The 57045-nt window shown below is 59.3% G+C and carries 54 protein-coding genes and 1 tRNA gene (2 of these 55 only partly in view); 28 read left to right on the forward strand and 27 right to left on the reverse strand.

The features are described from left to right. The 3 genes in view from ACA067_RS17360 to ACA067_RS17370 are tightly spaced (each overlapping or abutting the next) and all read right to left on the reverse strand, a layout consistent with a single transcriptional unit that may run on beyond the window. Positions 1 to 356 carry the 5' end (the start) of a VapE domain-containing protein gene (locus ACA067_RS17360; protein WP_497457706.1) on the reverse strand. 1864 nt of this gene lie to the left of the window's left edge, so only the first 356 of its 2220 coding nucleotides appear in the window; it begins with the start codon at positions 354 to 356; its stop codon lies off the left edge, out of view. Beyond that, entirely contained in the window at positions 346 to 573 is a 228-nt protein-coding gene (locus ACA067_RS17365) for a TraR/DksA family transcriptional regulator (RefSeq protein WP_497457707.1), read from the reverse strand. The genes ACA067_RS17360 and ACA067_RS17365 overlap by 11 nt, the downstream gene beginning before the upstream one ends. Then, positions 566 to 1084, reverse strand: a complete 519-nt coding sequence (locus tag ACA067_RS17370; protein ID WP_497457708.1) for a phage regulatory CII family protein — start codon at positions 1082 to 1084, stop codon at positions 566 to 568. The genes ACA067_RS17365 and ACA067_RS17370 overlap by 8 nt, the downstream gene beginning before the upstream one ends. A 662-nt stretch (positions 1085 to 1746) precedes the next feature. Between ACA067_RS17370 and ACA067_RS17375 the strand changes: the two genes are divergently transcribed. Then, complete coding sequence (locus ACA067_RS17375) at positions 1747 to 2394, forward strand: LexA family protein (RefSeq protein ID WP_497457709.1); 648 nt, start codon at positions 1747 to 1749, stop codon at positions 2392 to 2394. Between the two features lie 26 nt (positions 2395 to 2420). On the opposite strand, the gene ACA067_RS17380 is transcribed toward ACA067_RS17375, so the two are convergent. Together ACA067_RS17380 and ACA067_RS17385 are read right to left on the reverse strand one after the other, a co-directional pair. Continuing rightward, complete coding sequence (locus ACA067_RS17380; RefSeq protein WP_497457710.1) at positions 2421 to 3452, reverse strand: reverse transcriptase family protein; 1032 nt, start codon at positions 3450 to 3452, stop codon at positions 2421 to 2423. 73 nt (positions 3453 to 3525) lie between these two features. Beyond that, a complete protein-coding gene (locus ACA067_RS17385) occupies positions 3526 to 3786 on the reverse strand; it encodes a hypothetical protein (RefSeq protein ID WP_497457711.1) in 261 nt (86 codons plus the stop codon). Positions 3787 to 4442: 656 nt separating this feature from the next. Between ACA067_RS17385 and ACA067_RS17390 the strand changes: the two genes are divergently transcribed. The 10 genes from ACA067_RS17390 to ACA067_RS17435 all read left to right on the forward strand — a co-directional run bounded on the left by ACA067_RS17390 (position 4443) and on the right by ACA067_RS17435 (position 10317). Beyond that, positions 4443 to 4619, forward strand: a complete 177-nt coding sequence (locus ACA067_RS17390) for a hypothetical protein (RefSeq protein WP_497457712.1) — start codon at positions 4443 to 4445, stop codon at positions 4617 to 4619. Next, complete coding sequence (locus ACA067_RS17395; protein ID WP_497457713.1) at positions 4616 to 5206, forward strand: hypothetical protein; 591 nt, start codon at positions 4616 to 4618, stop codon at positions 5204 to 5206. The genes ACA067_RS17390 and ACA067_RS17395 overlap by 4 nt, the downstream gene beginning before the upstream one ends. Positions 5207 to 5216: 10 nt before the next feature. Next, positions 5217 to 5501: a phage antirepressor KilAC domain-containing protein gene (locus ACA067_RS17400; protein ID WP_497457714.1), complete on the forward strand. Its 285-nt coding sequence runs from the start codon at positions 5217 to 5219 to the stop codon at positions 5499 to 5501. A gap of 140 nt (positions 5502 to 5641) precedes the next feature. After that, on the forward strand, positions 5642 to 6016 hold the full coding sequence (locus tag ACA067_RS17405; RefSeq protein ID WP_497457715.1) for a hypothetical protein: 375 nt from the start codon (positions 5642 to 5644) through the stop codon (positions 6014 to 6016). After that, complete coding sequence (locus tag ACA067_RS17410) at positions 6013 to 6327, forward strand: pyocin activator PrtN family protein (protein WP_497457716.1); 315 nt, start codon at positions 6013 to 6015, stop codon at positions 6325 to 6327. The genes ACA067_RS17405 and ACA067_RS17410 overlap by 4 nt, the downstream gene beginning before the upstream one ends. Positions 6328 to 6385: 58 nt before the next feature. After that, positions 6386 to 6805, forward strand: coding sequence for a hypothetical protein (locus tag ACA067_RS17415; protein ID WP_497457717.1), 420 nt, complete (start codon positions 6386 to 6388; stop codon positions 6803 to 6805). Next, positions 6802 to 7017, forward strand: a complete 216-nt coding sequence (locus ACA067_RS17420) for a hypothetical protein (protein ID WP_497457718.1) — start codon at positions 6802 to 6804, stop codon at positions 7015 to 7017. The genes ACA067_RS17415 and ACA067_RS17420 overlap by 4 nt, the downstream gene beginning before the upstream one ends. Continuing rightward, positions 7014 to 8996: a DNA cytosine methyltransferase gene (locus tag ACA067_RS17425; protein ID WP_497457719.1), complete on the forward strand. Its 1983-nt coding sequence runs from the start codon at positions 7014 to 7016 to the stop codon at positions 8994 to 8996. Before ACA067_RS17420 ends, ACA067_RS17425 begins: the two co-directional genes overlap by 4 nt. Beyond that, positions 8993 to 9247, forward strand: a complete 255-nt coding sequence (locus ACA067_RS17430; protein ID WP_497457720.1) for a DUF4224 domain-containing protein — start codon at positions 8993 to 8995, stop codon at positions 9245 to 9247. Before ACA067_RS17425 ends, ACA067_RS17430 begins: the two co-directional genes overlap by 4 nt. 2 nt (positions 9248 to 9249) lie before the next feature. Next, complete coding sequence (locus tag ACA067_RS17435; RefSeq protein WP_497457721.1) at positions 9250 to 10317, forward strand: tyrosine-type recombinase/integrase; 1068 nt, start codon at positions 9250 to 9252, stop codon at positions 10315 to 10317. 259 nt (positions 10318 to 10576) lie between these two features. On the opposite strand, the gene ACA067_RS17440 is transcribed toward ACA067_RS17435, so the two are convergent. The 6 genes from ACA067_RS17440 to ACA067_RS17465 form a co-directional block, all read right to left on the reverse strand. Then, positions 10577 to 11644, reverse strand: coding sequence for a hypothetical protein (locus tag ACA067_RS17440; protein ID WP_497457722.1), 1068 nt, complete (start codon positions 11642 to 11644; stop codon positions 10577 to 10579). Positions 11645 to 12001: 357 nt separating this feature from the next. Further along, positions 12002 to 12075 (reverse strand) — tRNA-Cys (locus tag ACA067_RS17445). Positions 12076 to 12264: 189 nt separating this feature from the next. After that, on the reverse strand, positions 12265 to 12705 hold the full coding sequence (locus tag ACA067_RS17450) for a CBS domain-containing protein (RefSeq protein ID WP_497457723.1): 441 nt from the start codon (positions 12703 to 12705) through the stop codon (positions 12265 to 12267). Between the two features lie 40 nt (positions 12706 to 12745). Further along, complete coding sequence (nirD, locus tag ACA067_RS17455) at positions 12746 to 13123, reverse strand: nitrite reductase small subunit NirD (RefSeq protein WP_497457724.1); 378 nt, start codon at positions 13121 to 13123, stop codon at positions 12746 to 12748. Further along, positions 13123 to 15684: a nitrite reductase large subunit NirB gene (gene nirB, locus ACA067_RS17460; protein ID WP_497457725.1), complete on the reverse strand. Its 2562-nt coding sequence runs from the start codon at positions 15682 to 15684 to the stop codon at positions 13123 to 13125. The genes nirD and nirB overlap by 1 nt, the downstream gene beginning before the upstream one ends. 370 nt (positions 15685 to 16054) lie before the next feature. Then, the gene (locus ACA067_RS17465) at positions 16055 to 16981 is read right to left on the reverse strand and encodes a LysR family transcriptional regulator (protein ID WP_497457726.1); all 927 of its coding nucleotides are present in this window, start codon (positions 16979 to 16981) and stop codon (positions 16055 to 16057) included. Between the two features lie 176 nt (positions 16982 to 17157). Here ACA067_RS17465 and gbd point away from each other — a divergent pair, with 176 nt between their 5' ends. The 11 genes from gbd (at position 17158) to ACA067_RS17520 (ending at position 29717) form a co-directional block, all read left to right on the forward strand. Then, entirely contained in the window at positions 17158 to 18297 is a 1140-nt protein-coding gene (gbd, locus tag ACA067_RS17470) for a 4-hydroxybutyrate dehydrogenase (RefSeq protein WP_497457727.1), read from the forward strand. A 76-nt stretch (positions 18298 to 18373) separates the two neighbouring features. Further along, positions 18374 to 19153, forward strand: coding sequence for an enoyl-CoA hydratase-related protein (locus tag ACA067_RS17475; RefSeq protein ID WP_497457728.1), 780 nt, complete (start codon positions 18374 to 18376; stop codon positions 19151 to 19153). Between the two features lies 1 nt (position 19154). Beyond that, a complete protein-coding gene (locus tag ACA067_RS17480) occupies positions 19155 to 20363 on the forward strand; it encodes a CaiB/BaiF CoA transferase family protein (RefSeq protein ID WP_497457729.1) in 1209 nt (402 codons plus the stop codon). A gap of 159 nt (positions 20364 to 20522) precedes the next feature. Beyond that, positions 20523 to 21566, forward strand: coding sequence for a TRAP transporter substrate-binding protein (locus ACA067_RS17485; protein ID WP_497452294.1), 1044 nt, complete (start codon positions 20523 to 20525; stop codon positions 21564 to 21566). 15 nt (positions 21567 to 21581) lie between these two features. After that, positions 21582 to 23480, forward strand: coding sequence for a TRAP transporter large permease (locus tag ACA067_RS17490; RefSeq protein ID WP_497457730.1), 1899 nt, complete (start codon positions 21582 to 21584; stop codon positions 23478 to 23480). A gap of 69 nt (positions 23481 to 23549) precedes the next feature. After that, entirely contained in the window at positions 23550 to 24011 is a 462-nt protein-coding gene (locus ACA067_RS17495) for a thioesterase family protein (protein WP_497457731.1), read from the forward strand. A gap of 15 nt (positions 24012 to 24026) precedes the next feature. Further along, positions 24027 to 24986, forward strand: coding sequence for an amidohydrolase family protein (locus ACA067_RS17500; RefSeq protein WP_497457732.1), 960 nt, complete (start codon positions 24027 to 24029; stop codon positions 24984 to 24986). Beyond that, positions 24979 to 25938 (forward strand): amidohydrolase family protein, encoded by a 960-nt coding sequence (locus ACA067_RS17505; RefSeq protein ID WP_497457733.1) that lies wholly within the window; start codon positions 24979 to 24981, stop codon positions 25936 to 25938. Before ACA067_RS17500 ends, ACA067_RS17505 begins: the two co-directional genes overlap by 8 nt. Before the next feature lie 31 nt (positions 25939 to 25969). Then, positions 25970 to 27547 carry an aldehyde dehydrogenase (NADP(+)) gene (locus ACA067_RS17510; RefSeq protein ID WP_497457734.1) on the forward strand — a complete coding sequence of 526 codons (1578 nt, stop codon included), beginning with the start codon at positions 25970 to 25972 and terminating at the stop codon, positions 27545 to 27547. Positions 27548 to 27679: 132 nt separating this feature from the next. Continuing rightward, the gene (locus tag ACA067_RS17515) at positions 27680 to 28252 is read left to right on the forward strand and encodes a PPC domain-containing DNA-binding protein (protein WP_497457735.1); all 573 of its coding nucleotides are present in this window, start codon (positions 27680 to 27682) and stop codon (positions 28250 to 28252) included. Between the two features lie 157 nt (positions 28253 to 28409). Continuing rightward, a complete protein-coding gene (locus ACA067_RS17520; RefSeq protein ID WP_497457736.1) occupies positions 28410 to 29717 on the forward strand; it encodes an OprD family porin in 1308 nt (435 codons plus the stop codon). 213 nt (positions 29718 to 29930) lie between these two features. Here the strand turns inward: ACA067_RS17520 and treS are convergent, their stop codons facing one another. The 4 genes from treS to ACA067_RS17540 form a co-directional block, all read right to left on the reverse strand. Further along, positions 29931 to 31997 (reverse strand): maltose alpha-D-glucosyltransferase, encoded by a 2067-nt coding sequence (treS, locus tag ACA067_RS17525; RefSeq protein ID WP_497457737.1) that lies wholly within the window; start codon positions 31995 to 31997, stop codon positions 29931 to 29933. A gap of 236 nt (positions 31998 to 32233) precedes the next feature. After that, positions 32234 to 33490 (reverse strand): hypothetical protein, encoded by a 1257-nt coding sequence (locus ACA067_RS17530; RefSeq protein WP_497457738.1) that lies wholly within the window; start codon positions 33488 to 33490, stop codon positions 32234 to 32236. 195 nt (positions 33491 to 33685) lie between these two features. Further along, entirely contained in the window at positions 33686 to 36385 is a 2700-nt protein-coding gene (mdeB, locus tag ACA067_RS17535) for an alpha-ketoglutarate dehydrogenase (protein ID WP_497457739.1), read from the reverse strand. Positions 36386 to 36915: 530 nt separating this feature from the next. Beyond that, positions 36916 to 37785, reverse strand: coding sequence for a LysR family transcriptional regulator (locus tag ACA067_RS17540; protein WP_497457740.1), 870 nt, complete (start codon positions 37783 to 37785; stop codon positions 36916 to 36918). A gap of 99 nt (positions 37786 to 37884) precedes the next feature. Here ACA067_RS17540 and ACA067_RS17545 point away from each other — a divergent pair, with 99 nt between their 5' ends. Beyond that, positions 37885 to 38826 (forward strand): DMT family transporter, encoded by a 942-nt coding sequence (locus ACA067_RS17545; RefSeq protein WP_497457741.1) that lies wholly within the window; start codon positions 37885 to 37887, stop codon positions 38824 to 38826. On the opposite strand, the gene ACA067_RS17550 is transcribed toward ACA067_RS17545, so the two are convergent. The 3 genes from ACA067_RS17550 to nspC form a co-directional block, all read right to left on the reverse strand. Next, positions 38795 to 39724 carry a ZIP family metal transporter gene (locus ACA067_RS17550; protein ID WP_497457742.1) on the reverse strand — a complete coding sequence of 310 codons (930 nt, stop codon included), beginning with the start codon at positions 39722 to 39724 and terminating at the stop codon, positions 38795 to 38797. The genes ACA067_RS17545 and ACA067_RS17550 overlap by 32 nt on opposite strands. Before the next feature lie 554 nt (positions 39725 to 40278). Further along, the gene (locus ACA067_RS17555; RefSeq protein WP_497457743.1) at positions 40279 to 41517 is read right to left on the reverse strand and encodes a saccharopine dehydrogenase family protein; all 1239 of its coding nucleotides are present in this window, start codon (positions 41515 to 41517) and stop codon (positions 40279 to 40281) included. Between the two features lie 26 nt (positions 41518 to 41543). Beyond that, on the reverse strand, positions 41544 to 42641 hold the full coding sequence (nspC, locus tag ACA067_RS17560) for a carboxynorspermidine decarboxylase (protein ID WP_497457744.1): 1098 nt from the start codon (positions 42639 to 42641) through the stop codon (positions 41544 to 41546). A 239-nt stretch (positions 42642 to 42880) separates the two neighbouring features. Here nspC and ACA067_RS17565 point away from each other — a divergent pair, with 239 nt between their 5' ends. The 4 genes from ACA067_RS17565 (at position 42881) to ACA067_RS17580 (ending at position 46193) form a co-directional block, all read left to right on the forward strand. Continuing rightward, positions 42881 to 44620 carry a dipeptidase gene (locus tag ACA067_RS17565; RefSeq protein WP_497457745.1) on the forward strand — a complete coding sequence of 580 codons (1740 nt, stop codon included), beginning with the start codon at positions 42881 to 42883 and terminating at the stop codon, positions 44618 to 44620. Between the two features lie 358 nt (positions 44621 to 44978). After that, positions 44979 to 45584: an SCO family protein gene (locus tag ACA067_RS17570; RefSeq protein ID WP_497457746.1), complete on the forward strand. Its 606-nt coding sequence runs from the start codon at positions 44979 to 44981 to the stop codon at positions 45582 to 45584. Next, entirely contained in the window at positions 45584 to 46072 is a 489-nt protein-coding gene (locus tag ACA067_RS17575; protein ID WP_497457747.1) for a copper chaperone PCu(A)C, read from the forward strand. Before ACA067_RS17570 ends, ACA067_RS17575 begins: the two co-directional genes overlap by 1 nt. 4 nt (positions 46073 to 46076) lie before the next feature. Continuing rightward, positions 46077 to 46193, forward strand: coding sequence for an SDR family oxidoreductase (locus ACA067_RS17580; protein ID WP_497457748.1), 117 nt, complete (start codon positions 46077 to 46079; stop codon positions 46191 to 46193). Between the two features lie 16 nt (positions 46194 to 46209). Here the strand turns inward: ACA067_RS17580 and ACA067_RS17585 are convergent, their stop codons facing one another. The 3 genes from ACA067_RS17585 to ACA067_RS17595 form a co-directional block, all read right to left on the reverse strand. After that, positions 46210 to 47562 carry an SLC13 family permease gene (locus ACA067_RS17585; protein ID WP_497457749.1) on the reverse strand — a complete coding sequence of 451 codons (1353 nt, stop codon included), beginning with the start codon at positions 47560 to 47562 and terminating at the stop codon, positions 46210 to 46212. A gap of 119 nt (positions 47563 to 47681) precedes the next feature. Then, complete coding sequence (gene scpB, locus ACA067_RS17590) at positions 47682 to 48476, reverse strand: methylmalonyl-CoA decarboxylase (RefSeq protein ID WP_497457750.1); 795 nt, start codon at positions 48474 to 48476, stop codon at positions 47682 to 47684. Beyond that, positions 48473 to 49702: a CaiB/BaiF CoA transferase family protein gene (locus tag ACA067_RS17595; protein ID WP_497457751.1), complete on the reverse strand. Its 1230-nt coding sequence runs from the start codon at positions 49700 to 49702 to the stop codon at positions 48473 to 48475. Before ACA067_RS17595 ends, scpB begins: the two co-directional genes overlap by 4 nt. A gap of 182 nt (positions 49703 to 49884) precedes the next feature. Between ACA067_RS17595 and ACA067_RS17600 the strand changes: the two genes are divergently transcribed. After that, positions 49885 to 50802, forward strand: a complete 918-nt coding sequence (locus ACA067_RS17600) for a LysR substrate-binding domain-containing protein (protein ID WP_497457752.1) — start codon at positions 49885 to 49887, stop codon at positions 50800 to 50802. 112 nt (positions 50803 to 50914) lie between these two features. Here ACA067_RS17600 and ACA067_RS17605 read toward each other — a convergent pair whose 3' ends face one another. The 6 genes from ACA067_RS17605 to ACA067_RS17630 all read right to left on the reverse strand — a co-directional run. Continuing rightward, entirely contained in the window at positions 50915 to 52459 is a 1545-nt protein-coding gene (locus ACA067_RS17605; protein WP_497457753.1) for an amidase family protein, read from the reverse strand. Between the two features lie 159 nt (positions 52460 to 52618). Continuing rightward, positions 52619 to 53512 (reverse strand): glycine betaine ABC transporter substrate-binding protein, encoded by an 894-nt coding sequence (locus ACA067_RS17610; protein WP_497457754.1) that lies wholly within the window; start codon positions 53510 to 53512, stop codon positions 52619 to 52621. Between the two features lie 42 nt (positions 53513 to 53554). Further along, positions 53555 to 54223, reverse strand: coding sequence for an ABC transporter permease (locus tag ACA067_RS17615; RefSeq protein WP_497457755.1), 669 nt, complete (start codon positions 54221 to 54223; stop codon positions 53555 to 53557). A gap of 2 nt (positions 54224 to 54225) precedes the next feature. Beyond that, on the reverse strand, positions 54226 to 55224 hold the full coding sequence (locus ACA067_RS17620; RefSeq protein ID WP_497457756.1) for an ABC transporter ATP-binding protein: 999 nt from the start codon (positions 55222 to 55224) through the stop codon (positions 54226 to 54228). Further along, entirely contained in the window at positions 55221 to 55910 is a 690-nt protein-coding gene (locus ACA067_RS17625) for an ABC transporter permease (RefSeq protein WP_497457757.1), read from the reverse strand. The genes ACA067_RS17620 and ACA067_RS17625 overlap by 4 nt, the downstream gene beginning before the upstream one ends. A gap of 333 nt (positions 55911 to 56243) precedes the next feature. Next, positions 56244 to 57045, reverse strand: partial view of a GlxA family transcriptional regulator gene (locus tag ACA067_RS17630; RefSeq protein ID WP_497457758.1) — the 3' portion only. Its footprint extends 194 nt past the window's final position; the window shows 802 of its 996 coding nt (coding positions 195-996); the start codon falls outside the window, past its right edge; its stop codon occupies positions 56244 to 56246.

The following is a 57045-nucleotide window of genomic DNA, read 5'->3' on the forward strand; positions in this document are numbered from 1 at the left end:
ATGCGCTTGAACAACGCCCCCGCCCGGTTCGCCGCTCGACGTGCCGCATTAGCCTTCACCTCGGCAGCGCGTCGCTTGGCCTCCTCTTGCCGAGCGCGCATGACCTCACGCTCCTCCGGAGACATCCGCCCCGCTTTCACCTTGATCTTCTGCGTCTCACCCGAACGCCAATCCCCAAAACTGCCAAAGATCAGCGTTTCGTTTTTCTCGGTGCGATGCTCATGGACGACATACCAACCATTCTTTTCCGCGCCCCTGTCCTGCGCCGTTTTGCAACGAGTCAGCTTACCGAAAGTCAGAGGGAGTTTTGGCTCAAGGCCAAAGTCAGCGAATTGTCCCAATACCTCATCGAGCATGGCGGGCCTCCCGCAATTCATCGATGGACTGGCACTGCACGCACTGCGTGCAACCCGCCAACGCAAGCCGGCGAGCCTCCGGGATAGGTTCGTCACACCCCTCACAGAACAAAAACGAATGAACCGCCAACACAGGTTTGGCAGCATGACGAGCAGCCAGCGCCTGATCGAGACGCTCCTGGACCAGGTCATTAGCGAAATCAGCGATGTCAGCCATGGTCGACACCCCGCGTAGTCTGGTTGACGTACGAGGCGCGGTTGAACATCCCCAGCAGCCCTTGAATTCCGCGAAATACCTGCAAGCGAATCTCGGCCAGTTCCTGATCCGAGACCACACCATCGCCAATGCTCTTGGCCCAGGTCTCCGTCAGTTTTGCCACCTGCCGAAAATACTCGGCAATACCATTGGCCAAGGTTTCCGGCATGTCGTTGGTATACGCCTCGGCCAGCTCCTGCCAAGTCGTATCCCCCACCAGGGCATGCACCGCATCCAGAATGCGACGGTCTTTGGTCAACTCCAGAATCTCGCCGAATTCCTGAATGTTCACCGTGTGGCTCGGGTGGGTGGGTGAGAGTTTGTGCTGCAGCGTGGTGGGGTTTCTGCCGGTGGTGGCGGCAATGGCAGCGGCGCCACCTGGGTAATCCCGGGCAGCATGGTAAAGCGCTAGATCGAGCGGCAAAATTTCCCGCTGCGCTCGTTCAACAGAACTCAGAGCAATTCGGCTCATGGCATTAATCCTTAACAGTTGCCAGTGCCGCGCGACATGCAGTGGTGGTACATTTGCCGCGTGGCTTGAAAGGGCCCAAACGCCGGCTAGATCTTCAGGATCGACACCGGCACCGTGCCGGGGCGAGCAATCCATTGCTCACCCCTGGCGCAACCGCTGCCCAATCTGTGGTGGAAAAGGCAGCAACACCAAGGCATCCGTGCCTTGGAAAGCGCGGTAAAGGGAGGCGGTTTAGCATGTGGTGTGCCCGCTTCTCTTTATCGCGACCCGACAGCGCTGTGGTGGTGCGTGCCGGGAGGAACTGGGCGGCCTTTGGGTCGCCTTTTTTCTGACTATGCTGCTTCGTTCGGGATCGTCTCGGTGATACCGAAATGGCTCAACACTTCCTCGAGTGAAACGCAGCCCTGACTTTCACGGTTCAACGATTTGATCAACGAGACGCTAGGATCTTTACTCGCATATTTGACGTGTAGTCGCAGGTAGCTCTCTGCGATTCTGCATCGTGTGGCATAAGCTGTTAGCCCTTTAGAATCTAGGCAATTGATGTAGTCACGCAGCTTCATATGGTGTACCTCCTGATCGCCAATTTAACCGCAAAGGTTAACTTTTGCAATACCCACAAGGACATTCACCTACGAGGTTAACTCGCACAAAATTAGCTCATGAAAATCTCAGATACCCGCCTACAAAATTTCAGAAGAGTTCTGGCCGAGAAGAAACTCCGCCTGACTGACGTCGCCGATTTGCTGGGTAAAGCACCGGCTCAGGTCAGCGCTTTTGGGGGGAAAAACCCTACCAAAGGTATTGGTGACCAGATCGCTCGCGAACTCGAGAAAGCATTAGAACTTCACAACGGTTATCTCGACATGCCCTACGGGCTTGGTGAGTTCAATAACGCTACGGTGATGAGTCATACAGATAGAAAATTGCCAGTTATAGGATCGATTGCGGCAGGAGCATGGTGTGAGCCAAATGGGGTTTTCGACCCGAGAGATGCTGAGGAATGGATAGACGCACCAGGACCAGTAGGTCCACGTGCTTTTATCCTCCGCGTCGAGGGAATGAGCATGGAACCAAAATTCTTGGAAGGAGACATGATTGTTATTGATCCCTCCCTTGAGGCTCTTCCCGGTCATTTCGTGGCAGCGAAACGCACCAGGGATCACGCCGCAACACTAAAGCAGCTTAGGCAAGAAGGAGATGAACAATATTTATTCGCTATTAACCCAGATTGGCCGGAGCGAATAATTAAAATGAATGAGGAATGGAGTATTTGCGGTCGAGCCAGGTGGAAAATATCAAACCTGTAGACCACATACCGAGCCCCATATAACCATTACCAAATTGCGCCGTCCTCTTCACCCTGTTTATACTTCTCCATTAGAGATTTACCGGATCGGCGCATAGCAAGGTTTAATCGATCTTTGTAAGCTAAACCGCTGGATTGACCACAAGCCAAAAGTCTCCCGACTCGCCCCATTGCTCGATTGTAAAGCTCGCGCAATTTAAAAACATCGGCATCAGATTCAGCCAATATTTCAAATTCTCTTACCGCTGAGCGTATTAGTTGCCTCTCTTTTTTGGTAACACCCGGGCGAGGTCCCGCGACACTCAGACCTGTAACTACTACGGCTTCTGACTTTTCAGCCTTTGTAATAGCTTGACCTTTCTTCAAGATATGCATTTTTTGCCGTTTCTGGAGGAAGCCTTTCGCAGCGAGCATCCCAGTAACTCTGCGCACAATCTCGGTTTTTTGCTCTGACGAAATAACTTTTTTCGAAGATATACTTATGTCATCGGCAAAGCGGCTATAAGACATACCTTGAGCTCTAATCCACACTACCAATCTAGGCTCTACATCCCAGAACACCAAGTTTGCAATATAACTGCTCGTGCTCGCGCCCTGGGGGACCGTTCCATCTTTAGTTACAAGACGAGCTAGCATGACTGCGACATCATCACCGAAACCCATCACACCTTTAAATATTAACAAAACCTTATCGATAGTAATAGATGGAAAAAAATTCTTAATATCTTGCAAAACAATATTACGAGCTCCCGAATGAGACTTTACATTCGAGTAAATGCTACGTGGGGACTTAGAATCCCGGATACCACCATGAAGGTAGTCGGGGTAATGAACTTTAGATAGGAGCCTATCTACAATTTTTCTTTGAACAGACTTCAATGGCTCATGCGCATCGAAAGTTTCTCTTTCAGTGCCATCTTTCTTAACTTGAGGCACGCGTCGATACATCTTGTGAGAATCCTCCGCGAGTTTATTCAACAAGGGCACAGTTTCTCCAAGCAACAAAGCGAGGGAATTGATACTGTAAATCGGCTTGTAACGGTAGAGCGGAGAGTCCATTTCCACCTCAGAAAAAAATAAGGCCAGCTGATTTGCTGGCCCTATCTGAAATTCGATGTTGCGATTTGCTGTGTCATTGGTTAAACATCTCCACAACCGCCTCAAAAATCTTCAAGGCATGCTCATGGACGAAAGGCCAATTCTGAATCCCCCAACGTACAGCCTCCTTTGTCGCGGTTTTGACCACTACGGTCAAAATTTTGCTTCGGGTGCCAGCAGCGTCAGGTGTAGCAGTTTTCGGGTCCTTTCCGGTCTTATCATTGACACGGACACCTTCATTGTTGTGCACATGATTTGCCGCTCTAGAGCGACAAGCTTTCTTTAAATATTTCATCGATACAGCTCCTTTAGGCGGAATGCCCCGCCGCGAAGCTTCTAGGCCGAAAGGAACTTGAAGGTGTCCATACAAATCGCAGTTCTGCCTTAAAAAGGCCGTCCGCCGCCATTCGCCCATTGCTCACCTGACTAAGATCGCGTATTCGGCCAACGGCCGGCTCAGCGCTGTATCGTTAGCGCAAAACAGCTTAACGTTAACGTCGAGTGGCTTTACGTAACCGCAAAATACCGTTTCGTTAGCGCAAAATGCTTTGCTCGTTACCGAGCAGTCTTTGTCGAAGTAAGTAAACATCCGCAGAACGTAGCGGTTGTCGAAAAACCAGTTCGGATAACTGCGCCCTAGGGCACATATCGTGAACAGGTTTCAATGGGTCGAGCATGCGGGTGGCGGAGATAGTTTTGGCAAACTCCCAAAACTGATTGGTTGCCCAATCACCAACTGCAAGCCTAGAGATTTATCGATATTTAAAGAGCACCTGGGTGGTACACCCAGCGCAACCTTTATAGCCTATAGCCATCACAAAAACAATCCTCTCCGATAAAACAAAAAATACAAACCCGGCAAAACAACCCAAAAGGTTGTTTTATGACTTGACGAAATAACCCTTGAGGTTAATATCACTCTCACTCTTCCACCACAGAGCGAGATAACCCATGCACACCATAGCCACCCTGCACGTCCATCCTGCCGCTGCGGACCCCTTCCGCATCTTCGAGATTCGCCGCTTGGCCCGCGAATACGGCTGCTCATTTGTCACCACCAAACCCAAGCAGAAAGCCCGCACCGCTCCCGCGCCATTCGATCCGAACGGCGGAGGGCATGCAGCATGATCAAGTACAAAATCGACAACCGCACCCTGCAGTTGCTCAATGCTCAGGTCAACCTGACCGAGACCTTCAACCACGTTCTCCGGACAGCGCCCAAGCGTGAGTGCCTGGCGTTCCGTCTCAAGGTAGAGCGCGGCACATCGGAGAGCGTTTTCGTCGTCGAACTGGGCAGCGATCGCCACACGCTGACCCTGCAAAACCACAAGAAAATGCATCTCAAACTGGCCGACTTTATCGAAGAGATTGCCAACGGCCCGTTCGGTCCGGGCAGTGCCAGTGATCAGGCGCGGCGCCCCCACGCAAGCCGCGAATACGGCCGGTTTGAAGTCCAGGATAAACAACGCGTATTCGAGCTGGTATGCACTGGCGGCGTGCTGAGCTTCGACATGGGCTTCGACCTCCCTCTGCACGTCGCGGTGCATCGAACCCACACTCGCCGGGGCGTCACCGCCATCTTGAGCATCGGCTACAAAAGCCCACACACCAAATGCTTCACCGTGTGCGGATCCGATGTCGAGATTTACGGCAAGGTCACCGAGTCCATCAACCATCTCGCTGCAGCAGCGACGCCTGCCGCGCACGCAGCGTGAGGGGGATGCCATGGAACGTACGCTTGCACAAGCCGCAACCCAACTCGGCCTGACCCGTCCCAAGCTCATCGGCCTCATGCGGGGAAAGGGCCTACTCACCGAACGAAACCTGCCGGCCCACCCCAACCGTGATCGCGACTATCTGCGGATCAAGGATGGCCAGTGGTTTCACGACCAACTCGGAATGCAGTACAGCCAGTCGACAAGGGTCAAACAACCCGGGATCCGCTGGTTGGCCGAACAGCTGGGCATCGACCTCCCTGCCATCCCGACAGACAACCGTGACGTGGCCTAGGGAATACGCCCGCCAGATCGTCGCCATGCGCACACGCGAGGAGCGCAATGCCGCGCTCCTCGAAGTGCCGGAACATCTGCGCGAGTTGACCAAATGCCACTGCCTGAACGCGTGGAATCATCCAAAAAGGAGAAAGGACCATGGACAACCACCTGATTGATCGCCAAGTCATCGACCTACTGCGCATACCTCCAGAGTTTCGGACACCTGCAAACATCGCCGAAGCTATCAGCCGCATCAGTGCAGCAGCACAAATTGAAATCACCCCGACGGTTCGACTCCAACGAGAGCAGATGAAACTCGTTGCCATTGTCGAGTTTCTCGCTGCGGAACTGAAGATGAGTCAGTACGACATCTCGCTCACCCTACGCGAACACCAAGATGCCTCATTGACCAGTCTCTGTGCATACATGAGAGACGACTCAATTGGCACCAAACTGATCGGCTTCGGCAGCTCAGCAGAGGCGGTGCTCAGAGATCTACACCCTCTTGCAGAAAAATTGGAGGCCGTATGAGCATCGGCCAGACCCCATTACGACTGCTGCCTGCGCCAGATACGGCCACCGTTGAATTGCTCTACCGCATTTTCGGCGACGTCCTCATTCCGCTGGAGAAGGTGCGCGAGCAGTACTTCCGCAATCTCAATGAACAGTCGTTTGTCGCCGAGGTCAGCAGCGGCCGAATTCAACTGCCCGTCACCACATTACACAGCAGCCGCAAGGCACCGAAGTATGCGCACATCCGCCACGTCGCCTCACTTATCGATATCCGCGCCTACAAGGCCGACGAAGACATGCAGCGTCAGCAGGACGTCACTACCGAGTAATAGAAAACCATCGAACGGCTGCCACCACCAGCCAACGACAACACCAGGAGCACACCACATGACTGCAGTTCAGATCTGCGCACTGATCGTCCTCATCTTTTTCGTCGGCCTTACCTATTGGGCCGGCTATCGCGGCGGTCTCATTGATGGCCGCATTGAGGGCATTGATGAAGGCAAGGCCATTCAACAATCCGACAACTCGCAAACCGTCCGCAACCTGGAGCTATGGCTTGACCAGGCAAGGGGGCATTACAAGAAGCTCTACTCCCACGACGAGCGCGCACTGACCGCTTCGAAACTGGGGGAACCAGAACGGCAAACCCTGCTGGCCATCGCCGAAAAGCTCAGGATCGCCGCCGAGACATTTGCCGCTTTCCGCACCGGTAAAAAGCTGGAGCGTGAATCCATCGCCCTCCGCGAACAGGCACTCGCCATGGCCGCTTTATTGGTACCCGAAGCACAGGAGACCGCAGCATGAAACGCGCCCTCCTACGCCTCTCCCCCGAAGCGGCCGGTGAGCTGCAACAGCAGTTGACCGCGGTCTCTACCGAACTTCGAGAAGTGACACGCCTGCGAATAGAGTTCGATCGACAGCTGAAAACGCTGATTGGCCATGACGCCCTGCGCAAGTTGCACAAGGACACCCGCAACGCCCTGATGCTTGCCGACCTGATCAAGGAGGCCGCATGAGCCAGAACCGCGCCTACACCGGCAAGCGCTTCGACTTTGACGAGCCTGACACTAAAAGGAGCGTCGACGCATATGAAACAAAGAGCCTCTGCTGCGGAGCAGCAGGCATTACTGCTCCTATAAGCGCCACTGCCGAGGCACTTATACCCCACGAAAAGCTGCGCGTGGCAGCCACCACTAATGCAACGCTAACCGCTCGGAATCGTGCGCCCGCGCAGCCTGCGCTGGGGTATAAGTCGCTGCCGGGCGCTACGCCAATCACAACTGCGGTCAAAACCCAATTCGGTCTGAACCTGGCTGGCGGCATCCGCGTCGACCTGTTTGCCGGCGGTGGTGGTGCAACCATGGGGCAAGAGATGGCCACTGACATCCCCGTCGATATCGCCATCAATCACAACCCTGATGCGATCAGCATGCACAAGCGCAATCACCCGAGCGCCGAGCATTACATCACCGATGTTTACGAGGTATGCCCCCATCAGGCGACCCGTGGTCGCCCGGTCGATCACTTGCATGCCAGCCCTGAATGCACACACCACAGCCTTGCAGCGGGCGGCCAAGCCCGCAGCACCACCAGCCGCTCACTGTCTTGGGTCATCGTCAAATGGGCGGGCCAGGTCAGCCCGAACATGATCACCATGGAAAACGTGACGCAAATCCTGCAATGGGGTCCACTGATCGCCAAGCGTTGCTCGAAAACCCGCCGCGTCATCCGCCGCGACCTGAGCGTGGCGGCTGCCGGCGAGCGCGTGCCTGTGCAGGATCAATACCTGGTGCCCGATCCGAAACGCAAAGGCCGCACGTGGCTCCGCTTCGTGACCCTACTGCGAGCCATGGGCTATGAACTGACGCACGGCAAACTCAAGGCCTGCGACTTTGGCGCTGCCACCACTCGCGAGCGTCTATTCATGATCGCCCGTCGTGATGGCCACCCCCTGCGCTGGCCAGAGCCGACTCACTTCAAGAACCCGGGCAAAGGCCGACTCCCCTACCGCACCGCAGCCAGTTGCATTGACTGGTCGATTCCCTGCCCGAGTATCTTTCTCACAAAAGAACAAGGCCGTGCCGCCGGAGTCAGGCGCCCACTGGTTCACAACACCATGGAGCGCCTGCGTAAAGGCGCCAGGCGTTACGTGCTTGAGCACAACAACCCGTTCATTGTCAGCGTCAACCACAGCGGCAACGACCTGTCTCGCTGCCACTCGACGGAGGATCCCGTGAAAACCTTCACGGGGGCGCACGCCTTCGCACTAGTCACGCCGCAAATCTCACCCTTCATCACTGAGCATGCCAATGGCAGCAGCCAGCGCAACATGCCCGGCGATGCCCCGTTGCGCACCATATGCAGCAATGTCAAAGGCGGCCACTTCGCTGTAGCGGTAGCCTACGTTGCACAACACAACGGCGGGTTTAACCAGACACCTGGCCATCATCCAACTCAACCGCTAACCGCGATCACCACCACCGGTAGCCAACAGCAAATCGTCACCGCGCACCTATCGACCTTGCGTCGAAACTGCGTCGGCCGAAGCATGGAGGACCTGGTGCCGACGATCACTGCCGGTGCGGAACATCACGCATTGGTCGAGTACACGCTTGCACCTGAAGCGCAAGCCGGGGCATTGCGAGTCGCGTCATTTCTGATGGGGTACTACGGCAGCGACAACGTTTACGACCTGCGCGATCCCGCCGCCACCATCACAACACGGGATCGCCTGGCACTCGTCACGGTCACGATCAAAGGCACGCCCTATGTGATCGTCGATATCGGCATGCGCATGCTCACACCTCGGGAGCTGTACCGCGCACAAGGTTTTCCAGACAATTACGTCATCGATCGCGGGCATGACGGGCGAAAATTCAGTAACAAGACTCAAGTCATGATGGTTGGGAATTCGGTGTCGCCGTGGCCAATGATGGCGCTGGTCAGTGCCAACAGCAATCAGGACGAACGTGAGCGAAAGGGAGAAGCCGCATGAACAACGACAACGCATTCCAGCTACCCAGTGAAACGCTGACTGAGGATGAGCTGGCCACGATCACCGGCTACAAGATCCCGTCTTGCCAACGTCAGTGGCTGCAACGCAATGCGTGGGAACACGTACTGACGGGCGCACAACGTCCCGTCGTAGGTCGCGTATATGCCCGATTGAAGCTCGCCGGCCTGAAGCCCTCAGCGCGCAACGCCGTCGCTGAAACCTGGTCTCTTGATCTCTCTCGCGTGGGTTAACGATGCGCCAGAAAAAAGCAGAAAACCGTGACCTGCCACCACGAATGATCCGTCGCGCCAGGAAAAGAAAGAATGGCAGTACCTGGGTGGGTTACTACTACAACGGCAGGGACGCCGAAGGTAACCGGGTGGAGATTCCACTCGGTGGCGACCTGGACGAGGCAAAAATCGAATGGGCACGGCTGGATCGTAAGGCAGTACCAAAACCTGCACACCTGATGGACCGTCTTTTCGACGAATACGAGAAAAAAGTTATGCCGAAATTGACGCCTGGTACGCAGGATGACTATCGGAAGGGACTGCGGCAACTTCGTAAGGCCTTCGAGGGCGCCCCGATCGAAGCAATGACACCCCAGGTGATTGCTCAGTATCGCGACGCAAGAACCGCCAAGGTGCGGGCAAACCGTGAAATCGCCCTCCTCTCCACCATGTTCACGTTCGGCCGAGAATGGGGCCTGACCGATAAAGCGAACCCCTGCTTCGGCCTGCGCCGAAACAAAGAAACCCCGCGAGACTTCTATGCAGGGGAAATCGTGTGGGACGCCGTTTACGCCCAAGCCCCGGCCGAGCTCAAAGATGCAATGGATCTGGCCTACCTGACAGGACAACGCCCAGCCGACGTATTGAAGGCATCAGCGGCCGACATCAACAATGGTTTCCTTATGGTCGGCCAAGGCAAAACTCAAAAGCGACTGCGCATTCGCCTGCACGATGGCGTCACGGCGTCTGACCTCAGCGCCTTTCTGGATGCACTGCTCGATCGCAAAGCGATGGCCGGGATCAAAAGCACCAACCTGATCACCAACCAGTCAGGACTGCGGATGAGTTGCGCTATGTTGAGAAATCGGTGGGATGAAGCCCGCGATAAGGCCGCGAAAAAGGCTGTAATCGAGGGAGACACTGAATTGTCAGCAGCTATACGCCAATTTCAGTTCCGCGATATTCGGCCAAAGGCAGCAAGTGAAATTGACGATATCGGTCATGCCAGTCGGTTGCTTGGACACTCGACGCAGGAAATGACGAAAAAGGTCTATCGTCGTGTTGGCGAGGTCGTCCGACCCACAAAATGAATTATCGTGCCGCTGAGCATGTAGACCCATTACTTCCCTATGCCCGATTTAGATTAGGCTCATATATAAAGCTTAACTTACTACAGCCTACTTTATGATCACTTAGTCTGTGCGCCCGCTGGCGGATGCCATGCGGACTTATCAGATAACTGACCAACACCAAACCGAAAACCCAATGTAGTCTTTTATACAACTAACTCCATCTAGATTAACTTTCTACAAATCTAGCCTCGACCATTACAATGGCTCAATGCCTAACCTAGTAGAAAGCCCTACTACCTTCATACTCCACTATTCTTGACAACCATTCAGGATGGCGATCCTTCAGCTCTAAAAGCTTCCCGTAAAACTTATCATCGCCAGCATTCGGAAACATAAAATCAGGAGTTCTTTCCCCATCATATTCAAAATCTTCATGCAAACGAATTATGAAATCCAAATCTGTTACTGCGATATTTCTATCATATTCACTGAACAATGGAAGGCCACAGTTTTGCCTTAGAATTCGCTCAGGTTTATATGTTTTGAAAAAATCAAAATCGGTAATTAAGAATTCAGTTTTTTTAACTGGCGGGTCTCGAAAGCAAAAACCATAGATTACCCCATCGTGATTTCCCTTTTCGATTTTTTCGTAATACGCCCTACCACACGAGTTAGTTTTGAATTTATATGTAGCAAAAAATATCGCGGTTTCAATATCAAACGATATGTCTAGGCCCGCTGTTTGAGTAGCATAATGCTGCTCTGTGCGCATAATATCGTACGCGTGCGCACTATCTAAATACACATCAGGATTATTGGGCTCTAGCTCACGAAGAAAATATTGTAGGGTACGCTCTTCCTTTGGGGTTTCTTTAAATGAGTAAAACTCTCCACCTTGCCTGTACAACCCCGGAAACAACGAAATCTCCTGACCAGAACTATTCGCCCTTACAGGACTTGGAACTTTGCGCTTATATGTATATTGTGAGGTCTGTCCCCGAAAAGACAGTATTCCGTTTTTTATGTATCTCTGGCGCCTCTCATCGTTCAAAACACCATTTATGTCATCAATATTTTTTACAACGTACTCCCTGTGCTCAGGCTGTTTAGGAAACTTATACTCACCAAGAAGATAGCGAACAAATTCATCCACATTAAAACAACTTGAAATCCCTTTATTGCCAAACATTTTGTCGAGCACTAGTAGTTCTGTCTTACCTGAGAAATGACCTCCAAATGGCATAGCCATATAGCCAGAGTCTATCACATCAGTTATTAAACCTTCAGAAACCCCTCTACTACTTAACTCCTCCGCCAGCATTCCCTCAAACGCCTTAAATCCCATTTAAACCTCGAACATTTATTGTTTGTCAATTAGCTAAACTTAAGCAACTGCATTATAACAGAATATTTTTGGCAGGAGTTATTGTGCAGCTCCACAATAGGTAAACCTAAGCCCGACAGACCAATACAACCTGTCTCTAATCAAACACCTGATTCAAATAAGTAGCGTCGGCTGTGTCTAAAAATTTCTACTGAAACCGCTGGCGTTACACCTTCGAAAGTGCCGAAGCCTATAACGACCGTTACTGCTCTTGACGCCCAGTGATGCGGAACACCCCCCCAAAAATTGCGGAACACCTCACTTTCCTGAGGACATAAAAAAACCCCGTAGATCATTGATCTACGGGGTTTTTAAGAGTGGAGGCCGAGGTCGGAATCGAACCGGCGTAGGTGGATTTGCAATCCACTGCATAACCATTTTGCTACTCGGCCTCAAACATCTGATGTCATGTAGCACAACACCAAACGTGTACAAACTTGGAGCAAGATCTCGATCTAACTCCTTGAAAACATTGAGCTTTTTGAGCGATCAGTGCTTTCGATGGCGTGAATTATGTACTGATTTCCCGAGGCTGGCAACCCCTTGATTTCAAAAAAAATTCTGCAGGGCAGTTTGCCTGTTCAATGCCCGCGAATGTAGTGCTCCAGCTGCCGAATCAGGTCAGCCTGTTCGACGATGGCTTCCTTGACCAGATCACCGATCGACAACAGCCCGATCAATTCGCCGCCCTCCACCACCGGCAGGTGGCGCAGGTGGCTGTCGGTCATGACCTCCATGCATCGCTCGATGCTTTGCTGGCTCTGTGCGGTCACCACGGGCGCGCTCATGATGTCGCGCACGGGCGTACCGACCGAGGAGCGCCCCTGCAACACGACCTTGCGCGCGTAGTCGCGCTCGCTGATCACGCCGACCACCTGCCCCGCTTCGATGACCGGCAGTGCGCCCACATTCTTTTCGGCCATCAACTTCAGTGCTTCAAGCACCATCTGGTCCGGTGCGATGCTATGCACGTGCTGGTTTTGCACGACCTTGAGTTTGAGCAGTTGTGCGGCTGTTTTCATGAGTGCCTCCGATTCTATTGTGCGCCGGCCTTGATCACTCTCAGGCCACCCCGACTTCCACCACACCGTCGTTCAGCCGCACCGGCCAGACCCGCAGACGCTGTTGCGGGTACTCCAGGCAGCTGCCGTCCTCCAGGCGGAAATGCTGTTTGTAGATCGGCGATGCAACGACCAGGTCGCCCTTGATGCTGCCGACCAGGCCGCGCCCGATCACATTCGCCCCGGATTGCGGGTCATGGTTGTCGATGGCGTACAGCGTCTTGCCGTGAACGCTCGGCAGGTAGAACAGCGCCACTTGTGCGCCGTCGAGCCAGACCACCACGCCGGAATTGCTGACCAGGTCCCGTTGCTCGCACACCGTTTGCCAGGTATCGGTGTTGGCCAGGGATTCAATGCGTTGGGTATTGGACTGGCTCATCAGACAATCTCCTCGGTAACCGGGATAAGGTTGAGTTCGGCGGCCATGATCGGGCGCCGCTGACCGCGTTCCTGGACAAAATGGATGTCCGGGTCCGGGCGTTTATCGTTGACGAAGGTGCGGAAGCGTTTGAGTTTTTCCGGATCCTTGAGGGCGTTGGCCCATTCGCATTCATAGCGGTTGACCACCAGCTGCATCTGCGACTCGAGTTCGGCGCCCAGGCCCAGGCTGTCGTTGATGATCACGTCCTTGAGGTAGTCGAGGCCGCCTTCCAGGCTTTCACGCCAGACCGAGGTGCGCTGCAATTTGTCGGCGGTGCGGATGTAGAACATCAGGAAGCGGTCGATGTAGCGGATCAGGGTCGCATCGTCGAGGTCGGTGGCGAACAGCTCGGCGTGGCGCGGGCGCATGCCGCCGTTACCGGCAATGTAGAGGTTCCAGCCTTTCTCGGTGGCGATCACGCCGACGTCTTTGCTTTGCGCTTCGGCGCATTCACGGGTGCAGCCGGAGACGGCGAACTTGAGCTTGTGCGGCGAGCGCAGGCCCTTGTAGCGGTCTTCGATAGTCAGGGCCATCTGCACGCTGTCCTGCACGCCATAACGGCACCAGGTACTGCCGACGCAGGACTTCACCGTCCGCGTCGATTTGCCGTAGGCGTGCCCGGTTTCGAAACCGGCTTCAATCAGCTCGGCCCAGATGTCTGGCAACTCATGCAACTGCGCGCCAAACAGGTCGATACGCTGGCCACCGGTGATTTTGGTGTAGAGGTCGTATTTCTTGGCCACGACGCCGATCGCGATCAGTTTGTCAGCGGTGATTTCGCCACCGGGAATTCGCGGCACCACCGAATAGGTACCGTTCTTCTGCATGTTGGCCATGAAGGTGTCGTTGGTGTCCTGCAAGGGCACCAGCGAGGCGTCCATGATCGGCTGGTTCCAGCACGAAGCGAGGATCGAACCCACGGCGGGCTTGCACACATCGCAACCGGTGTGGCCACGACCATGTTTGGCCAGCAGTTCTTCGAAAGTGATCACCCCTTCTACCCGCACCAGGGCATACAGCTCCTGACGGGTATAGGCGAAGTGTTCGCACAGGCTTTTGTCGACACTGACGCCACGGGCAATCAGTTCATGCTCGAACACCTGCTTGAGCAGCCCGGCGCAACCGCCGCAGCCGGTGCAGGCCTTGGTCTGCGCCTTGAGCAGGCCGAGGTCGGTGCAGCCACCGTCGATGGCCGAGCAAATGGAGCCTTTGGTGACGTTATGGCACGAGCACACCGTGGCTGACTCGGGCAGCGCACCCGGGCCCAGGGTCGGCGCGCCTTCGGACGACGGCAGGATCAGGCTGGCGGGTTCCGCCGGCAGCGCAATCGCGTTCTGCATGTATTGCAGCAGGGTGTCGTAATAGCTGTTGTCACCGACCAGCACCGCACCGAGTACGTGCTTGCCCGTGGCATCCACCACCAGGCGGCGATAGCTGGCGCTGGTTTCGTCGATGAACTGATAGCTGCGCGCGCCGGGCGTGTTGCCATGGGCGTCGCCGATGGAGCCGACATCGACCCCCAGCAGTTTGAGCTTGGTCGACATGTCGGCGCCGGTGAACGGCTCCGCGACTTCGTGGCACAGCCGCGCCGCGACGCTGCGCGCCATCTGGTAGCCGGGCGCGACCAGGCCGAACAGGCTGCCGTTCCAGGAGGCGCACTCGCCGATGGCGTAGATGTTCGGGTCGATGCTCAGGCAGTCATCGTCAATCACCACGCCACCGCGCGGGCCGATGTCCAGCGCGCATTGACGGGCCAACGCATCTTGCGCGCGGATACCGGCGGAGAACACCACCAGGTCGGTTTCAAGGAATTCGTCGTTGGCAAAATTCATGCGGTAGCGGTAGTCCTGACCCGCACTGATCGATTGGGTGACGCGGGACAGGTGCACACCGACGCCCAGCCGTTCGATTTGCGACTTGAGTGCCAGGCCACCCATCTCGTCCAATTGCACCGGCATCAGCCGCGGCGCGAACTCCACCACATGGGCTTCCAGGCCCAGGCTTTTCAGGGCGTTGGCGGCTTCAAGGCCGAGCAGGCCACCACCGACCACCACGCCACGCCGGGCGTTGGCGGCCGCGGCACGGATCGCGTCGAGGTCTTCAAGGGTGCGGTAGACCAGGCGCGAGTCGCCCTCGGCGCCTTCGATCGGCGGCACGAAGGGATAGGAGCCCGTCGCCAGCACCAGCTTGTCGTAGGCGACGCAACCTTGCGCGGTGATCACTTGGCGGCGGTCGCGGTCGATTTCCAGCACCGGCACGCCCAGGTGCAGGGTGACGCCCGGGGTCTGGTACAGCGACGCGTCGGACAGCGCCAGCGACTCGGCATCACGGCCGGTGAAATACTCGGAAAGGTGCACACGGTCATAGGCGCGCATCGGCTCCTCGCTGAACACGTGCAGCCGATAGTGATCGAGGGCACCGCGCTCGATCAGCTGTTCGACACAATGATGTCCGACCATGCCATTGCCGATCACGATCAGCGTTTGCAGTTTGTTCAACGCGGCAACATTGGAATTCATAAGTAGTACCCGGCTAAAGCCCGTCACGGTTCAAAAATGCAAAAAAAAACGCCTGAAACCTTGCGGTTCCAGGCGTCTTTGCCTGTTCTTTTGCGGTGTTGAAACCAGACGTCTCTGCCTGATCCACCGATGTTGCCCACGTATCGATCGTCGTTGACCGAGGGGGCTTGCCCACTCGACTGTATTCGCGGCGGGCCTGTCCAGTATTATGCAGTGTTTGTGCCAGATCCTGCTGATACCGCTTCAGGCCTGTGTATCAGGCGCCTGGCGATTAATGGACACACGGATGGACATCGGGGATTTTGCCTTCGCATAGTGCAGCGCGATGCCTCGGAGCTTTATAAAAGTGCACGCAGGCGCGCCGGGTCGTTCAACGGGGGGGATTGAGCAAGGCCTCGCGCAACAGCCTGGCCGCTGGCGAGTCCGGCACGCCTTTGCGCGACACCAGCTCATAGGGTTCGCTGCGCGAGGTGATCGGCAGCGGCAGCGTGGTGGTAAAGCCGTACCCGGAGCAGAATTTCGCCACGTCAGTCGACACCAGTGCGACCAGGGTCGGGTTTTCCTGGAGCAGCGACAACGTGGCAAACGCCGAAGTCGTCTCCAGCAGGTGCACCGGGAACCGCAAGTCGGCCTCGTGGAATTCCCGTTCCAGCAGCAGGCGCATGGGCATGTTGGCGCGATAGACCACCCAGCGGTAATCCACCAGATCCTTGAGGGACAAGCGCCGGGCATAGGCGAACGGATGCTGGGTGCTGGCGATCACCGCCAGGGTTTCCTCGACGAAGGTCGAACTCTCATACAAGTAGGGCGTGGTGCTGACGGTGGTGCGGCAGATCGCCAGGTCCAGGCGTCCGGCATCCAGCTGGCTGAGCAATGCGGCGCTGGTGTCTTCGACGATCTCGATGGACAGCTTCGGATGGTCGGCAATCACCCGGCTGATCGCGGTGGTCAATAAAGGCACGGCACCCATGATGGTGCCGACCGCCACCCGTCCACCCTCGCCGCTCATGATGCCGATGATTTCTTCGCGCAGGTGCGCGAGGTCGGTCTGGATCAAGCGCGCGTAACGGATCACCGAGCGCCCGGCATCGTTTGGCTCCAGCCCGCGGTTAGTGCGGGTGAACAACGAGGTGCCAAAGGTGGTTTCGATTTCCTGCAACGCCTTGCTGGCGCCGGGCTGCGTCAGCGCGACCTGCTTGGCCGCGCCCAGCAAGGAGCCGTGCTCATCCAGGGCTATCAACAAACGCAGCTGCTTGATGTGCAGCCGGGACATGATCGAGTTCAGTGAGGGCGTCATCAGGGTTAACTAAAAGTTATAGAGGTATCGAAAGTTGTCAGTATCGGGGCTCGCCACGACGGCCCTATAGTCCACTCCACAACCAGGCAATGCAATGGGTTTGACCAGAGCGCGACCGCCCTCCTGCCACCCGACCGATTGCTACAACAACAATCCTGTATAACTTGTGGTGAATCATGTCCCTCATCAATTACGTCACCAAGATCCAGTTCGGCTACGACAGCTTGCAGCAACTGGCTTCAGAAGCCGAACGCGCCGGCATCACTCGTCCACTGATCGTCACCGACGTCGGTGTGCGCAATGCCGGCATCGTCGACAAAGTCATCGCCGTCCTGGGCGCCGCACATACCCCTTCGATTTTCGATGCCACCCCGCCCAACCCGAACGAACAGGTCGTGCGTCAAGCCGTCGCGCAATACCACCTCGGCGAGTGCAACGGCATCATCGCCGTCGGCGGTGGTTCTTCCATCGATCTGGCCAAGGGTGTCGCCGTCTGCGCCACCCACGACGGCCCGCTGCAAAGCTTCGCGGTGATCGAAGGCGGGCTGGATCGCATCACCTCGGCCACCGCGCCACTGATTGCGATTCCGACCACCGCCGGCACCGGCAGCGAAGTCGGCCGCGGCGCCATCCTGATCCTCGACGATGGTCGAAAAGTCGGCGTAATCTCACCTTATGTGGTGCCGCGCGTGGCCATCTGCGACCCCGAGCTGACTCTGGGCCTGCCGCCCATGCTCACCGCCGCCACCGGCATGGACGCGATCGCCCATTGCATCGAGACCTTCATGGCACCAGCCTTCAACCCCGCGGCGGACGGCATCGCCCTCGATGGCCTGTGGCGCGCCTGGGAACACATCGAGCGCGCCACCGCCGAACCGGGTGACCGCGAAGCGCGGATGAACATGATGAGTGCCTCGATGCAGGGCGCCCTCGCGTTCCAAAAGGGCCTGGGCTGCGTGCACAGCCTGTCCCACGCCTTGGGCGGGATCAACCCGAAGCTGCACCACGGCACCTTGAACGCGATCTTTCTGCCCGCAGTCGTGGACTTCAACGCCAACGCCCCAACCGTTCGCGATGAACGCAAGCTCGAGCGCCTGCGCCACGCCATGGGCCTTGCAGCCGGGGCGAACATCGGTGTAGCCATCGAGGACATGACCCGCCGCCTGGGCCTGCCGACCCGCCTGCGTGACATCGGCGTCGACGAGAGCCTGTTTGCCGGGATCGTCGAAGGCGCGCTGCACGATCACAGCCACAAGACCAACCCCCGCGAAGCATCGTCCGCGGACTACCTGTCGATGCTCCAGCAGGCGCTGTAAACAGCCGCTATCCCACAACAATAAAACAGGAGGCAGCCGCTTCGTCGAACGCGCTTCGACGCCAGTGGCCCCCATCATGAACCCCACTGTCCTTATCGAACGGCAAGACGCCATTGCCATCGTCACCCTCAGCCACCCGGGAAAAATGAATGCCCTGACCTTGTCGATGTGGCAGGACCTGGGTGACGTCATGACCGAGCTGTCCGCTGACTCCACTGTACGCTGCGTTGTGTTGCGCGGCGCCGGTGAACAGGCCTTTGCCGCCGGCGCCGATGTCGGCGAGTTTCCGAGCGTACGCGCTGATCAGGCGCAAGCCCGGGTGTATGCCGAGGTGACGTCGGCAGCCATGCGCGCGGTTGCCGATTGTCCGCACCCGGTCATCGCAATGATCCACGGCGTGTGCGTCGGCGGCGGCCTGGAGATCGCCGCGCTCTGCGACCTGCGTATCTGCGGCACTTCCAGTCGCTTCGGTGCGCCGGTCGGCAAACTGGGCCTGGTCATGTCCTATGACGAAATGGCCGGGCTGGTCGCGCTGGCCGGACGCTCGACCACCCTGGAGATCCTGCTGGAAGGCCGCATTCTCGACGCCAACGACGCCTACGTGAAAAACCTCGTGACCCGCGTTGTGCCAGACGCCGAGGTCGAATCCGAAACCCTCGCCACCGCCAGACGCATCGTCAACGGCGCGCCCCTCGTCGCCCGCTGGCATCGCCAGGCCGCCCGCCAGCTTGAAGCCGGCGTTGCACCCACCGTCCAGCAGATCGACAGCAGTTACTCCTGCTACGACACCGAAGATTTTCAGATCGGCCTGAACGCTTTCATCGAGAAAGCCAAACCACAGTTCAAGGGGAAATGACATGGGACCGCTGACAGGCATGCGCGTTGTAGAACTGGCTCACATCATGTCCGGCCCGGTCTGCGGGATGATGCTGGCCGACATGGGCGCCGACGTGGTAAAGGTCGAAAAAGTCCCGGACGGTGATGATTCGCGCCGCTTCTCGCCGATCATGGCCAGCGGCGAATCCGCCTCGTTCATGGTGGTCAACCGCAACAAGCGCGGGATCGGCCTGAACCTGAAAACCGACGGCGGCCGTGACGTGTTGCGCCGCCTGTTGCTGGATGCCGACGTGGTCACGGAAAACTACCGGGCCGGCACCATGGAGAAATTCGGCCTGGGCTATGAGGCGCTGAAGCTCATCAACCCTGGCCTGATCTACTGCGCGATCTCCGGTTACGGGCGCAGCGGGCCGTTCGGCGAGAAAGGCGGCTTCGACCTGATCGCCCAGGGCATGAGCGGCATGATGAGCATGACCGGTGAAGCCGGGCGCGAGCCAGTCAAGGCCGGTTCTCCGGTGGCCGATATCAACTCCGGCATCCTCGCCGCCCTCGGCATCTGTGCCGCCTATGCCGCCAAGCAGAAAACCGGCCTGGGGCAGATGGTCGACACCTCGCTGTTCGAAGCCGGCCTGCAACAGATGTACTGGCCGGCGGCCGCGTACTTCGCCGATGGCACCATCCTGCCGAAGATGGGCTCGGCCAACTCCACCAGCGCACCGTACCAGGTGTTCCGCACCGCGGATGGCTGGATCAACATCGGCGCCGCCAACCAGGCCAACTATGAGCGACTGGTCGAAGCCCTGGCCCTGCCGCAACTCAAGGCCGATCCGCGCTTCGCCAGCAACGCGTTGCGCATGGAGCACCGCCTGGCCCTGGTGGAAATCCTCAACGAAGTCCTGGTGGCGCGCACCACGGATGAATGGATGGTGTTGTTCGACAACCTCGGCCTGCCCGCCGGGCCGGTCCTCGACATCGCCGCGGCGCTGGCCCATCCACAAACCATCGCCCGGGGCATGGTCGTCGAGACTGAACACCCCACCGAAGGCCGGGTGCGCGGCATGGGCTTGCCGATTCACTTCTCCGACATGGACAGCGCCGCGCCGCCGACCAGCCGCCCTGCTCCGCTGCTCGGCGAACACACCCGCGAAGTGCTGAAGGAAAGTGGTTATGCGCAAGATGAAATCGATGAGCTGATAAGAACCCGGGCGGTGGTGGCGCGAGCCTCCTGAACCGCCACCCCGAACCCGATCCCCTGTAGGAGCGAGCCTGCTCGCGATGGACCTGAGAGCGCTGCGTTCAACCAGAAAGCCCGCGTTATCGTTAACGACCATCGCGAGCAAGCTCGCTCCCACAAAAACAAGAACAACAACAATAACAAGGTGAACATCATGAGCCGTATCTTGACCGAGGCCGTCAGCCGCCGATCATTTCTAATGTCTGCCGGCATCACCGTGGGCGGTGCATTCGCCGCCAACCTGCTGCCCTCCAGCGTCTTCGCCGCGACCAAACCCATCGTGCTGCGCTACACCAGCAGCCTGCCCGACACCCATCCGTTGAACATCCAGATGAAGGCCGCGTCGCTCGCGATCAAGACCGAAACCAATGGCGCGGTGGACCTGCAGGTGTACGCCAACGGCGCCATGGGCGGCGACACCGACATGCTGTCCCAGGTGCGCGCCGGGGCGATCGATTTCATTCCATTGCCCGGCGCGATTCTTTCCACCCTGGTGCCGGCCATGTCCATTGAAAGCATGCCCTTTGCCTTCAAGGATTACGACAGCGTCTGGGCCGCCCTGGACGGCAAGCTCGGCGAGTACGTGCGCGCCAAGACCGCCAAGGTCGGTCTGATCCCGATGGAGAAAGTCTGGAACAACGGCTTCCGCCAGATCACCAGCTCGACGCGGCCGATCTTCACCCCGCAAGACCTGGCCGGCTTCAAACTGCGGGTGCTGGTCAGCCCGTTGTGGACCTCCATGTTCAGCGCCCTGGGCGCCTCCCCGACCGGCATCAGCATCAACGAAACCTACTCGGCACTGCAGACCAAAGTGGTCGACGGCCAGGAAAACCCGCTGGTGGTGGTCGAGTCCGCGCGTTTCTATGAAGTGCAGAAATACTGCTCGATGACCGACCACATCTGGGGCGGGTTCTGGATCGTCGCCTCCGGCAAGACCTTTCCAAAACTGCCCGCCGATGTGCAGGAAATCGTTTCCCGGCAGATCAACGCCGCCGCGTTGGTCCAGCGTCAGCAGGTGATCGACCTCAACGCCAGCCTGGAGCCGTCCCTGACCGCCCATGGCATCACCTTCAACAAGGTCGACCGTTCATTGTTCAGGGCCGACCTGCAATCGAAAGGCTTCTACACCCAATGGAAGGAAAAGTACGGCGACGAAGCCTGGAGCTTGCTCGAGCAGTACGCGGGTCAACTGTCCTAAGCCGGAGACAAGGTCATGAAAAACGAACTGCCAATGACGGATGTTTCTCCCGCTGAAGGACTCAGCCCGCGCGCCGCCACCTTTCGCCTCGGTCGTGCGCTCGACACTGGCCTGCGCTGGCTGACCGAAGGCAGCGCGGCATTGCTGGTGGTGGTCGAAGTCGTGTTGCTGTTCTGCAACGTGTTCTCGCGCTACGTGCTCAACCAGCCCATCGTCTGGGGCGACGAACTCGCTTCGCTGCTGTTCCTCTGGCTGGCCATGCTCGGCTCGGTGGTGGCGATGCGCCGGGGCGAGCACATGCGCCTCACCTCGTTCATCGCGCGACTGCCGGTGGAAAAACGCGCCTTCGTCGACACTCTCGGCGCCGTGATCGTGATCACCTTCATCGGGTTGCTGTTCACCCCGGCCTGGGAGTACGTCAGCGACGAATGGATCATCACCACCGCCGCCCTGGAAATCCCCAATGCCTTTCGCGTATCCGCCATCGCGGTCGGTCTGAGCCTGATGCTGATGACCTGTGTCGCACGCCTGCTGACCAGTGCGCGGTTGATCGACTTCTCGGTGTCGGTGGCGATGCTCGCCTCTCTCGCCGCATTGCTGTGGGTGGCGGAAGGCAGCCTGCTGCTGATGGGCAACTGGAACCTGGTCATCTTCTTCATGATCGGCGTGATGGCGATGATCATCATCGGCGTGCCGATCATGGTCGCGTTCGGTCTGGCCACCGTGGCCTACCTGTCGACCATGACCGGCACGCCCCTGAGCCTGGTGGTGGGCCGGATGGACGAAGGCATGGCCAGCCTGATCCTGCTGGCGATCCCGCTGTTTGTATTTTTGGGCGCATTGATCGAGGCCATGGGCATGGCCCGGGCGATGATCAGTTTCCTCTGTTCGTTGATCGGCCATGTGCGTGGCGGCCTGTCTTACGTGCTGATCGGTGCCATCTACCTGATCTCCGGTATTTCCGGGTCCAAGGCTGCCGACATGGCCGCCATCGCCCCGGCGCTGTTTCCGGAAATGAAGAAACGCGGTGAAGATGAAAATGAACTGGTGGCAATGCTCAATGCCTCCGGGGCGATGTCGGAAACCATTCCGCCCAGCCTGGTGCTGATCACCATCGGCTCGGTGACCGGCGTGTCGATCTCTGCCCTGTTCACCGGCGGCTTCATGCCGGCGGTGGTAGGTGCGATCGCCATGGCGGCCGTGATCTGGTGGAAGAACCGCAAAGGCGAGGCGTCCACCGGCAAACGCGCCACGGGCAAGGAAATCGGCCACTCGCTGCTGGTCGCGGTGCCGGCCCTGGCATTGCCGTTCGTGATCCGCACCGCGGTGGTCGAAGGCGTCGCTACGGCCACTGAAGTCGCCGCCATCGGCGTCGCCTACACCTTTATCGTTGGCCTGCTGTGCTACCGCTGCTTCGACTGGCGCCGCCTGTATCCGATCCTGGTCAGCACCGCGTCGCTGTCCGGCGCAATCCTGATCATCATCGGCAGCGCGACCGCCATGGCATGGGCGTTGACCCAGTCGGGCTTCTCCCATCAGCTGGCGCAGGTGATGTCGACGGTGCCGGGAGGCGCGCTGGGCTTCCTGATCATTTCCGCGGTAGCGTTCATCCTGCTGGGCAGCTTTCTGGAAGGCATCCCGGCCATCGTGCTGTTCGGGCCGCTGCTGTTCCCGATTGCCAAGGCCATGGGCATCCACGACGTGCATTACGCCATGGTCGCGATCTTCGCCATGGGCCTGGGCCTGTTCGCCCCACCCTTTGGCGTGGGTTTCTACGCCGCCTGCGCCATCGCCAAGGTCGACCCCAGCGGCGCCATGCGCCGGGTCTGGCCGTATCTCGGCGCGCTGGTCGTCGCCCTGGGTGTGCTGATCGCCGTGCCATGGATTTCCATCGGTTTCCTGCCCACTAAATAAATCATCCTTTCACATCCCGGCCGATAGTCGCCGCTGCGACCTTCGGCACTCTCAAACACGAGGTTGCTTATGAATTTCTCCACGCTGGAAGCAGGCACCGCCACTACCGAACGCCGACTGATCGTCGACCAGGCGCGCACCATCTCGTTCCTGGGTGAGGACTTGCGCATCTATGCCACGCCGCGTCTGGTGGATGACATCGAACAAACCTGCCTGGACTACCTGCTCACCTTCCTCGATGAGGGCGAGAACACGGTCGGCGCGGCAGTCGATATCCGGCATGTCGGCGCCACGCTGCTGGGCATGTCGGTCAGCATCGTCGCCACGGTCACCCGGATCGAGGGTCGCAGCGTCACCTTCAATGTCGAGGTGCGCGATGACGTCGAGCTGGTGGCCACGGCGGCGCATACCCGAGTGGTGGTGAACGTGGCCAAACTGCGCAGCCGCGTCCAGGCCAAGGCCGAGGCGGCGGCCGCAGGCGAAGTCGAAGACGGCGTGCTCAGCCCTTCCCAATTCGCCGCCTCGCGCTGAGCAAGGGACGACCTCATGATCACCCTGCATGAACGCAACGGCCTGCCGAACCTGGCTGCCGAGGACGCGCTACCGATCGTCGATGCCCACCACCACCTGTGGGACCTGGGCAGCGGTCGTTATCCCTGGTTGCAGGACGAGTATCACGAGGCGTTCTTTCTCGGTGACTATCACAGCCTGTGCCGTGATTTCCTGCCGGAACACTTCCTCGCCCTCACCGAGAAACAACGCCTGGTGGGCACGGTACACGTCGAGGCCGAGCGCGCCCGCGATGAACAGGTCGCCGAGACGCGCTGGCTGGAACAGGTGAACCAACGCTATGGGTTCCCCAATGCCATCGTCGCCCACGCCTGGTTCGACCGCGAAGACAGCGCCGAGATTCTCGCGGCCCAGGCGGCACGGCCACTGGTGAAGGGCATACGTTCGAAACCGGTGACCTCGGCGTCGCCGGACGTGTCGATTGCCGGGGCGCCCGGCACCATGCAAGACCCCAAGTGGCTGGAGGGCTTTTCGCGGCTGGCTGATCATGATCTGTCCTGGGACCTGCGTGTACCGCCCTGGCACCTGGTCGAAGCCGCCGAAGTCGCGGCGATGTTCCCGCGGATCCGGATCGCCCTCAATCACACCGGTTTCGCCTGGGATCGCAGCCCGCCAGGCATGGCGCGCTGGCGTAAAGGCCTCGAAGCGCTGGCCTTGCAGCCCAACGTGCATATAAAGCTCTCGGAGTTCGGCCTCAGAGACTCGCCCTGGAACTACGACGACAACCGGGTGGTGGTCCTGATGGCGCTGGAGATCTTCGGTCCCGAGCGCTGCATGTTCGCCAGTAACTTCCCGGTTGCCGGATTGCGCGCTTGCTACGACACGATTGCCGATGGCATGGCGGCGATGCTCGCGCCCATGGGGCGTGCGGTACAGGAAGCGGTATTCGCCGGTAATGCACAACGCTTTTATCGTCTGGAGCAACAGCATGGATGACGTATCCACCCTCGACTGGCGCGCGCGTTTTCTGGCCAGCGGCGAAGACGCGGACTTGCCGATCGTCGACGCGCACCAACACTATTTCGACATCCAGCACCACTACTACCCGTGGCTGAACGATCGCCCGTTGCGGCCCTTTCGTTATGGCGATTACTCGTCGATCTGTCGCAACTTTCTGCCTGAGGACTATCGGCGGCTCGCGGGCAACCATCGCATCGTACAGACGGTGGTCATCGAGGGTGAATGGGACCCGGCGACGCCCGCCGACGAAGTGAGTTTCATCGAGTCGATGGCGCAACACGAACCCACCCTGGCCGCCATGGTCGGCCAAGCCTGGCTCGATCGTGAAGACGCCGCAGAGCTCTTGCGTCAGTACGGCAATCACCCGCTGGTGCGCGGCGTGCGCCACAAACCTGCGGTGACCAGCCGTGAGGCTTGGCGTGAGGATTTCGCGGCACCTGGCTCCATGCGTGATCCCCGCTGGCGCGACGGGTATGCCCGACTGGCGGCAAACGGCCTGCACTTCGAGTTGCAGGCGCCCTGGTGGCATCTGCCGGAAGCGGCCGAGCTGGCCAGGGACTTTCCCGATGTGACCATTGTGGTCAATCACACGGCGCTGCCGGCGGATCGCTCGGAGCACGGCCTGGCCGGCTGGCGTGACAACCTCGCGCTGCTGGCCCGGGAGCCGAACGTCGCCTTGAAGATTTCCGGCATCTGCATCCCCGGCAAGGCCTGGCCCATCGAGTCGAATCGCGTGGTAGTGAACGATGCCATCTCGATTTTCGACGTCAGTCGCTGTGCCTTTGCCAGCAATTACCCGGTCGATGGCGTGGTGAACAGCCTCGGCGAAGTGCTCGACGGCTTCAAGACCATCGTCCGCGACCGCTCCCCCGCCGATCGGCTTGCCCTGTTTCATGACAACGCCCGACGCATTTACCGGCTCACTTGATCCCTATTTGAACAGCCCTTCAGGAGTTCCCATGTTTGAAGTTTCAGGCCACAACTACATCGCCGGCACTCGTTCGGCACAAGGCTCGAACACCTTGCAGAGTCACGACGCCAGCAGCGGCGAAGCGCTGCCCTATCGTTTCCACCAGGCCACTGTGGATGAAGTGAATGCGGCCGCCGAAGCGGCCGCCTCAGCCTTCCCGATCTTTCGCCATCTCTCGGCTGCCCGCCGCGCCGGGTTCCTCGATGCCATCGCGACTGAGCTCGAGGCACTGGACGATTCGTTCATTGCCCTGGTGTGCCGGGAAACCGCCCTGCCCGCCGGCCGCATTCAGGGTGAGCGGGCCCGCACCAGCGGCCAGATGCGCCTGTTCGCCACGATGCTGCGCCGCGGCGACTTTTATGGCGCACGCATCGACCGTGCATTGCCGGATCGCCAACCACTGCCCAGACCTGACCTGCGCCAGTACCGCACCGGGCTCGGTCCGGTCGCCGTGTTCGGCGCGAGCAACTTCCCGCTGGCCTTCTCCACCGCGGGCGGCGACACCGCCTCGGCCCTCGCCGCGGGATGCCCGGTGGTGTTCAAGGCCCACAGCGGCCATATGGCCACCGCCGATTACGTCGCCGATGCGATCACTCGCGCGGCGCGCAAAACCGGGATGCCTGATGGCGTGTTCAACATGCTGTACGGCAGCGTCGGTGAAGCCCTGGTCAAGCACCCGTTGATTCAGGCCGTGGGCTTCACCGGATCTTTGCGCGGCGGGCGTGCGTTGTGTGACATGGCGGCGGCACGCCCGCAACCGATCCCGGTGTTCGCCGAGATGAGCAGCATCAACCCGGTGGTGCTGATGCCCGAAGCGCTGAAAGTCCGGGGTGAGAAAATCGCCGGCGAACTGGCCGCTTCCGTGGTGTTGGGTGCAGGCCAGTTCTGCACCAACCCCGGTCTGGTGCTGGGCATTCGTTCGCCGCAGTTCTCGGCCTTTCTCCAACGTTTTACCGGGCTGATGGGCGAACAACCCGCGCAAACGATGCTCAACGCCGGCGCGTTGAAAAGCTATTGCCACGGCCTGGACAACCTTCGCGTCCACCCCGGAATGACCCACCTGGCCGGCGCCGAACAACAGGGCAACCGGGCGCTGCCGCAAGTGTTCAAGGCCGACGTCAGCCTGTTGACCAAGGGTGATGAGTTACTACAGGAAGAAGTCTTCGGCCCGACCACCATCGTGGTCGAGGTCGCTGACCAGGCCGAGTTGCTCGAGGCGTTGAACGGTTTGCGCGGTCAGTTGACCGCCACCCTGATCGTCGAGGATACGGAACTCGACACCCTGGGCGAGGTTCTGGCCCTGCTGGAACAGAAAGTCGGACGCGTGCTGTTCAACGGTTACCCCACCGGGGTCGAGGTCTGCGATGCCATGGTCCACGGTGGACCGTACCCGGCTACTTCGGATGCCCGCGGTACGTCGGTCGGGACGCTGGCGATCGATCGCTTCCTGCGTCCGGTGTGTTACCAGAATTGCCCCGACGGTTTGTTGCCGGACGCCTTGAAGAACCGCAACCCGCTAGACATTACGCGATTGATTGACGGAGTCGGCAGCCGCGATTCTCTGTAAGCCACCAAGGTTCGGTTCCAACTTACGCCCACCGTTAACAACAACTAACCGCGCCTGTTGCAAAACAGGCGCCGGGGACACTCGTCTCAAAATCCGTTGCACCCACACAACAACAAAAACAGAGGAAGCCCCATGCACGTTCAGCTTCAGACCAGACACTGCCTTGGCAAACTGCTATTGGCCGTGACCGCCGCCGTGATGATCAACACGGCAGCCACTCAACCGGCCTTTGCCGACACCCCGACCACCGCGACGACAGCGCCCATGCAATGTGCAACCGAAGCCACACCGCGCTACACCAAGACCCCCACCGGTTACCTCATGGTTCTGCGCATGGGTGATAACGCCTTCAAGGAACTGACCAAACTGGCCATTGCCGAAAAGATCCCGAGCGCCTCCATCAGCGGTATCGGCTTTGGCAACGTCAAGTTCGGGTTCTGGAACAAGGACAAAAAGGATTTCGACGCCAAGATCTTGAACAGTGTCGAAATGGCGAGCATCACCGGCTCGGTGGCGTGGAAGAACGACCAGCCTTCGATCCACATGCACGGCGTCGCCGGTGACGCGACCTTCCAGGCCTATGGCGGCCACATCCTCGATTTCGAAGTCACCACCGGCTCGATGGAAATCACCCTGATCGTCCACCAGCGTCGCCTGGAACGCGGGATCGATCCGTGCATTGGCGCCAACGTGCTGGGTATCTGACCCAAGACCTTCTGACTCGCTCCCGCAGGCAGCGCACTGTGCCGGCACCCGCCATGGCGGGAGCAACCCTGACATACCTTGAATCTTGCATCTGACCGATAGCCTGTGCGGACACGTCCGCTCCCAACTTCAAACTACAAAAAAAGGGGCGATATACATGAGCAGTAATAAAACGGCGGTAACGGTTGCACTTGGCGCTATTGCACTCGGCACCCAGGCCCACGCGGACTTCCTGAGTGACAGCAAAGCCACCCTGGGGATGCGCAACTTCTACTTCAACAATGACAACCGCGATGGCACCGCCGCGCCGTCGAAAACCGAAGAGTGGGCCCAGGGTTTCATGCTCGACTACAAGTCGGGTTATACCGATGGCACCCTCGGTGTTGGCGTCGATGCGCTGGGATTGATGGGCTTCACGCTGGACAGCGGCATGGGCCGGCACGTCGGCAGCTCGATGATTCCTTCCGACAGTGACAACAGCGCGGTCGACCAGTGGAGCCGGCTGGGGCTGACCGGCAAGGTCAAGGTCTCGAAAAGCGAACTGCGCCTCGGCACCCTGCTGCCGAAGCTGCCGATCCTGGTCTCCAACGACGGCCGCCTGCTGCCCCAGACCTTTGAAGGGGGCCAGATCACCTCGAACGAGTTCAAGGACCTGACCCTGATCGGCGGCCGGATCGAACATGCCACGGGCCGGGGTTCAAGCGACCGGACCGGGTTGGCTGCCACCGGCGGCACCCGAGAAAGCAACGCATTCGACTTCGCCGGGGGCGACTGGAAAGTCACCAAGGACCTGACCGCCCAGTATTACTACGCCAACCTCGACAACTACTACAGCCAGCAGTTTTTCGGCCTGATCCACACCCTGCCGATCGGGGAAGGTCAATCCCTGAAAACCGACCTGCGCTACTTCAAGACCGATTCGTCCGGTGCCAACAGCTCGGGGACCTCAGGTTACCGAATCAGTGGCTATACCGACGGCAATGATGGCGAGATCGACAACCGCACCTGGAGTGCCGCGCTGGTGTACACCCTGGGTGGCCATGGCATCACGGCGGGCTACCAAAGCGTTTCCAGCGGCAGCAACTTCACTCAGCTCAGCCAGGGCAACCTGCCGGACAAGGGCGCCGGTGGCGCCAGTCTGTACCTGTATACCGATCGCCTGATCCAGACCTTCACCCGTGCGGGCGAACGCACAGCCTTCGGCCAGTACGCCTACGACTTCGCCGCCCTCGGCGTGCCGGGCCTCAAAGCCTCGGTCATGTACCTGAGCGGTGACCATATCAAGACGGCCTCGGGTGACGAGCAGAAGGAATGGGAACGGGATATCAGCCTGGATTATACGATCCAGTCCGGCGCGCTCAAGGGCGTCGGCTTCGGCTGGCGTAACGGCGAGACCAACAGTGAAGCGTCCCGTGACCAGGATCAGAACCGGTTGTTCGTCAGCTACAGCGTGCCGCTGCTTTGACCACTCGGCCGCACGATCCCCTGTAGGAGCTGGCTTGTCGGATCGCCGCACCGCAGCGAAAGCGGTGTGACAGACGACATCGATGCCGGATGTACTGGCCTCTTCGCTGGCAAGCCAGCTCCTACATTTTGAACTTCGGTCTGAGCGCTGATAACGCGCAAAAAAAAACGCCACTCTGAAACGAGTGGCGTTTTTTATTCAGGGCATGCAGCCCTAGATCATCGGCGAACTACTGACCACCCGCAGCGCCAGTCCTTCATAGGCATCCAGGGTGATGGTGAAATCGCCCTCAGGCGTGAGATCGCCTTCGACTCGCTCGTTGATGATGTCGACCACCGGCCCCGGTGCAATATTGGGCAGGTGCAGGGTTTCGGTGATCGGTGTCGAGCCGAAGTTCAGCGCGGTGATTTGCGTGCCTTTACCGGCCGGCAACTCATGGACCATGACCAGCAACCCCGGATGCTCCACGTCCGGCACCAGGATCTGACGACTGGCGGCGATATCGTAGGCGCGGCGCGCGGCAAGAATTTTCTGCAGCTGCGAAGCGAACGAATCCGGGTCGTCCAATTGACTGATCAGGCTGCCGTACAAGGTTTTCGCGCGCGGCATCTGGCCCGCCGACAGCGGCGCATCGGGATTGAGATCGACCAGATCGTAGGCACCGCGATGAATCCAGCGGGTATCGCCGTCGAGCATCAAATCCGCGACCTGCTCCGCCGGCACCGGCAGTGCACCCACCAGGTCCCAGCCCGACAGTGCGAACACGCCGGGTTGCATGGCGTTGTACATCACCAGCAGCAGATGGACCTGGCGAATCTGCTGAATATCCGCCGGAGTCATCGCATCGAGGTCGCGAATGCCGAGCGCCGCGGTGATGATGCTGGCGGTGGTGCAGGACACGCCGTTGGTGACGAATTTCAGGTTATAGGGTGCGTGTTCCCCGGCCAGGCGTTCGTACATCTGCTCGCGGATGTGCTCGCGCAAGATGTTGCCGGGAAAGGTCTGGCCCTGATAGAGAAAGGTGTCGTGGGCGTGCAGGGTCCAGAAATGCACCAGTTCCAGGGTCAGTTCGTCATGGTTCTGCAAGGCATGGATCAGCGAGCCCGGGTCGATGCCGAGGTTGTGCATCTGACGCAGCATCAAGCGCAAAAATTCGGTATCGCCCATCAGTAACGCATGCTGGTAGGCCGGTCGGGTGATGAAGTCATACGAGAGGTCGGCCCCACCGTGGGACATGGAGGCGATGTCGTCGACCGTCAGGTTCAATTCCTGGAAACTGAAGCCGCCGGCCTTGCGAATCGCGCCGCCCAGCAACTGGTTGCCGGTGATCGACAACGGGTGGCTTTCGGACCAGGCGGTGCCATCCAGCTTGCGTTCGACGCCGAGGAAGCCGTTGGCGTCCAGGCGCAGGATCTTCGCGCCCATGACATCAATCGCATGCAACGCGTCGCCGATGATCATCTGCTGCGCGGCGAAGGTCGGGTCCAGCCAGTTCAACGACGGTTGCCCCTCCTTGAAGTAATGCAGGTAGACCCAGCGTCGCGGCTTGCCGTCGACGCCCACCACCACCGATGTCGCGCTCCAGTCGGTTTCCTTGACCCCGGGCTCGAAAAAGATCACCCGCTGCAACTGGCCGACGATGTAATGCTTGTCCCGCAGGATGTCGACCTGCTGCGGACTGAGGTTCTGCGCATCGCGCCCCTGGGCAATCTCCGGCAGCAGCGGCCAGTCCTCTTCGCGGATTTCCACCATGTGGTAGAGCCCCGGATAGTCCTCGTACGCCATCTCTGCCAGGCGGAAATCCGCGCCTTTGCCCGTGTGCGAAGGGATGACGTCATCGATGATGACCGCGTTGTGTGCGGCGGCCATGCGGGTCAGCGCGTGAAGCTGGGCGTCGGTGCCCAGTTGCGGGTCGATGTCAAAGCTGATCCGGTCGAAATTGCCGTCGATCGTCGGGGTGAATTCACTGCCCTTCAGGCCGCCAGAGCGTTTCAGCGGGCCATTGTGAATACCCTGGATACCGATTTTCGACAGCGCGTGCCACAGGGTTTCATCGCCCAGCGCTTCGAGCACGGTGCCCTCTTCCCGGGTGATGATGGAAGCCGGGTACGCGGTGAACCACACCGACGCCAGGGCCGAAGCATCACGGGGCCGGGTATGGGCATAGGGCTGTTGCCACAATCGACCTTGCCCGGAGTAAAGTCTGGCCCGCTGCCTTGCGGCATACAGCATGGATTGCTCGACCAGCCAGGTCACTTGGTTCTTTTCAGCAGCCGTCATAAAAACAATTACCTATTGTCGGGGTGAAACCGCAATCGGCCATTGCATCGGTACCAATGGCTCCGCTCGTCTTTATATGAGGCCCTGGCGTCGGATTCGTTGCATTGATCGGGTGAATCCGGGTCAGTAGCGCACATCATGCCCCGACACCCGCAAGGAAAGGCTGCCACCGTACGCCAAGAGGACGCAAGACAAGACGAGTAGCGCGGCTCAATCAAAAAGCCGCGCCGAAAGAATCAAATGAAGTAGCGCACCAGATAGGTTTTTTCCACTGGACCCGGATTGTCCGAAGTCCCGCCCAGCACCAGCCGACGGCCTGATTGCAGAACCGAACAGCGGGTAATGTCCGGCCCTTCATCGACATTGGTCATCTTGAGGCCGGTACCGCAACCGAACGAAGGATCCAGCTTGCCTTCGGGCAAGAAGCGTCCCACCAGAAAACGGGTTTCGTCCCCGGCATAAGGCACCCCGGCAAGGCCACTGCCGGCGATCGTGCCGTCATCCTGCACGTCACCCCAGATCCAGCGGCTGCCATGACTGCTCACAGGAACGAACAATGCGCGCCCTTCATTGAAAGCCGGATCCGGGCAACCGCGCCCGGTCAGGCCGATCACCACGCTTTGATAAGGCCGGTCATTGGTAGCGCCGAAACCGAGCAGGCTTCCCGTGGCGGTTTCGATCACGTGGTACAACTCCAGGCCACGCCAGCGGCTGCCGGCGTCCTCCCCGCCGACAAGGGCAACACCGCCCGTACCGAATTGTTCGTCCAGACAGCCATCTTCATGCAGACGTGCGAACAGACCATCATCATCGGTCGCGCCCCACACCACCAGCTTGCCATCGGCCTGCAACATCAGACCTTCGAGCCAGATCTGCGGCTCCCCAGCCAGGGTCAACAGCCGATAGCCGCACCCTTGAAAACTGGTGTCCAACTTGCCGTCGGCATGCAAACGGATCAACAGCCCGCTGGGATCTGCGTTTTCGTTGAAACGGGTAGCCGCGATCATCAGCTTGCCGTCCGGTAATTCGAGCACGTCGTAGGGCTCGTCATTTCCCGATGCGCCAGGCAAGCGAATGACGGCCTTACCCCCCTCGCCGAAGTCATGATCGATGTGACCGTCCCGACCGATACGGGCAAGCACCGGGCAGCCGACGTCTTCGGTGCGATCCTCGGCCAACAGCACGCAGGCGTCGGACCCGCGAAGGGCGATCAGGGCGACCGGCACCGCCGCATGGCCCGCGCCCAACGGCGCCATGACGAAACCACCCTCGCCATAGTCGCGGTCAAGCTCACCGTCAGCTGAAAGACCGGCCAACGCGACCTGATGGCGCCCTGCCACGCCAATACGCGCGGCGACCACCAGTTGGTATTCGCCGGGTGAGACCAATGCATAGGCGCCACTCGCCTCGACTCCGGGAAACTGAATCTCGACCTGGCCTTGCGTCCCGAACAGGGAATCCCTGCGGCAGATGTGTTCGTGGTTCACGTTCATTTTTCTTCCTTGCTTGATTTCGGGGCATCCCCCACTGGAGGGCCTTATTAAGCCCAAAATCGCCGCCACTAAATACCTGTCAAACTGACGCAAAATGTGACGGCCGGCCAGTTGGCCAATTCCCCCGTGAACACCTTGCGCATGACATTCTTCATAATCGTTTCCGGAAAATTCGACGCTGTCTGCATCCCGGTTTCAACCTTCCCAGGGCGCCACTGCGTCAACGTCAATGGCATACCGTTCAATGGCGTGGGCACAGACGCTGGCGTCCAGGCGCCCTACGTGTGCCAGTGAAGTCAGCGCACTCAAGACGATCTGATAGCGGTCCACTTCGAAAAACCTGCGCAGCTGGCTGCGGGTATCGCTGCGGCCAAATCCGTCGGTGCCGAGTACGGTGTAATGGCCATCGAGATAGCTTGAGATCAGCTGGGGCAAGGCGCGAACGTAATCGGTACAGGCAATGATCGGCGCCGAATCGTTGAGCGACGCCTGTACATGGCTGCATCGCGCAGGTTGTCCGGGATGAAGGCGATTCCAGCGTTCCACCTCACGGGCATCCCGTGCCAACTCGGTGAAGCTGGTAACGCTCCAGACCTGGCTGTCAATGTCCCAATCGCCGGCCAACAACTCCGCGGCGGCAATCACTTCGCGCAGGATGGCGCCGGAACCCAACAGCTGGACGCTGCCATGTGCATCCTCGACCTCATGCCGGGCGAACAGGTACATGCCCTTTATGATTGCCTGTTCGACGCCTGCAGGCAGGTTGGGCTGCGGGTAGTTTTCGTTCATCAGGGTGACGTAATAAAACTCGTCCACCTGACGCTCCAGCATCTGGCGCATGCCATGATCCAGGATCACCGCAAACTCACCGGCGAACGCCGGATCGTAGGCGCGGCAGTTCGGCACCATCGAAGCCATCAAGTGGCTGTTGCCGTCCTGGTGCTGCAGACCTTCGCCGCCCAGTGTCGTGCGCCCGGCGGTAGCGCCGAGCAGGAACCCGCGAGCCCGCTGATCTGCTGCCGCCCAGATCAGATCGCCAATGCGCTGGAAGCCGAACATCGAGTAGTAGATATAGAACGGCAACATCGGCAGGCCATGCACCGAATAGCTGGTCGCGGCGGCCACCCAGGAACTGATGGCACCGGCCTCGCTGATGCCCTCTTCGAGAATCTGCCCGTCCAGCGCTTCGCGATAACTCAGGATCGAACCGATGTCCTCCGGTTCATAGCGCTGCCCCACGCTGGAATAGATACCGATCTGCTTGAACAGGCTGGCCATGCCGAAGGTCCGCGCCTCATCCGCCACGATCGGCACGATGCGCGGCCCCAGTTGCTTGTCCCGCAGCAGACCGCTGAGCATCCGCACGAAGGCCATGGTGGTGGACATTTCCTTGCATTCGGCGGCGAGGGCAAACCCGGCGTAGCTGTGCACATCGGGCACGGCCAGGGACGCTGAGGCGGCAGGCCGCGACGGCATGTACCCGCCCAGCGCACGGCGGCGCTCATGCAGGTAGCGCATTTCGGCACTGTCTTGTCCGGGCTTGAAGAAGCTCAGCGAGATCGCCTGCTCATCGGTCAACGGCAGGTTGAAACGGTTGCGGAACGCGAGCAATGCCTCCTGATCGAGTTTCTTCTGCTGGTGCACGGTCATCCTGCCTTGCCCGGCCTCCCCCATGCCGAAGCCTTTCTTGGTCTGCGCCAGGATCACTGTGGGCTTGTTACCCTCAAGCATTGCGCTTTGATACGCGGCAAAGATCTTGACCATGTCGTGCCCACCGCGCTTGAGGCGGTCGATCTGCTCGTCGGTCAGGCCTTGGACCAAATGCGCCAACGCCTCGTTCTGGCCGAAGAAATAATCGCGATTGAAGCGTCCGTCCTTGGCCGCGAATGTTTGAAACTGGCCATCGACAGTGCTGGACAAGGCCTGGACCAATGCGCCGTCTTTATCCCGGGCAAACAGTCCGTCCCAGTCGGAGCCCCAGACCAGTTTGATCACATTCCAGCCCGCACCGCCGAACAGCGCCTCCAGCTCATCGATGATGCGCCAGTTGCCCCGGACCGGACCGTCCAGGCGCTGCAGGTTGCAGTTGATTACCCAGACCAGATTATCCAACCCTTCACGCGCCGCCAGGGTCAGGGCCGACATGCTTTCCGGCTCATCCATTTCACCGTCGCCAAACACCCCCCAGACGGTGCGCCCGGAGGTGTCTTGCAGTCCACGGTGCTCCAGATACCGCATAAAGCGAGCCTGGTAAATCGAACTGATCGGACCGATCCCCATGGAGCCGGTCGGGAACTGCCAGAAGTCCGGCATCAACCAGGGGTGCGGATAACTCGACAACCCCCGGGCGTCATTGGCGCGCGCACCGATCTCTTGCCGATAGTGCTGCAGATCCTGTTCCTGCAGGCGTCCCTCGAGAAAGGCCCGGGCATAGACGCCTGGCGCCGAGTGCGGCTGGTAGAACACCAGATCACCGCCAGAGGTTTCGGTGCGCGCCTTGAAGAAGTGGTTGAAGCCCACTTCGAACAGATCCGCCGCGCTCGCGTAACTGGCGATATGCCCGCCCAGTTCGCCATAGGCATGATTGGCCCTGGCAACCATCGCCAGGGCATTCCAGCGCATGATCGATGCCAGGCGCTCTTCGATGGCCAGGTCTCCGGGAAACACCGGTTGTTGTTCAACGCTGATGGTATTGATGTAGGGCGTGCCGTGACTGGGCCGCCAGCCGATGTCTGAAGCGCCTGCCACGGCCACCAGCATGTCCAGGATCTGCTTGGCCTGTGCCGTTCCTCCGTGGGCGATGACGGACAGCAACGCATCGCGCCATTCAGTGATTTGTTGAGCATCTTCGGTGGCCTGGCCCGACAATTGGGCGTGAAGATCGGACGGATTCATGGGCATCTCCTGCGAATGTCGGTAACGCTTCAAGGTGGCGCGAAGACTCACTCGGGCGAGGCTTTTGACGGGTTCTACCGCGACAACGACGGATCTTGGTTTTGAATGCAGGAGCTGCCGCAGGCTGCGATCTTTTGACTTTAGCGCCTGCAAGGCCACCAAGAATCAAGATCAAAAGATCGCAGCCTGCGGCAGCTCCTACAAAAGCTGAATACACCTGCGAATCACGGATGCCCGGGTCATGGTTGATTCAGTAAAAGGATAGTCCTGACATGGGCTGGATGACGTAGCACGCTTGCAAAGCGCTTATCGCCTGTCACACCGCCATCGCGGGCAAGCCCGCTCCCACAGGGATCCATGGCGAGTCTGGATATTTTGTATGTACCACAACTAACTGTGGGAGCGGGCTTGCCCGCGAAGAGGCCAGGACATCCAACGTCGATGTCGTCTGTCACACCGCATTCGCGAGCAGGCTCGCTCCCACAGGGATCCATGGCGAGTCTGGATATTTTGAGTGGGTGTAAAGCGCGTCAGAGCTGGAAGCCGTGCCCGATCAATCCCGCCAACACCTCACCCGCTTCACTTAACTTCCCCGGGGCCAACATCAGTCGCAGCTCATGCACCGGCAGTTCAGGCAACCCGTCTGCCGTGGTCAGCACGCGCATGCCTGGCCGCACTTGAGCGCGGTCGACGATGCCGACGGCCAAACCGGCTTCGATGGCGGTTTCCAGTGCGGCAACCCCGGCGCTCATGATGACCACCCGCCAGCGCCGGCCCATTTGGGTAAGCGCGTCGACCGCCACGCTTCGGTACGGGCAGCCCTTGCCGTGCAAAGCCAGAGGCACCGGCCTGGCAAGATCCAGCCGGTAGTCGTGGGCAGCCACCCAGACAGGTTGGGTGATGCCCAAGGTCTTGATGCAGCGAGTGTCGGGCGCAGTCACGTCAACCGGCTCCACCAGCAACGCCATATCCAGTTGCCCCCGCCGCAGGCGAATATTCAAGCGCCCACTGGAACCGGTTTCGACCTCCAGTTCGATGTAAGGAAAATCCGCCGTCAGGTGCGGCAGCGTACAGCTCAGTACCGCCCCGGCGTACTCCTCGGAAATGCCCAGCCTGACCCGGCCACTGGCGACCGGCGCGGTGAAACTGGCGAGCATTCGGTCGTGGAGCAACAGGAGCTCGGCGCTTTGCAACGCGAAGCGACGGCCCAGCGGTGTCAGGTTGACAGTCTGGTTGTCACGCTCCAGCAAGCGTCCCCCAGCCAGGGCTTCCAGGCGTCGCACATGCAGACTGACCGCCGACGGGCTTTTGTTCAAAAAGCTCGAGGCCGCCAGGAATTGCCCAAAGCGCACGATGGCATGGAAGGTGCGCAGCAGTTCAATATCAATCGTCTCGGCCATGGTTCAGAAATCCTGCACCAGTGGTGCTGATCGTATCGTTTGATTGCATAACCGCTTCATTCATACCATCGAACTGAGCCCACTGTCAGGTGCCATTCGATGAACGTCATACACCCTCGCTTATCGCTGTTGACCAGCGGCTTGCTGATGTTGGCCATGGTCGTCAGCTGGAGTTCCGGTTTTATCGGCTACCGGTATGTGGCCGATCAGGGCAGCGTTTACCTGGCTACGCTATGGCGTTTCATCCTGGCGGCAGTTGTGTTGCTGCCCTTCGCCTGGCGGGGTTTGCGGGCCTTGCGTGGTCGCGACCTGATGCATCAAGTACTGCTGGGGCTGTTCGCGATTGGCGGCTATATCGGACCGATCGCCGCCTCCATTCAGCTGGGTGTCGCGCCAGGCACGGCGTCACTCATCGCCAATCTGTTGCCACTGACGATCGTGGTGTTGGCCGGTAGCGTGCCCGGGCAGCGCACCCGCGGCTGGCAGTGGTTGGGATTGGCGCTGTGCCTGAGCGGCATGCTGGTGGCCAGCGCTGCCAGCGTCGAATGGGACGCCACTGATCTGCGGGTTTATAGCTTGCCACTGCTGGCAGTGCTGTCCCTGGCGGCGGCTACGCTGTACCAGAAAGCGCTGCCCGGGGCGTCGATGTCCGCCCTGACTGCGTTGTTCATTCAAGTCTGTGCGGTGATCCCGGTGTTTGCCGTGCTGGCGGGCCTTGAAGGCGAAATAAGTCCACCGGCCAGCGCCGGTTTTGCCGGGGGCGTAGTGTGGCTGGTGGTCTTCGCGACTTTGGGTGGCTACGGATTTTACTGGCTGTGCCTGCAGCGGTTCAGCATTCAGCGCATCAGTAGCGCGCTGTTCCTGACCCCGCCGGTGACCATGATCTGGGCCTGGCTGCAGTTCGGCGATCCGTTGAGCAGCAGTGCCATGCTGGGCGTGGCATTGACTCTTGTGGGATTGCCATTGTTGGGGATGAGCCCCCGTGGACGCAATGGCGGATGTCAATCCACTAACCCAAAGCCGTATCCAGAAACATCATGACCCCAAACCCCAACATCAATCCCAGCGTGGCAGGCGTTTCATGCCCGTTGCGATGCGTCTCGGGAATCACTTCATGGGAGACCACGAAGATCATCGCGCCGGCCGCCAGCCCCAGCGCGATCGGATAGCCCAAGGCAAACCCGGAAGACACCCCGAGGCCGATCACCGCGCCCAAGGGCTCCATCAGGCCGGAACCGACGGCCACCAGCGCAGCACGCAGTGCCGAGATGCCCGTCACCCGTAGCGCCAGCGCGATGGCAAGGCCTTCGGGGATGTCCTGCAGCGCGATTGCCGTGGTCAGTGGCAACCCCACGGTCATGTCGCCGTCGGCGAAGCTGACACCGATGGCCATGCCCTCGGGCAAATTGTGCAGGGTGATGGCCAGGACAAACAGCCAGACCCGGTTGATCCGTTGCACCTCGGGCCCTCGCCTTCCGATTTTCTGGTGTTCATGGGGCACAAAGCGATCCAGTCCGACCATCAGTGCCGCGCCCAATCCCATCCCGAACACCACGACGGCGGCAGCCATCATCTGGTTGCCCGTGATGGACTGCGCCGCGTCGATGCCGGGCAGAATCAGCGAAAATGAACTGGCCGCCAGCATCATCCCGGCGGCAAAGCCGAGCATCATGTCCTGGGTGCGCACCGCCACCTCACGCAGCACCAGGGCCAGCACGGCGCCCAGGGCTGTCGCCGCGAAACCGGCAGTGCCGCCCAGCATCGCGAAATGCAGTACGTTCGGGTCGGCCCCTGTCAGCGCGCTATAGCCACTGAACAGCAACAGGCACGTGACGATGGTCAGGATCAACCAGAAACAGGCGCCCTGCCAATTGCTACTGCGAACTTGCTCAAGCCATGAGCGCGATACACTTGCACCCGACGACGCTGGATCTGCCATACAACCTCCTATCGACTGTTCGTCCGCTTACGGCCTGCCCCTGAATTCATCGGTAGCAACTGCCTTGAAATGCGCTGTGCGTCTCGTTCGAATGCCTTCGCCGTGGCACTGAACAAACCGGACAGGTCCAGGGAGCTGTCCCCGGTTCCCCTATTGAAATTCGAAGCCATGTCATTCACTCCGTAGTCTCTTGGTAACAGAAAGGCACCGCACGCCTCAACAGCGTGCGGTGACAGACGGACCGAATGCGCCGCCCACAGTCATCTGAAGCAATTGCCCGATTGAAAATTTTAAAAAGATTTTTGAGTCGCGACAGGCGGTATTGAACCGCTGACTATGCGTCGAATTGCCGCCAGTCGTCGGCGGTATGCCCTGCGAATACAAACTTCCAGTGACCCTTCGATATCTATATCGCCAAGGCAAACGCGTGCCGCGAGCAGATCCATAAGGGAGTCAGCGGATCAGCAAAGCAGAGGTTCTTGCAGGAGGGAGTTGAACGAAACAGCAAGGTGCACCTGCCCTGGCGCACCTTGTAGCGGGGGGAGTGTCAGGCGTTACAGCTCCAGGGGACGATCGCCATGCTCGTCCTTGATGCGGGTCGGCAGGCCCATCACGTCCAGCGCCTTGAGGAACGGCTCAGCCGGCAACTCTTCGACGTTGGCCATGCGCTGAACGTCCCACTCGCCGCGGGCAACCAGCAGGGCTGCTGCCACAGGTGGCACGCCCGCGGTATAGGAAATGCCCTGGCTGTCGGTTTCGGCGTAGGCGTCTTCATGATCGGCCACGTTGTAGATGAACACCTCGCGCGGCTGACCATCCTTGGTGCCCTTGACCAGATCGCCGATGCAGGTCTTGCCGGTGTAGCCGGGCGCCAGCGAGCTCGGGTCAGGCAGCACGGCCTTGACCACTTTCAGCGGCACGACTTCCAGGCCCTCGGCGGTCTTGACCGGTTGCTCGGAGAGCAGGCCGAGGTTCCTGAGTACCGTGAACACATTGATGTAGTGCTCGCCGAAGCTCATCCAGAATCGCACGTTGGGCACGTCGAGGTTCTTCGACAGCGAGTGCACTTCATCGTGGCCGGTCAGGTACAGGTTCTGCGCCCCTACCACCGGCAGGTCGTCGGTGCGTTTGACTTCGAACATGGTGTTGCTGGTCCACTGGCTGTCCTGCCAGCTCCACACCTGTCCGGTGAATTCGCGGAAGTTGATTTCCGGGTCGAAATTGGTGGCGAAATATTTGCCATGGGAGCCGGCATTGACGTCGAGAATGTCGATCGAATCAATGTGGTCGAAATACTGTTGTTGCGCCAGCGCCGCATAGGCGTTGACCACACCCGGGTCGAAGCCCACACCGAGGATGGCGGTGATGTTCTTCTCTTTGCATTCCTCGAGGTGATTCCACTCGTAGTTGCCATACCAGGGCGGCGTCTCGCAGATTTTGCCCGGTTCTTCGTGAATGGCGGTGTCCAGGTAGGCCACGCCGCTATCGATGCAGGCACGCAGCACCGACATGTTGAGGAAGGCGGAGCCGACGTTGATGACGATCTGCGATCCGGTTTCGCGGATCAGCGCCTTGGTCGCTTCCACATCCAGAGCGTCCAGCGCGAAGGCCTGGATGTCGGCGGGCTCTTTGAGGCTGCCCTTGGCCTTGACGCTGTCGATGATGGCCTGGCATTTGGAGATGTTGCGCGACGCGATAGCAATACGACCGAGTTCATCGTTGTGCTGCGCGCACTTGTGGGCCACCACCTTGGCGACACCTCCTGCACCAATGATAAGTACGTTCTTCTTCAATTTATCTAACTCTCCTCTGCGCCAGCTTACGAAAGGCTGGACATGTAGTCGTTGTAACCAAATTCGCGAACCACCTCGATACTACCGTCGAGTTGTTTCACTACGATGGACGGCATTTTCAAGCCATTGAACCAGTTCTTCTTGACCATGGTGTAACCCGCTGCGTCAACGAACGACAGTCGATCGCCGATGGCCAGCGGCCGAGCAAATTGATACTCGCCGAAAATGTCGCCGGCCAGGCAGGATTTGCCGCACACCATATAGGTGTGCTCACCCTCGCTTGGCGCCAGCTTTGCGTTCAGGCGATAGATCAGCAGGTCGAGCATGTGCGCTTCGATGGAGCTGTCCACGACTGCCAGGTGCTTGCCGTTGTACAGGGTGTCGAGCACCGTGACTTCCAGCGACGCGCTCTGGGTGATGGCGGCTTCGCCCGGCTCCAGGTAGACCTGCACGCCGTACTTCTGCGAGAAGGCCTTGAGGCGCGCGCAGAACTCGTCCAGCGCGTAGCCTTCACCGGTAAAGTGAATGCCGCCACCGAGGCTGACCCACTCGACCTTGTGCAGCAGATGACCGAAACGCTCTTCGATGGTGCACAACATCTGGTCGAACAGGCCGAAGTCGCCGTTCTCGCAGTTGTTGTGGAACATGAAGCCAGAGATCTGCTCGATGACCTGCTCGATCTTCACCGGGTCCCATTCGCCCAGGCGGCTGAACGGACGCGCCGGGTCGGCCAGCAGATAATCCGAGCTGCTCACCTGCGGATTGACCCGCAGGCCGCGGACCTTGCCCGCTGACGCTTCGGTGTAGCGCTGCAACTGGCCGATGGAGTTGAAGATGATCTTGTCGCAGTTGTCGAGCATCTCCTCGATCTCGTCGTCGGCCCAGGCCACGCTGTAGGCGTGGGTCTCGCCGGCGAACTTCTGTCGACCGAGCTTGAGTTCGTAAAGCGACGACGACGTGGTGCCGTCCATGTACTGCTGCATCAGGTCGAACACCGACCAGGTGGCGAAGCACTTGAGCGCCAGCAGGGCCTTGGCCCCGGACTGTTCGCGCACATAGGCGATCTTCTGCATGTTCGCCAGCAGCTTCTGTTTATCGATGAGGTAATACGGCGTTTTGATCATTTCGAGGCGCCTCCGGCAAGGCCAGCCAAAAAAGGATGCGCATTGTGCCTTCACTTATTACATATCGAAAGAGCAGAATGCGCAGTTTGCCGATTGTCTGGTGGCCTTTACCTGATCGATTGAATCGAAAATGCAGCGCTTGGTGCCCTTCGGGCTGACGAATGGTGTTAATTTTGGAAATGTTCTGTTACTTCGATCAGACACTTCCTACCACCAGCCTGCAAAGGAATGCCCCAGCAATGAATTGTTCACTCAAGCACCTGGCCGCAGCCACCCTGATACTGGCCAGCCTTTCGTCGTTTACCACGCCAGCGTACGCCAACATCACCCCGCAACAGAGCACGGCCATCCTCAAGCGCTTCGATAACGCATCTGTTACGGATTTCAGGCAGTTCCTGGGAGACCTGGCCAAGAGCGACCTGGCCAAAACCGACGACCTCGGCGCGGCCATCAGTGCCTTCCTGGGCAACAAGACCCTTGCCCCTGAACAGCAGAACGAGATCCATCGCCTGCTGGGCATTTATGCACGGGTGAAATACGGCAACGCGGCCAACGAGACCCTGCGCGAACTGGTCGCCATCCCGACCTTCCGCGTGGACGGCGTTGCCCAGCACGAGAATCCCGAGTTCATCAAGATCGCCGACAAACTCAAGGGCCTGGCCCAGGCCTTCAACCTGAACTTTCGCAACATCGACAACCGCGTCTACGAAATCGCCCTCGAGGGCAGCGGCGAGGAAGTCGTGGGCCTTCACGCGCATGCCGATGTGGTGCCCGTGACCCCGGAAAACTGGGTCCTCAAAGACGGCACCCGGCTCGACCCGTTCAAGGTCACCCTGGTTGGCGACCGCCTGTACGGCCGGGGCACCGAGGATGACAAGAACGGCATCGTCGTGGCGCTCTACGCCATGAAGGTGATCAAGGAAGAAAAGCTGCCGCTGGCGCGAAATTTCAAGCTGCTGATAGACACCACCGAGGAAACCACCGGCGACGCCATCCCTTACTACTTTGAACGCAACCCGACGCCCAACTACAACCTGGCACTCGATGGCAGCTACCCGGTGGTGATCGCCGAAAAAGGCTACGGCACTGTCATGGCCAGTTTTACCCGGCGTGCCGCCGAGGGCAAAGGCGCCGAAATCACTTCAATGACGGGCGGGTTGGCCACCAACCAGATTCCGTCGACTTCGGTCGCCACACTCGTGACGGACCAACCCGCCGAACTGGCCGCCAGCCTGCAGAAAGCCGGTGCCGATTATGCCCGGCGCAATGGCGGCAACTTCGAAGTGACCGCCAAGGTCGTCGGCCAGGACGTCCAGCTGACGGTCACCGGCGTTTCCGCCCACTCCTCCGAACCCGAATCCGGCGTCAACCCGGTGGCCAGGATGCTGGACTTGATCAACAGCCTCGACGGCAAGGTCGCGCTCAAGCACAACCACATCACCGACGCCGCTCGCTACGCCGCCGACAACTGGGGACTGGATTACCTGGGCGGTAAATTGGGTGTGGGCTTTTCCGATGCCTTCATGGGACCGCTGACGGCCTCCCTGACCTATGTCGGGATGGATGAAAAAGCCTTCAAGCTCGCGGTCAACCTGCGGGTGCCGAAAGGCAAGTCACCAGAAGTGCTCAAGACTGAAATCGCCGACAAGCTGGGCGCCTGGAGCAAAAATACCCACATTGCGCCGACCTTCGACTACTCGATCGCCGAGCCGATGTACCGCAACCCCGAGGGTGAATGGGTCAAGGCCCTGCTGGCCGTGGCCAGCGAAAACCTGGGCATGAAACACGAGTTCGGCACCTCGGCCGGCGCCACCTCGGTCCATGAGCTGCCCAATGGCGTGCAATTCGGCCTGGCCCGGCCCGAGCTCAAGTACACCGGCCACACCGACAACGAGTTCAAGACCGTCGACCAGTTCCTGCTGGACCTGCAGATCGTGACCGAGATGCTGGGACGCATCGGGCAGTTGCCGAAACTCTGATCGCCTTTCGGACCCGCTGTCTGGCGGGTCCATCTTTTTCATGGTCTTGAACCCGTCGTAACGCCGGGCACCTGTAATGCGGCCTCGGCCGACCAGTCTTTTAATAACTATATGTCCCCGACCCCATTCCCACGCGCCAACGCCCCTTGTTCCGACCCAGGGCGGGTGGGCGAAAAATCTTGAAGGGCTGAATGATCCAGAGGCAGTGACTGCGTCAGAATGTCGCAAGTTATCAAGACTCGCTGGAATTGTTAGACTCGCGCCCGGTTAGGCTGAGATGGATCATCAGTTTCCCTATCAAGGTTAATCAGCCGTACGGTCTTATGGACTGCAGGGCTCAGCTAAAGGTTCGCAGGACATGAGTGTTTGTTTGACTCGCCGCAAGGTGGTTGCAGGTATTGGCTTGCTCAGTCTTGGCCTTCTCAGCGGTTGCGACAACAGCGTCAAGCTGTCGTACAGATACGGCAAGGATCTGAGCGATCAGATCCTCGGGCGGACCTTCAAGTTGAAGGACACTGAAGGCAACCTGACGACGCTCTCGAGCTATCGGGGCATGATGCCGATGGTTTTTTTCGGCTTCACTCAATGCCCGGCGGTATGCCCTACGGCCCTGGCTCGCGCAGTGCAGATCAAGAAGCTGATGGGTAAGGACGGTGATCGTCTCCAGGTCATCTTTATCACCCTTGATCCTGAACGGGATACACCGGCGGTACTGGACGCCTACGTCAAGACCTTTGATCCTTCATTTGTCGCGCTACATGGGACCCTGGAGGAAACGGCTGCAACGGCTAAAGAGTTCGGTGTGTTTTATGAAAAAATTCCGAGCGGTTCCACCTATACGCTTTCTCATACGGCTACCAGCTACGTTTATGACTCCAGGGGCACGCTACGCCTTGGGTTATCCCATTCGCTTTCTGCACAAGAGTGCACGGAAGATTTGCTGACCGTCATGGAGGTCTGCTAGTGAACACGAATGCCATTACCCCCGCTATCAATGCGCACCTGAAACAGATCGTGCTTGGGCTTTCCTTGCTGGGATTGGCTTTTCAGGTTTCAGCCCAGACTCAGGTAGAAGACGCCTGGATTCGCGCCACCGTTGCCGGACAACAAGCGACCGGGGCGTTCATGACAGTCACGGCGAGCGGCGACAGCAAGCTGATTGGCGCACAATCACCTGCGGCCAAGATCGTGCAGATTCACCAGTCCACCATGAAAAACGATGTGATGAGCATGCAACCGGTAGAGTCCGTGGCCTTGCCTGCCGGAAAACCGGTGGCGTTGGATCCTCATGGCTATCACGTGATGCTTATCGACCTGGTCGCTCAAGTCAAGGAAGGCGACAAGGTGCCGCTGGTGCTGACCGTTGAGAATGCCGCAGGTGAAATCGAGTCGATCAAGATCGAAGCCCAGGCACGGGCACTGAACATGCCTGATCACAGCAAGATGCATTGACGGGGTGCGATTGGGCACCCCGTGGGAACTGGCCAAGGCCGCGGTCTATCTTGCCTCTGACGAATCGACGTTCGTGGTGGGGACAGAGTTGTTGGTGGATGGCGGCGTCGGCAACTTGTGAACTGCACGCCGATGGTTCAAAGCACCCCGGGCACCACCAGGGTCAACCAGGCCACACAGGGTCCCACCAGGGCAATCACCGCGCTGTAGATCAGCAGGCTGCGCAACACTTTTTCTCGCTCCTGCACGGGTGTATTGGCAACCACCAGCGCGCCATTGGTGGAGAACGGGCTGGTGTCGACGATGGTGGTGGAAATGGCGATGGCCGCGACTACGCCGACCGCACTGATGTGGCCCTGGCTCAAGAATGGCACCGCCAGGGGAATGATCACCCCTAGCAACGCCGTGGACGAGGCGAAGGACGAGATAATTGCGGCGGTGAAGCACAGCAGCAACGCCACCAGCAGCGGCTCACCCAAGCCGGAGATGCCATGGGCGACATAGTCGATGGTGCCGATGGTCTGCATCACTCCGATGTAAGTGATGATCCCGGTGATCAGCAGGACAGTCGACCAACTGACCTTGTCGATGGCCGCCTTCTGCGCCGCAGGCGCGAACATGGCCAAGACCACCGCGACCGTCATGGCCACCAACCCGATATTGAACTTGAACACTAATGCCGAGATCGCCAGGGCCAACAGACCGACCAGCGTCGACAGCTTGGCCCCGTCCAGACCGCTGACGGTCTGGAGCGGCGCACCGGCGCCCGTCAGGTCAGTGCGATGATAAGCCGGGGAAGACGGCGTACCGCCGTGGCCAAGAATGGCCAGCGATGCACCCGCGGCATGCAACTGGAGACCGGGCGAGGCCGGCACCAGCGACAGGCGAGCGCTGCGTAAACCACCGAAGACGACGAACACCACCATGGCAATCCCCAGGTTGAACAGCAGACTGGTGATGAACAGGGTGAACGGTGCATTAGGCAGCCCGGAGGACGCAACGATCTGATTGGTTATGCCACCGAAAATACTCACAGGCGAGAAGCTGCCGCCTTGGGCGCCGTGAATCACCATCAGGCCCATGAGCACCGGGTTGATGCGGTACTGCACGGCGAAGTTCAGCGCAATAGGCGCAAGGATCGCTGCCACCGCAGGGCTCAGCGCACCGAAACCGGTGAGCAGCGCCGCCACCACGAACATCACCCAAGGTATCCAGGCGACATGGCCACGCACCATCAACACTGCCCGTTCGATCAGCCAGTCGATGGTGCCGTTGTTCTGGGCGATGCCGAACAAATAGGTGACACCGACCAACGTCAGGAACAGGTCACTGGGAAAACCGGCGAAGATGGTCGCCGATGTCATGTCCATGATCACCGAACCGACGATAAAGGCCGCCGCGAACGCCAGCGCGCCCATGTTGATGGGCAACACGCTAGCGATGCCGAAAATGACCACTAATACTAAAATCGACAGAATCTCATTGTTCATTTCAATCTGACTCCCCGCATTCGGACGGCCCCGCAGGTACCGTCCTTGTTGTTATTTTTCCGGGATGTGGAGCAACCGATTCACGTCAGGCCGGGCGTGCCGAAACGAAATCTGTCGTGCTAATTGCCACTGAACACCGCCGGCCGGCGCTCGGCAAAGGCTGCCAGCCCTTCGCCAAAGTCAGCACTTTCGCAGGCTTGTCGGCGCAGTTCGGCAATCTGTTCCATCGCCTGCACCGGCATCGGTTGCAGGTCTTCGAGGATACGCAGCTGTTCCTTGACCGCCGCAATGGCCAGCGGCGCTTTGCTGGCGATGCCGTGCGCCAGTTCCAGCGCGGTCGCTTCCAGTACATCAGTGTCGACCAGTCTGTTGACCAGACCAAACCGTTCCGCCCGCTGCGCATCAAGCTTCTGTGCAGTGAAAAACATCTCCTTCAACACATGAATCGGCAAATTGTTGAAGAAGCGCAGCAATCCGCTGGTGGTGTATGGCAATCCAATGTTCACCGGAGTCATGGCAAAGCTGGCGCTGCGGTCCGCGACGACCATGTCGCAGCTCATGACCAGATCCACCGCGCCGCCCCACACCGAGCCGGACACCAGGGCGATCACCACGCCGGGATAGGCGCGGATGCGGCGCAATACCTGTTCGAGCGGTTTGCCGTAGGCAATCGGGTCGCGGTCGTGTTGCAGTTCGCGGATATCGTGGCCGGCACTCCACACGGATTGGCCCACTTCGCTACCGAGGATCACCACCGGGATGCGTTGTGACGCCAGGGCGACGAGGCTTTCGTCGAGCGCCGTCAGCAGTTGTGCACTGAGTGCATTGCGGTGTGTGGGGTTGCTGAAGACCAGCCGCGCGATGCGTTCATCGACCCGGTTGACGGTCACGGTAGCGCAAGAGGTTGGATTCATTGTGTGGTTCCTGTTGATTGTGCGCAGGTCATCTCGTCGCAGGCTTGAAACACTATTTTAGCGGCGAGCAGTGCGTTGATCGATGCAACGTCGAAACCGGCTTCGCGCAGTACTTCGACGGTGTGTTCGCCGAGCAGTGGCGGTGGGCGGCTGGCAACGCCGGCAGTGGCGCCGAACACCGGGGTCACTACCTGACGCAATGCGCCGAGTGTCGGGTGCATGAGTGTTTCGGTCAGTTGGCTGTGCAGCACCTGCGGGTCGTCGAAGACCTCATCGAGTGTGTTGATCGGGCCGGCGGGTAATCCTGCGTCGACGAACAGCGTGGTCCACTCGCGTTTGCTGCGGGTTTTCAAACGGCTTTCCAGAATTTCTCTCAATTGGTCACGACGTTCGACCCTCGCTTCATTGGTGGCGAAACGCGGATCGTCCGGCAGCTCGGGCAACTCGAGCAGGACGCACAAACGCCCCCACATGGCCGAGGTGATCGGCGCCAGATTGAGCGGCCCATCCTTTGTCTGGAACACGCCGTAAGGCGCAATCACCGAATGGGCGTTGCCGGTGCGACGCGGCACATCCCCCAGGCTGAGGTAGCGTTGGCCGTGCACACTCAGCAACCCGACCAGACTGGCCAGCAGCGACGTACTGACATGCTGGCCGCGCCCGGTGCGCTCGCGCTCGAGCAGTGCGGCCAGCACCGCTGTCACCAACCACATGCCCGAGGTCAAATCGCCGATGGCGGTGCCGGTGCGCGTCGGGTCGCCATCGACGAAACCGGTCAGGCTCATCAGCCCCGAGTAGCCTTGGGCAATCTGGTCGAAGCCCGGCCAACTGCTCATCGGCCCGTCGGCGCCAAAGGCGTTGATGCTGCCCATCACCAGTCGCGGATTACGGGCGCTGAGCACCTCATAACCGAGGCCCATGCTTTCCAGCGTGCCGGGTTTGAAGTTCTCGATGACGACGTCGGCGTCATCGATCAGCTGCTGGATGGTGGCCAGCCCTTGGGGATTGCGCAAGTCAATGCACATGCCGCGCTTGTTGCGGTTGCACGATAAATAGTAGGTGCTCACGCCCCGGTCGAAGGGGCCCCAGCTGCGGCTCATGTCGCCAGTCGGGCCGGGCTCGATCTTGATCACATCGGCACCGAGGTCTGCCAGCACCATGGTGCAGAACGGCCCCGACAGTGCGCGACTCAGGTCGACGATTTTCACGCCTTGCAAAGCTTGCATAGGGTTCTCCAGTGAAGGGTTGAGTACGGACATTGCGCCAAGGCCTGTTGAGGCGCTGCTTGCCTTGATGGCCGTTAGCGCTTCATTTGTTGTGAGACGAGTCTAGGCGGCGTATCTCATAACCTTCAAATATGATATTCCTCTGTATTCATCGGAAAATCATATGGCTTGGAGGGGGACTGATGGACCTGCGCCAGTTGCGGTATTTCATCAAAGTGGTCGAGTGCGCGAACATCACCCGCGCCAGTGAAGCGCTGCACATCGCGCAGCCAGCCATCAGCCAGCAGATGCGCAACCTGGAACAGGACATGGGCATGCAACTGCTCGAGCGCAGCGTGCATGGCGTTGTTCCCACGGCGGCTGGGCAAACGCTTTATCGGCATGCCATCGAACTGCTGCGCCAGGCCGACGGCACCCAGGAACTGCTGCGCCAGGACGCCGAATTCCCGCAAGGCAAAGTCTCGGTCGGCATGCCGTCGAGTACGGCGCGCATGTTGGCAATTCCGCTCGCGCGCACGATTCGCAGCCGTTACCCGGGCATCAAGTTGGAATTGATCGATGCCCCGAGCGCCGAACTCGGACACCTGATCACGGTAGGACGGGTGGCACTGGCGGTGAATGTCGATGCGGTCGAAACCCGGGGCATGGCTTTGCGGCGGCTGTTGACCGAAACGCTGTACCTGGTGGCGTGGCCGGAATTTGCATTACCGGATGGACCGGTGTCGATCGAGGCATTGGCGAAGATGCCGCTGGTGCTGCCCTGTGCCCCGAACACGATTCGCAGTCGGGTCGAATCTGCACTGCAGGAGGCCGGCCTGAAATGCGAGGTTGAGTTCGAAGCCAATTCCACCGACCTGTTGTTCTCAGCCGTCAAGGCGCAGCTCGGTGTCACGATCCTGCCGTGGGCCGCTGCCCATGTTGAGCTTGTGCAACACAGGCTCAAGCTGGCCAGGATCGATCATCGACTGTTCAAGCGGGATCTTTCGCTGTGCTGGCATGACACGGTTGTAGAGAGCAATGCCGTGCAGAAGGTCAAGTCGACCATTTTCGAGCTGTTCGAGGAATTCGGGCGGCAGCCGGGGTGGGCAGATGGGCAGTAATGGGGGAGTCGCCCTCTTCCAGTGATTCCCGCCGAAAAACGGAAATGCTGCCGTCGCTCGTCGCGTTCCGGACCTGGTTGCTGGAACAGATCTGAACGGCCCACCCCACTGATCAGCGTCCGAGGAACGCGTAGCCAAAACCGACAACCTTGGCGTCTTCGCCGTAGCCGCCGAGGAACGAAACACCGACCGGCAGGTTGCCCTTGATGGTGCCTGCCGGAACGGTGATCTCGGGAAATCCTGTCGCGGAGGCAATGTACGACGACGCGTAGGTATCGCCGGATGTGCACACGTAACTGTCATCGGTCACGCCGTGCACCACCGACGCCGGGCAGTTGATGGTGGCGAAGAACAGGCTGTCGACGTTGTTCTGCTTCATGATGCCCATCAGCTGCTGGCGCAACTGCGGGATCTTCCGCGAGAGGATGGAGATGTATTGCGGCGAATCGGTGCTGGTGGTATTCGCTACCGTTTCCAGCCCGGCCAGGCGCGCCGGGTTCATCCCATGCGGTCCGTTTTCAGCCTGGTTCTTTCTGGCCAGGTCGAGAAACTGCGCCAGCGTTCGCGGCTGGCTCGGATTGAGCGTGGCCAGGTAGCGTTCGAATTGCGGTTTGAATTCGCTCTCCCCCACTGGGCCGAGTACGTCGCCCCATAGGGTTTCAAAGGCTTTTGGCAATTCAATGGAGACGACACGCGCACCGCGTTTGCCGAGGGTTTCCTGGGCAGCTTTAAAGACCGCATCCACCTCCGGATTGGCGCCTTTGAAGTTGGTGATCACCCCGATGGTCTTGCCTTGCAGCGAGGTGGAGTTCAACGCGGGTTCGAACTGTATTTTGTCTGCGGCGATATCCAGGGTCGCCGGGTCGGTTTTGTCCTGGCCCTTGATCGCGTCGAGCACGATGGCCTGGTCCAGCACGCTGTTGGTGATGACGCCACCCGTATCGAACGCGAGCGACAGTGGAATAATGCCGCTGCGACTGATCAACCCCAGCGAAGGTCGAAAACCCACCGTACCTGTAACGCTGGCCGGTGCGCGGATCGAGCCGCTGGTGTCCGACCCCAACGCAAAGGGTGCAAATGCTGCTGCCACCGAGGCGGCAGAACCACTGCTGGAGCCCGACGCATCACGCTTGGTGTTTTTCGGATTCAGCGTCTGGCCGCCAAACGAGCTGTAGCCAAACCAGCCAAACGACGCGGCCAGTTCCGACAGGTTGGCTTTGCCGAGCAGAATCGCTTGCCCGTCGATCAGCTTCTTGACGGTGAAGGCATCCTGGCTCGGCACAGACGAACGCAGCACATAGGACCCACCGGAGGTGACCATTCCGGCGGTGTCAAAATTATCCTTCACCACAAACGGAATACCGGCCAATGGTGCGTACTCGGCATTGGGATTTTTCGCCCGTTCAGCATCCCACTGGCGGGCCTGATCGATCGCCTGTTCATTGATGGTCACCAGCGCATTGATGTTTTGGCCCTGGTGATTATTCGCCTGAATGTTATCCAGATAGTGCTGGACCAGTTGCTCGGAACTGAGGGTCCCGTTATTCAATGCATGACGCATATCGGCGAGGGTCATGCGGTCGATACCGTCATCCGCCTGAGCACCTGCCGCCAACAGCAAAAACGAGCACGCCACGAACTTTTTATTCAACTGCATGGGTAGTCCCCTAATAAGTACAGACGAACGAAATGAGCTCACGCCCCAAACGATTGGGATGAGCGTCACAACTAAGCAGGATAAAAAGAGGCCAGCGATATTCAGCTGGCCCGGACAATCATGATCAAACCGGGTGACTTCAACGCCACCGCGAACTAACTAGAGCAGCTTACTCTTCTGTAGAAATTCCTTGGACACGCTCTCGATGGATTCACGGCCGACGTCGACCCGGGAATTGAGGCCCGCAATGGTGTCGTCGTCCAGCTTGGACGACAGGGCGTTGAGCAACTCGCCGATCTTCGGGTTCTCTTTGAACACTTCAGTGCGAATCACTGGCGTCAGCGCATAGCTGGGGAAGAAGCCTTTATCGTCTTTCAGTACCACGAAGCCGAAGGCCGGAATCCGCCCATCCGTCGACAGGACCAAGGCCAGATCGACCTGACCATCCCTGAGCGCCTGATAGGTCAGCCCGCCGTCCATACGAACGATGTTCTTGCGCTCAAATTCAAACTTGTACGTCTCTTGCAGAGGACGCAAGCCATCGGGTCGCGAGAAGAACTCAGCGTTGGAGGCGAATTTATAGGTTTTGCCGCCCTGGATATTCTTCGCAAGATCGCTGATGGAGACGACGCCATCTTTCTCGGCCTCTTCCTTGCGCATGGCAAAGGCGTAGGTGTTATTGGCCTTGGAAGGGTTCAACCAGGTGATGCCCTTCTGCGCGTCAAGCTCGCTGATCTTCTTGTACGTTTGGTCAGCGTCGAGTTTGTCCGTGACTTTATTGTAAGTAATCAGCGAAGTGCCGGTGTACTCCCAATACACATCGACCTGCCCATTCTCTTGCGCCGCGCGCAAAACGGAGGAGCCCAGGTCCGGGCGTTTATCGACGCTGTAGCCATTGGCGCGCAGGAGTTGAGCGGTCATCTCGGCAACCAATTGCTGCTCGGTAAATTTCTTGCCGCCGACCACAATCGTGCTGTTGGCAGACGCACTGCCCACAACACCTGAAACAAGACTCAGGGTAAAGATCAGACTGGCCAGCATTCGATAAATCATCGTGCACCTCATATTATTGGTTTTTGTCTATGGTCTTCAGATTCATTCGCGCCCGGCCAACCTCAAGCCCCGTGACACTGCAATGTTTTGAATCAAGCCGCAGCCCAGATCGACTGCAATCGCCAACAGCGCAGTCGCTGCGGCGCCGGCCAGCATCATGCCGAAGTCGTTCAGGTCGATCCCGGTAAAGATCAACTCGCCCAGCCCGCCGCCACCGACCAGGAAGGCCAGCGGCGCGGTACCGACGTTGATCGCCAGCGCCGTGCGGATGCCCGCGAAAATCACGTTCATTGCATTCGGAATTTCGACTTTCCACAGCGTTTCGCGGGGCGTCATGCCCATGGCTTCGGCCGCTTCGACCAAGTGCTGCGGCACGGCCCGCAAGCCTTCATAGGTGTTGACCGCCACGGGCAACAACGTGGCGACAAACAAGCCGATGATGGCCGCGCCGCTGCCGACGCCAATGAAGCTCATGGCCAACGCCAACAACGCGAGCTTGGGGATCGCCTGCCCGACGTTGAGCACCTGCATGCTGGCCATGGCGTAACGCTGGTTCGCCGGACGGCTCATCCACACGCCCAACGGCAGCGCGATGGCCAGGGCCAGCGCCCCACTGATCGCCACGATCTGCAGATGCTGGACCGTCAGGTAGCTGATGTCGCCCCAGTAAAACTGCAGCCCTTCCCACAACCTGCTCAGTAAGTCAGACATCGTCAGTGCACCACCGGAGTAATGTTTTCAACAAGCCGCGCCAGGATGTCGGCCTGGTGGACATAGCCGATAAAGCGTCCGTTGCTGTCGTTGCAAAGAGCCCAATCCTGGCCGCGTCCCAGCAGTTGCGAGAGCACCTGGCGCAGGTCATCCCCGGGCTTGACGATCAGGTGCGTGTGCGACGTAACACCGCTGTTGCCGCCCACGATCTGCATGTGTTCCCGCGGCGGGACCTTGCTGGCCACGTCAGCCGCGCGCAGCAGACGCAAGCGTTTCATGATCCGGTCGCCGCCCATGAAGTTCGCCACGAACTCGCTGTTGGGCCGGGCCAGCAGATCATCCGAGGTGCCAAATTGCTGGATTTTTCCGTTGTGGAACAGCGCGACGCAGTCCGCCATCTTCACCGCTTCATCGATGTCGTGACTAACAAACAGCACGGTCTTGTTGACGAGGCGCTGGATGCGCATGAACTCGTCCTGGATCACTTCCCGGTTGATGGGGTCGATCGCGCCAAAAGGCTCATCCATCAACATGACCGGCGGATCCGCTGCCAAGGCCCGGGCCACCCCTACTCGCTGCTGCTGGCCGCCCGACAGTTCGCACGGGTAGCGCTTGAGGAATTTCGACGGATCCAGCGCGACCACTTCCAGCAACTCCGCGGCGCGCTTGCGGCTCTTGGTTTTGTCCCATCCCAACAGATTAGGGACGACGCAGATGTTCTCCTCGACGGTCATGTTCGGGAACAACCCGACTTGCTGGATCACATAGCCGATTGAGCGCTTGAGGGTGACGCTGTCCAGTTCGGACGTGTCGCGACCACCGATTCTGATTGTGCCGGAGGTGGGCGTGATCAGTCGGTTGATCATTTTCAGCGTCGTGGTTTTACCGCAGCCCGACGGCCCCAGCAGTACGCAGATCTGCCCCTCTTCAACATTGAATGAGACATCTTCTACTGCAGTGATTGAGCCGAATTGCTTGTTCAGGTTTTCGATCTGGATCACGTCGTAGCTTCCTTCATTCGGCCAGTGGCCACTTTGTTCTTGTTCAAGCCTTTTGGCGTCAGGAGGCGCTGCAAGCCGTACAGCGCGTAATCGGCCGCAATGGCAATGACACTGATGACGATCGCGCCGGCCAACAGCTGTCGGGTATCCGATTGCGCGATGCCGCGAATGATGAGGCTGCCCAGGCCGCCGGCACCGATGTAGGCCGCGATGGCCGCAATGCCGATGTTGATGACGGTGGCCATCCTGACACCCGCCATGATCAGCGGGACCGCAATCGGCAGCTCAACCTTGCGCAGCCGTTGCCAGGTGGACATGCCCATGCCGATCGCCGCTTCGCGCAAGGCGGGATCGATGTTGGAGATCGCGGTGGTGGTGTTTCGAATGATGGGCAATTGGGAGTAGAGAAACAGCGCAATCACCGCGGGTACGACGCCTATCCCATAGCCAATCAGCGACAGGGCCGGAATCATCAGCCCGAACAGCGCGGCAGAAGGAATGGTCATCAGGACAGCGGCAAAAGCCAGGACCCAACGGCGCGTTCTGGGGTGCTGGGATATTGCAATCCCGACAGGCACGCCGGTCAGAATCGCCAGCCCCACCGCTATCGCCACGATGAGAAGGTGCTGCCCGAGTAGCAGACTGATCAGCCCGCCGTTTTCCAGAATGAAACTCAAGGTTTCCATGGTTGATATGCCTTCTGTACGTCATTGTTGTTTTTGTCGGTCGTGCATCTGGAAGTGAACGCCGGATCTGTAGGGAACATTACCGCGCCACCGTAGACAGCCTGAGCTTTGAGCCCGACGATTTCTATCAAAAAACCGACGTCACGTGGCAAGCCAGCGTGTAATGCAAGGTGAAGGGTTGATTGAAGAAGGAAGTATGCAGGATCGCCAAATTCCCAAGGCCAACCGGAGCGCACCGCCTGTCGGGCCGAGTCATTAGCTAGCTATGCAGGATCGGCTCAGTGGTTTTTCAGGGGCTTAGCGTTCATTGACCAGCCTGTTCAACGACTGCGATCAGGAATGAGCATCATCAAATTTCCGCCGCTCTTCACCGGGCGTGCATCCCCACACCCGACGGTAAGCAGCCCCCAGATGCGACGCCGAGACAAATCCGCAGCTGTAGGCGATGGAAGCAATGGGCTGGGTGCTTTCACGCAGCAAGCGCCGCGCTTCGTTCAGCCTGAGCTCCAGATAAAATTTCTTCGGCGTCATGCCGAAGTGCTGATGCCACAGCCGCTCCAGTTGACGATGGGACAGATTGCAGCGGTCGGCGATTTCTTCGATGCCGACAATGTTCTCCAGATTGTCTTCCATGAAGGCGATGGCGGCCGTCAGCCTGCGATCGTGAATCCCGAACCGCCACTGAATCGACATCCGCTGATGTTCTTCCGGGGCTCTTATCCTGGCGTGCAGAAATTGCTCGGCGATGCTCGCGGCCAGCTGATTGCCGAAATCAAGCGCGATTTGCGCCAGCATGAGATCGATGGCCGCCGTCCCCCCGGCACAGGTCCAGCGGTTGCCATGGTTGACGTACAGCTCTTTGGTCACTTCTATCGTGGGGAATTCCTCCGAAAATTGGCCGATGGACTCCCAGTGCAACGTGCAGCGCTTTCCTTCCAGTAACCCGGCGCGTGCGAGGATGAACGTACCGGTGCTCAGTGCGCCGACGGTTATCCCGCGCGCCGCTGCGCGCTGTAGGAAGCGCAGCATTTTCGGTGGTTTCTGATGTTCGATGTCGAGGCTTGCCAGGACAAAAACGCGATCCAGCTCCGGAGCCTGATCAACCGGCACGGTCTGGATTTCGATACCGCTGCTG

This window comes from Pseudomonas sp. LBUM1674, assembly GCF_059695635.1.

What these genes read in the sequence shown, in the direction of transcription:
- ACA067_RS17450 (WP_497457723.1), bottom strand. Translation starts at nt 12,705, where the DNA reads ATGAAAACAGCCGCACAACTGCTCAAACTCAAGGTCGTGCAAAACCAG.
- scpB (WP_497457750.1), bottom strand. Translation starts at nt 48,476, where the DNA reads ATGAATCCAACCTCTTGCGCTACCGTGACCGTCAACCGGGTCGATGAA.
- ACA067_RS17370 (WP_497457708.1), bottom strand. Translation starts at nt 1,084, where the DNA reads ATGAGCCGAATTGCTCTGAGTTCTGTTGAACGAGCGCAGCGGGAAATT.
- ACA067_RS17515 (WP_497457735.1), top strand. Translation starts at nt 27,680, where the DNA reads ATGCACGTTCAGCTTCAGACCAGACACTGCCTTGGCAAACTGCTATTG.
- ACA067_RS17600 (WP_497457752.1), top strand. Translation starts at nt 49,885, where the DNA reads ATGGACCTGCGCCAGTTGCGGTATTTCATCAAAGTGGTCGAGTGCGCG.
- ACA067_RS17485 (WP_497452294.1), top strand. Translation starts at nt 20,523, where the DNA reads ATGAGCCGTATCTTGACCGAGGCCGTCAGCCGCCGATCATTTCTAATG.
- ACA067_RS17510 (WP_497457734.1), top strand. Translation starts at nt 25,970, where the DNA reads ATGTTTGAAGTTTCAGGCCACAACTACATCGCCGGCACTCGTTCGGCA.
- nirD (WP_497457724.1), bottom strand. Translation starts at nt 13,123, where the DNA reads ATGAGCCAGTCCAATACCCAACGCATTGAATCCCTGGCCAACACCGAT.
- ACA067_RS17570 (WP_497457746.1), top strand. Translation starts at nt 44,979, where the DNA reads ATGAGTGTTTGTTTGACTCGCCGCAAGGTGGTTGCAGGTATTGGCTTG.
- ACA067_RS17415 (WP_497457717.1), top strand. Translation starts at nt 6,386, where the DNA reads ATGACTGCAGTTCAGATCTGCGCACTGATCGTCCTCATCTTTTTCGTC.
- nirB (WP_497457725.1), bottom strand. Translation starts at nt 15,684, where the DNA reads ATGAATTCCAATGTTGCCGCGTTGAACAAACTGCAAACGCTGATCGTG.
- ACA067_RS17465 (WP_497457726.1), bottom strand. Translation starts at nt 16,981, where the DNA reads ATGACGCCCTCACTGAACTCGATCATGTCCCGGCTGCACATCAAGCAG.
- ACA067_RS17625 (WP_497457757.1), bottom strand. Translation starts at nt 55,910, where the DNA reads ATGGAAACCTTGAGTTTCATTCTGGAAAACGGCGGGCTGATCAGTCTG.
- ACA067_RS17375 (WP_497457709.1), top strand. Translation starts at nt 1,747, where the DNA reads ATGAAAATCTCAGATACCCGCCTACAAAATTTCAGAAGAGTTCTGGCC.
- ACA067_RS17425 (WP_497457719.1), top strand. Translation starts at nt 7,014, where the DNA reads ATGAGCCAGAACCGCGCCTACACCGGCAAGCGCTTCGACTTTGACGAG.
- ACA067_RS17565 (WP_497457745.1), top strand. Translation starts at nt 42,881, where the DNA reads ATGAATTGTTCACTCAAGCACCTGGCCGCAGCCACCCTGATACTGGCC.
- ACA067_RS17435 (WP_497457721.1), top strand. Translation starts at nt 9,250, where the DNA reads ATGCGCCAGAAAAAAGCAGAAAACCGTGACCTGCCACCACGAATGATC.
- ACA067_RS17585 (WP_497457749.1), bottom strand. Translation starts at nt 47,562, where the DNA reads ATGAACAATGAGATTCTGTCGATTTTAGTATTAGTGGTCATTTTCGGC.
- ACA067_RS17390 (WP_497457712.1), top strand. Translation starts at nt 4,443, where the DNA reads ATGCACACCATAGCCACCCTGCACGTCCATCCTGCCGCTGCGGACCCC.
- ACA067_RS17380 (WP_497457710.1), bottom strand. Translation starts at nt 3,452, where the DNA reads ATGGACTCTCCGCTCTACCGTTACAAGCCGATTTACAGTATCAATTCC.
- ACA067_RS17405 (WP_497457715.1), top strand. Translation starts at nt 5,642, where the DNA reads ATGGACAACCACCTGATTGATCGCCAAGTCATCGACCTACTGCGCATA.
- ACA067_RS17545 (WP_497457741.1), top strand. Translation starts at nt 37,885, where the DNA reads ATGAACGTCATACACCCTCGCTTATCGCTGTTGACCAGCGGCTTGCTG.
- ACA067_RS17540 (WP_497457740.1), bottom strand. Translation starts at nt 37,785, where the DNA reads ATGGCCGAGACGATTGATATTGAACTGCTGCGCACCTTCCATGCCATC.
- ACA067_RS17475 (WP_497457728.1), top strand. Translation starts at nt 18,374, where the DNA reads ATGAACCCCACTGTCCTTATCGAACGGCAAGACGCCATTGCCATCGTC.
- ACA067_RS17410 (WP_497457716.1), top strand. Translation starts at nt 6,013, where the DNA reads ATGAGCATCGGCCAGACCCCATTACGACTGCTGCCTGCGCCAGATACG.
- ACA067_RS17615 (WP_497457755.1), bottom strand. Translation starts at nt 54,223, where the DNA reads ATGTCTGACTTACTGAGCAGGTTGTGGGAAGGGCTGCAGTTTTACTGG.
- ACA067_RS17480 (WP_497457729.1), top strand. Translation starts at nt 19,155, where the DNA reads ATGGGACCGCTGACAGGCATGCGCGTTGTAGAACTGGCTCACATCATG.
- ACA067_RS17500 (WP_497457732.1), top strand. Translation starts at nt 24,027, where the DNA reads ATGATCACCCTGCATGAACGCAACGGCCTGCCGAACCTGGCTGCCGAG.
- ACA067_RS17385 (WP_497457711.1), bottom strand. Translation starts at nt 3,786, where the DNA reads ATGAAATATTTAAAGAAAGCTTGTCGCTCTAGAGCGGCAAATCATGTG.
- ACA067_RS17490 (WP_497457730.1), top strand. Translation starts at nt 21,582, where the DNA reads ATGAAAAACGAACTGCCAATGACGGATGTTTCTCCCGCTGAAGGACTC.
- ACA067_RS17440 (WP_497457722.1), bottom strand. Translation starts at nt 11,644, where the DNA reads ATGGGATTTAAGGCGTTTGAGGGAATGCTGGCGGAGGAGTTAAGTAGT.
- ACA067_RS17495 (WP_497457731.1), top strand. Translation starts at nt 23,550, where the DNA reads ATGAATTTCTCCACGCTGGAAGCAGGCACCGCCACTACCGAACGCCGA.
- ACA067_RS17595 (WP_497457751.1), bottom strand. Translation starts at nt 49,702, where the DNA reads ATGCAAGCTTTGCAAGGCGTGAAAATCGTCGACCTGAGTCGCGCACTG.
- ACA067_RS17550 (WP_497457742.1), bottom strand. Translation starts at nt 39,724, where the DNA reads ATGGCAGATCCAGCGTCGTCGGGTGCAAGTGTATCGCGCTCATGGCTT.
- ACA067_RS17530 (WP_497457738.1), bottom strand. Translation starts at nt 33,490, where the DNA reads ATGAACGTGAACCACGAACACATCTGCCGCAGGGATTCCCTGTTCGGG.
- ACA067_RS17420 (WP_497457718.1), top strand. Translation starts at nt 6,802, where the DNA reads ATGAAACGCGCCCTCCTACGCCTCTCCCCCGAAGCGGCCGGTGAGCTG.
- ACA067_RS17395 (WP_497457713.1), top strand. Translation starts at nt 4,616, where the DNA reads ATGATCAAGTACAAAATCGACAACCGCACCCTGCAGTTGCTCAATGCT.
- ACA067_RS17400 (WP_497457714.1), top strand. Translation starts at nt 5,217, where the DNA reads ATGGAACGTACGCTTGCACAAGCCGCAACCCAACTCGGCCTGACCCGT.
- treS (WP_497457737.1), bottom strand. Translation starts at nt 31,997, where the DNA reads ATGACGGCTGCTGAAAAGAACCAAGTGACCTGGCTGGTCGAGCAATCC.
- nspC (WP_497457744.1), bottom strand. Translation starts at nt 42,641, where the DNA reads ATGATCAAAACGCCGTATTACCTCATCGATAAACAGAAGCTGCTGGCG.
- ACA067_RS17610 (WP_497457754.1), bottom strand. Translation starts at nt 53,512, where the DNA reads ATGATTTATCGAATGCTGGCCAGTCTGATCTTTACCCTGAGTCTTGTT.
- ACA067_RS17430 (WP_497457720.1), top strand. Translation starts at nt 8,993, where the DNA reads ATGAACAACGACAACGCATTCCAGCTACCCAGTGAAACGCTGACTGAG.
- gbd (WP_497457727.1), top strand. Translation starts at nt 17,158, where the DNA reads ATGTCCCTCATCAATTACGTCACCAAGATCCAGTTCGGCTACGACAGC.
- ACA067_RS17365 (WP_497457707.1), bottom strand. Translation starts at nt 573, where the DNA reads ATGGCTGACATCGCTGATTTCGCTAATGACCTGGTCCAGGAGCGTCTC.
- ACA067_RS17505 (WP_497457733.1), top strand. Translation starts at nt 24,979, where the DNA reads ATGGATGACGTATCCACCCTCGACTGGCGCGCGCGTTTTCTGGCCAGC.
- ACA067_RS17520 (WP_497457736.1), top strand. Translation starts at nt 28,410, where the DNA reads ATGAGCAGTAATAAAACGGCGGTAACGGTTGCACTTGGCGCTATTGCA.
- ACA067_RS17605 (WP_497457753.1), bottom strand. Translation starts at nt 52,459, where the DNA reads ATGCAGTTGAATAAAAAGTTCGTGGCGTGCTCGTTTTTGCTGTTGGCG.
- mdeB (WP_497457739.1), bottom strand. Translation starts at nt 36,385, where the DNA reads ATGAATCCGTCCGATCTTCACGCCCAATTGTCGGGCCAGGCCACCGAA.